Source organism: Micromonospora sp. WMMD964, assembly GCF_029581455.1.
Lineage (GTDB): Bacteria > Actinomycetota > Actinomycetes > Mycobacteriales > Micromonosporaceae > Micromonospora.
Genome location: NZ_CP120860.1, coordinates 1,422,165 through 1,479,147, shown reverse-complemented (window position 1 = coordinate 1,479,147; position 56,983 = coordinate 1,422,165). Strand labels below are relative to the sequence as shown.

Annotated in this window: 55 protein-coding genes (2 of these 55 only partly in view); 16 read left to right on the top strand and 39 right to left on the bottom strand. The window is 71.2% G+C overall.

Features of this window, described 5'->3' with window-relative positions:
- Window positions 1-1,240: the 5' portion of an SseB family protein gene (locus O7616_RS06960; protein WP_282306091.1), read on the bottom strand. It extends 1,598 nt beyond the left edge of the window; only the first 1,240 of its 2,838 coding nucleotides appear in the window; the start codon lies at window positions 1,238-1,240; its stop codon lies beyond the left edge, outside the window.
- Between the two features lie 152 nt (window positions 1,241-1,392).
- On the opposite strand from O7616_RS06960, the gene mycP reads away from it, so the two are divergent.
- Window positions 1,393-2,616 (top strand): type VII secretion-associated serine protease mycosin, encoded by a 1,224-nt coding sequence (gene mycP / locus O7616_RS06955; protein ID WP_282306090.1) that lies wholly within the window; start codon window positions 1,393-1,395, stop codon window positions 2,614-2,616.
- 97 nt (window positions 2,617-2,713) lie between these two features.
- Here the strand turns inward: mycP and O7616_RS06950 are convergent, their stop codons facing one another.
- The gene (locus tag O7616_RS06950) at window positions 2,714-3,007 is read right to left on the bottom strand and encodes a WXG100 family type VII secretion target (RefSeq protein ID WP_282306089.1); all 294 of its coding nucleotides are present in this window, start codon (window positions 3,005-3,007) and stop codon (window positions 2,714-2,716) included.
- A gap of 22 nt (window positions 3,008-3,029) precedes the next feature.
- Window positions 3,030-3,350, bottom strand: coding sequence for a WXG100 family type VII secretion target (locus O7616_RS06945; protein WP_282263089.1), 321 nt, complete (start codon window positions 3,348-3,350; stop codon window positions 3,030-3,032).
- A gap of 286 nt (window positions 3,351-3,636) precedes the next feature.
- Between O7616_RS06945 and eccE the strand changes: the two genes are divergently transcribed.
- The 4 genes from eccE to rarD all read left to right on the top strand — a co-directional run bounded on the left by eccE (window position 3,637) and on the right by rarD (window position 7,516).
- A complete protein-coding gene (gene eccE, locus O7616_RS06940) occupies window positions 3,637-5,532 on the top strand; it encodes a type VII secretion protein EccE (RefSeq protein ID WP_282306088.1) in 1,896 nt (631 codons plus the stop codon).
- Between the two features lie 61 nt (window positions 5,533-5,593).
- Window positions 5,594-5,980, top strand: a complete 387-nt coding sequence (locus tag O7616_RS06935; protein ID WP_088986745.1) for a phage holin family protein — start codon at window positions 5,594-5,596, stop codon at window positions 5,978-5,980.
- 106 nt (window positions 5,981-6,086) lie between these two features.
- Window positions 6,087-6,584: a GNAT family N-acetyltransferase gene (locus O7616_RS06930; RefSeq protein WP_282306087.1), complete on the top strand. Its 498-nt coding sequence runs from the start codon at window positions 6,087-6,089 to the stop codon at window positions 6,582-6,584.
- A complete protein-coding gene (gene rarD, locus O7616_RS06925) occupies window positions 6,581-7,516 on the top strand; it encodes an EamA family transporter RarD (RefSeq protein ID WP_282306086.1) in 936 nt (311 codons plus the stop codon). The genes O7616_RS06930 and rarD overlap by 4 nt, the downstream gene beginning before the upstream one ends.
- 285 nt (window positions 7,517-7,801) lie before the next feature.
- Here the strand turns inward: rarD and O7616_RS06920 are convergent, their stop codons facing one another.
- Window positions 7,802-8,512, bottom strand: coding sequence for a zf-HC2 domain-containing protein (locus tag O7616_RS06920; protein WP_282263093.1), 711 nt, complete (start codon window positions 8,510-8,512; stop codon window positions 7,802-7,804).
- A complete protein-coding gene (locus tag O7616_RS06915) occupies window positions 8,509-9,024 on the bottom strand; it encodes a sigma-70 family RNA polymerase sigma factor (RefSeq protein WP_088986748.1) in 516 nt (171 codons plus the stop codon). The genes O7616_RS06920 and O7616_RS06915 overlap by 4 nt, the downstream gene beginning before the upstream one ends.
- Window positions 9,025-9,238: 214 nt before the next feature.
- Between O7616_RS06915 and O7616_RS06910 the strand changes: the two genes are divergently transcribed.
- On the top strand, window positions 9,239-11,365 hold the full coding sequence (locus O7616_RS06910; protein ID WP_282306085.1) for a PhoX family phosphatase: 2,127 nt from the start codon (window positions 9,239-9,241) through the stop codon (window positions 11,363-11,365).
- 108 nt (window positions 11,366-11,473) lie between these two features.
- Here O7616_RS06910 and O7616_RS06905 read toward each other — a convergent pair whose 3' ends face one another.
- Window positions 11,474-12,256 (bottom strand): IclR family transcriptional regulator C-terminal domain-containing protein, encoded by a 783-nt coding sequence (locus O7616_RS06905; RefSeq protein WP_282263096.1) that lies wholly within the window; start codon window positions 12,254-12,256, stop codon window positions 11,474-11,476.
- A 154-nt stretch (window positions 12,257-12,410) separates the two neighbouring features.
- Here O7616_RS06905 and O7616_RS06900 point away from each other — a divergent pair, with 154 nt between their 5' ends.
- Complete coding sequence (locus O7616_RS06900) at window positions 12,411-13,646, top strand: MFS transporter (protein ID WP_282306084.1); 1,236 nt, start codon at window positions 12,411-12,413, stop codon at window positions 13,644-13,646.
- Here O7616_RS06900 and O7616_RS06895 read toward each other — a convergent pair.
- The 26 genes from O7616_RS06895 to paaA form a co-directional block, all read right to left on the bottom strand.
- Window positions 13,622-14,707 (bottom strand): polyprenyl synthetase family protein, encoded by a 1,086-nt coding sequence (locus tag O7616_RS06895; protein WP_282263098.1) that lies wholly within the window; start codon window positions 14,705-14,707, stop codon window positions 13,622-13,624. The genes O7616_RS06900 and O7616_RS06895 overlap by 25 nt on opposite strands.
- Window positions 14,708-14,799: 92 nt before the next feature.
- Complete coding sequence (gene nuoN / locus O7616_RS06890; RefSeq protein WP_282306083.1) at window positions 14,800-16,353, bottom strand: NADH-quinone oxidoreductase subunit NuoN; 1,554 nt, start codon at window positions 16,351-16,353, stop codon at window positions 14,800-14,802.
- A 52-nt stretch (window positions 16,354-16,405) separates the two neighbouring features.
- Entirely contained in the window at window positions 16,406-17,938 is a 1,533-nt protein-coding gene (locus O7616_RS06885) for an NADH-quinone oxidoreductase subunit M (RefSeq protein ID WP_282306082.1), read from the bottom strand.
- A 64-nt stretch (window positions 17,939-18,002) separates the two neighbouring features.
- Window positions 18,003-19,928, bottom strand: a complete 1,926-nt coding sequence (nuoL, locus tag O7616_RS06880) for an NADH-quinone oxidoreductase subunit L (RefSeq protein ID WP_282306081.1) — start codon at window positions 19,926-19,928, stop codon at window positions 18,003-18,005.
- Window positions 19,929-19,940: 12 nt separating this feature from the next.
- On the bottom strand, window positions 19,941-20,258 hold the full coding sequence (gene nuoK / locus O7616_RS06875) for an NADH-quinone oxidoreductase subunit NuoK (RefSeq protein ID WP_282263103.1): 318 nt from the start codon (window positions 20,256-20,258) through the stop codon (window positions 19,941-19,943).
- A gap of 117 nt (window positions 20,259-20,375) precedes the next feature.
- Complete coding sequence (locus tag O7616_RS06870; RefSeq protein ID WP_282263105.1) at window positions 20,376-21,146, bottom strand: NADH-quinone oxidoreductase subunit J; 771 nt, start codon at window positions 21,144-21,146, stop codon at window positions 20,376-20,378.
- On the bottom strand, window positions 21,143-21,784 hold the full coding sequence (gene nuoI, locus O7616_RS06865; protein ID WP_282263106.1) for an NADH-quinone oxidoreductase subunit NuoI: 642 nt from the start codon (window positions 21,782-21,784) through the stop codon (window positions 21,143-21,145). Before nuoI ends, O7616_RS06870 begins: the two co-directional genes overlap by 4 nt.
- 1 nt (window position 21,785) lies before the next feature.
- Window positions 21,786-23,138, bottom strand: a complete 1,353-nt coding sequence (gene nuoH / locus O7616_RS06860) for an NADH-quinone oxidoreductase subunit NuoH (RefSeq protein WP_282263107.1) — start codon at window positions 23,136-23,138, stop codon at window positions 21,786-21,788.
- Window positions 23,135-25,627 carry an NADH-quinone oxidoreductase subunit G gene (locus O7616_RS06855; protein WP_282306080.1) on the bottom strand — a complete coding sequence of 831 codons (2,493 nt, stop codon included), beginning with the start codon at window positions 25,625-25,627 and terminating at the stop codon, window positions 23,135-23,137. Before O7616_RS06855 ends, nuoH begins: the two co-directional genes overlap by 4 nt.
- Window positions 25,627-26,943, bottom strand: a complete 1,317-nt coding sequence (gene nuoF / locus O7616_RS06850) for an NADH-quinone oxidoreductase subunit NuoF (protein WP_282263111.1) — start codon at window positions 26,941-26,943, stop codon at window positions 25,627-25,629. The genes O7616_RS06855 and nuoF overlap by 1 nt, the downstream gene beginning before the upstream one ends.
- A complete protein-coding gene (gene nuoE, locus O7616_RS06845; RefSeq protein WP_282306079.1) occupies window positions 26,940-28,133 on the bottom strand; it encodes an NADH-quinone oxidoreductase subunit NuoE in 1,194 nt (397 codons plus the stop codon). The genes nuoF and nuoE overlap by 4 nt, the downstream gene beginning before the upstream one ends.
- A gap of 52 nt (window positions 28,134-28,185) precedes the next feature.
- Window positions 28,186-29,511, bottom strand: coding sequence for an NADH-quinone oxidoreductase subunit D (locus O7616_RS06840; RefSeq protein ID WP_282263114.1), 1,326 nt, complete (start codon window positions 29,509-29,511; stop codon window positions 28,186-28,188).
- Window positions 29,508-30,245, bottom strand: coding sequence for an NADH-quinone oxidoreductase subunit C (locus tag O7616_RS06835; RefSeq protein WP_282306077.1), 738 nt, complete (start codon window positions 30,243-30,245; stop codon window positions 29,508-29,510). Before O7616_RS06835 ends, O7616_RS06840 begins: the two co-directional genes overlap by 4 nt.
- Complete coding sequence (locus O7616_RS06830; RefSeq protein WP_145785918.1) at window positions 30,242-30,919, bottom strand: NADH-quinone oxidoreductase subunit B; 678 nt, start codon at window positions 30,917-30,919, stop codon at window positions 30,242-30,244. Before O7616_RS06830 ends, O7616_RS06835 begins: the two co-directional genes overlap by 4 nt.
- Window positions 30,920-30,933: 14 nt before the next feature.
- A complete protein-coding gene (locus O7616_RS06825) occupies window positions 30,934-31,299 on the bottom strand; it encodes an NADH-quinone oxidoreductase subunit A (protein WP_007454588.1) in 366 nt (121 codons plus the stop codon).
- A gap of 190 nt (window positions 31,300-31,489) precedes the next feature.
- A complete protein-coding gene (locus tag O7616_RS06820) occupies window positions 31,490-32,767 on the bottom strand; it encodes a geranylgeranyl reductase family protein (RefSeq protein WP_282306076.1) in 1,278 nt (425 codons plus the stop codon).
- 139 nt (window positions 32,768-32,906) lie between these two features.
- Window positions 32,907-33,131, bottom strand: a complete 225-nt coding sequence (locus O7616_RS06815; RefSeq protein WP_130406437.1) for a hypothetical protein — start codon at window positions 33,129-33,131, stop codon at window positions 32,907-32,909.
- A gap of 109 nt (window positions 33,132-33,240) precedes the next feature.
- Window positions 33,241-33,951 (bottom strand): demethylmenaquinone methyltransferase, encoded by a 711-nt coding sequence (locus O7616_RS06810; protein ID WP_282306075.1) that lies wholly within the window; start codon window positions 33,949-33,951, stop codon window positions 33,241-33,243.
- A gap of 160 nt (window positions 33,952-34,111) precedes the next feature.
- Entirely contained in the window at window positions 34,112-35,773 is a 1,662-nt protein-coding gene (locus tag O7616_RS06805; protein ID WP_282306074.1) for a hypothetical protein, read from the bottom strand.
- Between the two features lie 431 nt (window positions 35,774-36,204).
- The gene (gene mqnC / locus O7616_RS06800; RefSeq protein WP_282306073.1) at window positions 36,205-37,395 is read right to left on the bottom strand and encodes a cyclic dehypoxanthinyl futalosine synthase; all 1,191 of its coding nucleotides are present in this window, start codon (window positions 37,393-37,395) and stop codon (window positions 36,205-36,207) included.
- Window positions 37,396-37,583: 188 nt separating this feature from the next.
- Window positions 37,584-38,693, bottom strand: coding sequence for a 1,2-phenylacetyl-CoA epoxidase subunit PaaE (paaE, locus tag O7616_RS06795; RefSeq protein WP_282306072.1), 1,110 nt, complete (start codon window positions 38,691-38,693; stop codon window positions 37,584-37,586).
- Window positions 38,690-39,166 carry a 1,2-phenylacetyl-CoA epoxidase subunit PaaD gene (gene paaD, locus O7616_RS06790; RefSeq protein WP_282263124.1) on the bottom strand — a complete coding sequence of 159 codons (477 nt, stop codon included), beginning with the start codon at window positions 39,164-39,166 and terminating at the stop codon, window positions 38,690-38,692. Before paaD ends, paaE begins: the two co-directional genes overlap by 4 nt.
- A complete protein-coding gene (gene paaC, locus O7616_RS06785) occupies window positions 39,160-39,885 on the bottom strand; it encodes a 1,2-phenylacetyl-CoA epoxidase subunit PaaC (RefSeq protein WP_282306071.1) in 726 nt (241 codons plus the stop codon). Before paaC ends, paaD begins: the two co-directional genes overlap by 7 nt.
- Window positions 39,882-40,034 (bottom strand): hypothetical protein, encoded by a 153-nt coding sequence (locus O7616_RS06780; RefSeq protein WP_282306070.1) that lies wholly within the window; start codon window positions 40,032-40,034, stop codon window positions 39,882-39,884. The genes paaC and O7616_RS06780 overlap by 4 nt, the downstream gene beginning before the upstream one ends.
- The gene (gene paaB / locus O7616_RS06775; protein ID WP_238668904.1) at window positions 40,031-40,315 is read right to left on the bottom strand and encodes a 1,2-phenylacetyl-CoA epoxidase subunit PaaB; all 285 of its coding nucleotides are present in this window, start codon (window positions 40,313-40,315) and stop codon (window positions 40,031-40,033) included. The genes O7616_RS06780 and paaB overlap by 4 nt, the downstream gene beginning before the upstream one ends.
- 32 nt (window positions 40,316-40,347) lie before the next feature.
- Entirely contained in the window at window positions 40,348-41,421 is a 1,074-nt protein-coding gene (gene paaA, locus O7616_RS06770) for a 1,2-phenylacetyl-CoA epoxidase subunit PaaA (RefSeq protein ID WP_282306069.1), read from the bottom strand.
- Between the two features lie 373 nt (window positions 41,422-41,794).
- Between paaA and O7616_RS06765 the strand changes: the two genes are divergently transcribed.
- Together O7616_RS06765 and O7616_RS06760 are read left to right on the top strand one after the other, a co-directional pair.
- Window positions 41,795-42,781, top strand: coding sequence for a hypothetical protein (locus tag O7616_RS06765; RefSeq protein ID WP_282306068.1), 987 nt, complete (start codon window positions 41,795-41,797; stop codon window positions 42,779-42,781).
- Complete coding sequence (locus tag O7616_RS06760) at window positions 42,781-43,743, top strand: hypothetical protein (protein ID WP_282306067.1); 963 nt, start codon at window positions 42,781-42,783, stop codon at window positions 43,741-43,743. The genes O7616_RS06765 and O7616_RS06760 overlap by 1 nt, the downstream gene beginning before the upstream one ends.
- Before the next feature lie 94 nt (window positions 43,744-43,837).
- On the opposite strand, the gene O7616_RS06755 is transcribed toward O7616_RS06760, so the two are convergent.
- Genes O7616_RS06755 through O7616_RS06745 form a run of 3 tightly spaced genes read right to left on the bottom strand, consistent with a single transcriptional unit; the run spans window position 43,838 to window position 46,634 of the window.
- A complete protein-coding gene (locus tag O7616_RS06755; RefSeq protein WP_282263130.1) occupies window positions 43,838-44,689 on the bottom strand; it encodes a menaquinone biosynthesis protein in 852 nt (283 codons plus the stop codon).
- Window positions 44,641-46,008 (bottom strand): MFS transporter, encoded by a 1,368-nt coding sequence (locus O7616_RS06750; protein WP_282306066.1) that lies wholly within the window; start codon window positions 46,006-46,008, stop codon window positions 44,641-44,643. Before O7616_RS06750 ends, O7616_RS06755 begins: the two co-directional genes overlap by 49 nt.
- 41 nt (window positions 46,009-46,049) lie before the next feature.
- The gene (locus O7616_RS06745; protein WP_282306065.1) at window positions 46,050-46,634 is read right to left on the bottom strand and encodes a winged helix-turn-helix domain-containing protein; all 585 of its coding nucleotides are present in this window, start codon (window positions 46,632-46,634) and stop codon (window positions 46,050-46,052) included.
- 606 nt (window positions 46,635-47,240) lie between these two features.
- Between O7616_RS06745 and O7616_RS06740 the strand changes: the two genes are divergently transcribed.
- Window positions 47,241-48,491 carry an HNH endonuclease signature motif containing protein gene (locus O7616_RS06740; protein ID WP_282306064.1) on the top strand — a complete coding sequence of 417 codons (1,251 nt, stop codon included), beginning with the start codon at window positions 47,241-47,243 and terminating at the stop codon, window positions 48,489-48,491.
- A gap of 702 nt (window positions 48,492-49,193) precedes the next feature.
- Window positions 49,194-51,335 (top strand): AAA family ATPase, encoded by a 2,142-nt coding sequence (locus O7616_RS06735; RefSeq protein ID WP_282306063.1) that lies wholly within the window; start codon window positions 49,194-49,196, stop codon window positions 51,333-51,335.
- Window positions 51,336-51,394: 59 nt separating this feature from the next.
- On the opposite strand, the gene O7616_RS06730 is transcribed toward O7616_RS06735, so the two are convergent.
- From O7616_RS06730 to O7616_RS06715, 4 genes are read right to left on the bottom strand one after another with little or no spacing between them, the layout of a single operon-like run.
- Window positions 51,395-52,006 carry a hypothetical protein gene (locus O7616_RS06730; protein WP_282306061.1) on the bottom strand — a complete coding sequence of 204 codons (612 nt, stop codon included), beginning with the start codon at window positions 52,004-52,006 and terminating at the stop codon, window positions 51,395-51,397.
- 4 nt (window positions 52,007-52,010) lie between these two features.
- Window positions 52,011-52,433, bottom strand: a complete 423-nt coding sequence (locus tag O7616_RS06725) for a YbaB/EbfC family nucleoid-associated protein (RefSeq protein WP_282306060.1) — start codon at window positions 52,431-52,433, stop codon at window positions 52,011-52,013.
- A 10-nt stretch (window positions 52,434-52,443) separates the two neighbouring features.
- Window positions 52,444-53,370, bottom strand: a complete 927-nt coding sequence (locus tag O7616_RS06720) for a WXG100 family type VII secretion target (RefSeq protein WP_282263139.1) — start codon at window positions 53,368-53,370, stop codon at window positions 52,444-52,446.
- Window positions 53,367-53,771 carry a type VII secretion target gene (locus O7616_RS06715; protein ID WP_282306059.1) on the bottom strand — a complete coding sequence of 135 codons (405 nt, stop codon included), beginning with the start codon at window positions 53,769-53,771 and terminating at the stop codon, window positions 53,367-53,369. Before O7616_RS06715 ends, O7616_RS06720 begins: the two co-directional genes overlap by 4 nt.
- Before the next feature lie 134 nt (window positions 53,772-53,905).
- On the opposite strand from O7616_RS06715, the gene O7616_RS06710 reads away from it, so the two are divergent.
- From O7616_RS06710 to O7616_RS06690, 5 genes are all read left to right on the top strand, one after another.
- A complete protein-coding gene (locus O7616_RS06710; protein ID WP_282306058.1) occupies window positions 53,906-54,550 on the top strand; it encodes a transporter in 645 nt (214 codons plus the stop codon).
- Window positions 54,547-54,858, top strand: a complete 312-nt coding sequence (locus O7616_RS06705; protein ID WP_282263143.1) for a transcriptional regulator — start codon at window positions 54,547-54,549, stop codon at window positions 54,856-54,858. Before O7616_RS06710 ends, O7616_RS06705 begins: the two co-directional genes overlap by 4 nt.
- Window positions 54,855-55,889: an ABC transporter ATP-binding protein gene (locus O7616_RS06700; RefSeq protein WP_282306057.1), complete on the top strand. Its 1,035-nt coding sequence runs from the start codon at window positions 54,855-54,857 to the stop codon at window positions 55,887-55,889. Before O7616_RS06705 ends, O7616_RS06700 begins: the two co-directional genes overlap by 4 nt.
- 10 nt (window positions 55,890-55,899) lie before the next feature.
- Window positions 55,900-56,637 (top strand): ABC transporter permease, encoded by a 738-nt coding sequence (locus tag O7616_RS06695; RefSeq protein WP_282306056.1) that lies wholly within the window; start codon window positions 55,900-55,902, stop codon window positions 56,635-56,637.
- A 95-nt stretch (window positions 56,638-56,732) separates the two neighbouring features.
- Window positions 56,733-56,983: the 5' end (the start) of a VOC family protein gene (locus O7616_RS06690; protein WP_282306055.1), read on the top strand. Its footprint extends 514 nt past the window's final position; 251 of the gene's 765 nt are visible here — the first part of the coding sequence; it begins with the start codon at window positions 56,733-56,735; its stop codon lies off the right edge, out of view.

The following is a 56,983-nucleotide window of genomic DNA, read 5'->3' as shown; positions in this document are numbered from 1 at the left end:
GGCGTGGAGGCAGCGGCTGGGTGACCTCGTCAGCGGGTGCCGGCGCGCGTACGCCTCGGGAAGCGCCGAGGTCGGCCGAGGGCTGCCGGAATGCGCGGGTGGCGTCCGGATCGCCCATCGGGAAGGCCCGGGTCGCGGTCTCGTCGGCCGGCCCCTCGGCCGGTCGGCGACGGGGAAAGGGTTGGCTGCCTCGCCCGAAACGCGTCGGCGGGGCGGCCCGGTCACCGGCCTGGGCCGCGCTCGGGTCGGGGCCGCGATCCCGGGTGGTGCTGGGTTCGAAGAAGGAGCGACGGGCCCCCTGCGGCCCACCGTTGCCGTTGCCCCCGGCCGAGCCGTCGTCGCCCGGCCGATCCGGTGCGGGCCAGCCCGCAGCGGGCCTCGACGGGTCGGTGCCGGGATGGTCGGCCGGCTTCAACGGTGCGAACCGGGACGGCCGGCCGGTGCGGGGAAGTGCGCTCGGTCGAGGCGGCTCGGTCGGTGGACGCTGACCGGCGGGCAGGCCCTCCTCGCCGGGCCGACGCGACGGCTCGGCAGGGCTGGGCGGGCGGGCCGCCGGACCCGGCACCGACTGGTCACCAACCCTGGGCGTCGCACCCCACGCGGGCCTCCGCGGAGGGACCGAGGCGGGCGGAACCGGGGCAGGGGGAACCGGGGCGGGCGGAACGGCGGCAGCGGGAACCGAGGGAGGCTGGCTCGGAGCGGCCACTGTCGCGTCGGACCCGACCAGGGACGCACCGGTTGCCAGAGGTCGACCAGCGGCTGGCGCGGTGCCCCCGCTGGGTGAGCCGGCCCGGGTGCGGGCCAGGGTCTCCGCCCGTTCCAGGCGGGCGCGGGCACCCATCGCACGGCCAGGCAGCCGCACATCCCCTCGGGAGAGTTGCGCCACGAACCAGGCCGGCAGGTAACCCTCGACCGGCAGGCCCGGGTTGACGGCGAGCCACCACTCCTGGTTGGGCCAGCCGACCGCCAGATCGGCGAAGGGGACGCGTCGGTTGCTGCCCGGATGGTCGCCGAGGCACGCCCGAAGCGCGGTGGCGGAGGTGAAGGCCAGGACGTGCGTCCGACCGCCGGTGGTCCAGGTGCCCCAGCCGGAGGGTGGCTGGCCGGGCTGCGTCGGGGCGGAGACCGGCAACAGCAGGTCGGTGCGGGACAGAAGCCGGAAGTAGAGCTCCTGGTCGTTGGCGTGCAGCGCGTCGCGCATCGCCACCTCGGCCTCCGTGGCCGGCTCCCATTCGGTCACGGCCACCTCCCCTTCCGAGAACAGGCCACAGGTATCGCGTACAACCTACAAGGTGGTATCAAGATCACAATGGCTGGCCGTCGGCGGCCTGCCGGGGCGCGGGTGAGGCGATAACATCCCGTCCCGGAGCCGACACGATACGGAGGCTGTCGATGTCTCGATCGATCACGCACCCGGTCCTCGCAGGTCTGGCCGCCGGCCTCCTGACCGTGCCGGCCCTCCCGACCGTCGCCGCCACCGCCGGGCTGCGCGTGGCACCGGCCTGCGCGACCACCCTCACCCCAGCCCGGCCGGTCACCGCCGCACCGTGGCCCCAGCGACGGTACGACCCCACCCGGCTCGCACCCCTGGCCACCGGCGCCGGGGTGACCGTCGCGGTGGTCGACTCCGGGGTGGATCGGGTGCACCCTCAATTGGCCGAGCGTGTGCTGGCCGGCACCGACCTGCTCGACGCGGGCGGGGACGGCCGCCGGGACTGCGCCGGGCACGGAACCGGTGTGGCGAGCATCATCGCGGCGGCACCCCGCCCCGGGATCGCCTTCCACGGCCTCGCTCCGGATGCCCGGATCCTGCCGGTGCGGGTCAGCGAGCAGCAGGTGGTGCAGGGGCGGGAGTCGGGGCGTACGGTCAGCGCCGACGAATTCGCCAGGGCCATCCGCTGGGCTGTCGACCACGACGCGGACGTGGTGAACCTGTCCGTGGTGTTGTACGCGGACGACCCGGAGGTGCGCTCGGCCGTGCGGTACGCGGTCGACCGGGACGTGGTGCTGGTGGCCGCCGCCGGCAACCTGCACGACAGCGGTAACCCCCGACCGTTTCCCGCCGGCTACGACGGGGTGCTCGGCGTGGGGGCGATCGGGGCCGACGGTGGGCGGGCGACCTTCTCGCAGACCGGCCCGTACGTCGACCTGGTGGCACCGGGCAGCGAGGTGCTGACCGCCGCGCCCGGCGCCGGCCACCACCAGGTCGAGGGCACCAGTTACGCGGCGCCCTTCGTGGCCGCCACCGCCGCGTTGCTGCGCGAGTACCGACCGGAGTTGACCGCCGCCCAGGTGGCCGAACGGATCGTCGCCACCGCCGACCCGGCTCCCGGCGTGGGCCGCGGCGGCGGGTACGGCGCCGGCGTGCTGAACCCCTACCGGGCGGTCACCGAGACCGGTGGCAGCCGTGCGGCCGACGCTCGGCAGGTCACCGCGCTCGCCGACGACCGAGCCGATCCGGCGTTGCTCGCCCGCCAGGCCCGCCGGGCGTCGGCACGGGACCGGGCCCTGGTGGTCGGCGCGACGGTCGGCGCGACGGCGACCACAGTGGTGCTGCTCGCGCTGGTGTTGCCCCGTGGTGCCCGCCGACGCTGGCGTCCAGCCGGCGAGACCTGACCTCGCTGACCGATCGCCGCGCGCACTGCCCCGACCGCTGTGGCGCAGCGGCCGGGGCGCCGACCTGGACATGGTCAGCGCCCCCGGCTCACCGCGCTCACTGGAACAGCCCGGTGTTCTTCTTCTCGGTGTCCAGATAGTCGGAGGCGGAGTCGCCCACCGCCACCTTGATGTCGCGCAGCATCGCCTGGAGATCCTGCGAGGCGGACCGCCACCGCGCCTGCCGCTGCTCGTAGGCCTGGCGGGCCTCGCCCGTCCAGCTCGCCACCAGCGGAGCGGCGTCGCGTTCGAGTTGACTGAGTTGCGAGTCGAGGCTGTTCAGCGCCTTCTGGATGTCCGCGCCGGCCTGCTGAAGCGCGGCGAAGTTGACGACCAGCACACCATTGTCCATCGGAATTCCTCCCCGGGCGGGATCAGAGCGGCAGCTGGATGCCGCCACGGTTGGTGCCGGTCACCCGGCTCGCGGCCTCGTCGTCGGAGACGTCGTACTGCCGGCCGGCGGTGCGGATCGCGCCTGCCGTCTCCCGCAGCGCCCGATGCAGCGCCGCCTGGTCCTGCGACCACTGCTGCTTGACCTGCTCGAACGATCGACCACCAGCGCCACGCCAGGCCTGCTGCAACACCTCCAGCTCGGCCAGCAGGCCGGTCAGCATGGATTGCAACGACTGGTCCACCTGCTCGAACTTCGCGGCTGTCTGCTGCATCACCGCGGCTTCTGCCTGCGTCTGGGACACCCGGACGTCACCTCGTCTCTCCGCTCGCACCTGGCTCTCGACACGCCCACCCTGGGGACGCGCCGTCCGCTTGGCCCGGCCGTCGAGCACTGAGACACGGGTCAGCGACGAACTTCGTGGCTGACGGTAGCGACCTCGTAGCAGTTCTGCTACCCCCTGCCGCTCCCCTGTGGACAACCACGGGAGCCATCGGTCACTTACGATGTGCTGCAGCCACGTCGCGGCGCGTGACGGCCGACCGGCCGTCCTCCCGCCCGACACGCTCCCCACAGGTCGAGGAGGCGCGGTGCCGGCGATCGCCACCGGAGGACCGCACCGGGCGGCACCGGCCCGGCCCGGGCCCGACACCGTGCCGCCGCAGATCGACCCGCCCACCCACCGCAGCCCGGCTCTCGCCGACCGGCAGGCGCTTCCTCGCCGGCCCTCGGCCCGACGGCCGCCATCCGGCCGCGGCACCAGCGTGCGGGTGCGCGCCGGTCAACTCGTCGCCGCGCAGGTCGCGACGGCGCTCGTTCTGGCCACCCTCGGCCGGTCCACGCCGGTCACCGTCGCGGCGACACTCGCCGCCGCACTGGTGGTGGCGGTGGCCGTGGTCCGGGTCCGGGGCCGTTGGCTCTTCGAATGGCTGGGCACGGCCACCGAGCACGTGACCCGTCGCCGAGAGCTGGCCGCACCGGCCGGGCCGTCCGAACTCCTCGAACTGGTCGCTCCGGGCACCGTCCTCGAATCGACGGAGCTGACCGGTGGGCCGGCGGCAATGCTGGAGGACACCACGGGCATGGTGGTGCTGTTGGAGCTCGGAGACCCCGGTGACCTGCTGGGCGACGCGTCCCGGGCCATTCCCGCACCGTCCGCGTTGCTGCCTCCGGCCGGGCCGGACGTACCCCCGCTGCGGGTCCAACTGCTGCTCAGCGGGGCACCGGCACCGGTACCGGCGGCGGCCGGCACGGTCGGCACGTCGTACCGCCAACTCACCGACGGGCGACTCGCCGGGAGGGGACGTGCGGTGCTCGCGGTGCGGGTGCTGCGGGTGGACGGCTGGTCCGGCGAGGACCTGCGCCGGGTGCTCGCCGGCACGGTACGCCGGATCGTCCGTCGGCTCGGATCACTGGCCGCGCGGCCGCTCGGCGTGCCGTCGGCGCTGCGCGTACTGGGCGAACTGGCTCATCACGACGGTCACCCGGTTCGGGAGTCCTGGCCCGCACTTCGGTCCGGCGCGCTGCTCCAGGCCACCTTCCGGCTGGTCCGCTGGCCGGACGGCGCGGGTGGACGGCTGCTGGTGCCCCGGCTGCTCGCGCTGCCGGCGACCGCGACCACCGTGTCCATCTCCGCAGGCTCGACCCCGACCGCCGCCGCCGGGCTGCCGAGCGAGCTGACCGTACGCCTGGCCGCAGGCACGGCGACCGAGTTGGCCACCGCCGCGGAGGCGCTGACCCGCCTGGTGGCCGACCTCGGCGGTGAGCTGCGACGGCTCGACGGCGCACACCTGAGCGGGCTCGGCGCGACACTGCCGTTGGCGCTGGCGGCCCGCGAGACACCTACCGGTCCCGCGATGGACGACTGGGAACTCACACTGGGCGACGCGGGACTGATGGTCGGCACGAACCGGCACGGCGGAGCCGTCACCGTGCGACTGTTCCGGCCGGAGAGCACCCGGGTGTTGCTGGTCGGCGGGGTGCGCGCCGCCCAGTTGGTGGCGCTGCGGGCCCTGGCCCTCGGTGCGCTCGTGGTGGTGCAGACCTCCCGGCCGCGCGCCTGGGAACCGTTCGTCCGAGGGGTGGGTGCCCCGGGCGGGACGATCCCGTTGATCCCGCCCGGTCGGCCGGTCGCCGATGGGGTGGGCAGTGCGCTTCGCCCGTTGCTGCTGGTCGTCGACGCGGGTTCGGCGCCGGCCGACACCGAGGCGGGTCCGCCGTGGCGGGCCACCCTGGTGGTACGCGACGAGTTGACCCCGGCGGACGTGGGCACGTTGAGCCGGGCCGACCTGGCGTTGCTGCAACCGCTGAACGCCACCGAGGCGGCGCTGGCCGGCACCGCGTTGGGGCTCGGTGGGTCGGCCGAGTGGTTGACCCGGATCCGGGACGACATGGTGGCCGTGGTCAACCGCAGAGCGCTGCGCTGGGCACTGCTCTCCCCCACTCCGATCGAGTCGCAACTGATCGGGCGACCGGCGCGCGGCTGATCCAGCAGGATGGTCAACTGCCGGGTTACGTCGGTGCGTGGTCCGTGGCACGATCCCCGCCATGGGTTTTCTGAAGGGTCTGCTGATTCGGCTGGCCAGCACAGCGCTGGCTTTCTGGCTGGCCACACTCCTCATTCCGGGCATCTCTCTGGACTCGAACTCCGCAGTCGAGACGGTGACCACGCTGCTCCTGGTGGCGGTGATCTTCGGCGTGGTCAACGCGGTTCTCCAGCCGATCATCAAGACGGTCGGCTGCGGCTTCTACCTGCTGACCCTGGGTCTCATCGCGCTGGTGGTGAACGGGCTGCTGTTCCTGCTCACCAGTTGGATCGCCGATCAGGCCGGGCTGCCGTTCACGGTGGACGGTTTCTGGCCGGCCGCCGTGCTCGGTGCCCTCTTCGTGAGCATCGTGACCTGGATCCTGGGCGCCGTCCTCGACCGGGACTGACCGCCGACCAGATCGGCCCGCCCCGGTTTCCCGCCGGGGCGGGCCACTGACCACGTTTCGGGAATTGGCCGCCATGGGTGCCCACCTCGGCGGTTAGCGTCACGTGATGTTCTCACTGACCCGCGCCGACGGCCACCTGCTCAGCACCGACCCCGCCCGGCTCGATCTGGAACTGGTGCACCACTGGTTGTCGACCGACGCGTACTGGGCACTCGGGCGGGACCGGTCCGTCACCGATCGGGCGTTCGCCGGCTCGCTGCCGTTCGGCGTCTACCGGCCCGAGGACGGCCGGCAGGTGGCGGTGGCCCGGGTGGTCACCGACGGTGCCACCTTCGCCTGGCTCTGCGACGTGTACGTCGACCGCGCCGCCCGGGGTCGCGGGCTGGGCGGATGGATGGTCGGCGCAGCCCGTGACCACCTGGCCGAGCTGGGCGTACTCCGGATCCTGCTGATCACGAACGACGCCCACGAGGTGTACGCGAGGGAGGGCTTCACGCCGTTGGACGTCCCGGAGCGGTGGATGATCCTCGACCGCCGTCAGCCGGTGACCCCTGTCACCGGAAAGGAACAAAGCAGCGGTACGCCCCTTACGGTGGAGGCGTGACGTCTCTCCGCCTGGGATACCTCTACGGCCTCGGCGCGTACCTGCTCTGGGGTTTCTTCCCGCTCTACCTCAAGCTGCTGCGGCCGGCCGGCCCCTTGGAGATCCTCGCCCACCGGGTCGTCTGGTCGGTGGTGTTCGTGGCGCTGCTGTTGGGCGCGCTGCGCAACATCGGCTTCCTGCGGGCGCTTCTCCGTCGCCCCTGGGCGATGGCCGGGATGGTCGCCGCCGCCGCGCTGATCGCCGTCAACTGGGGCACCTACATCTACGGGGTCAACTCCGGCCGGGTGGTGGAGACCGCGCTGGGCTACTTCATCAACCCGCTGGTCGTGGTGCTGCTCGGTGTGCTCGTGCTGCGGGAGCGGCTACGCCCGGCGCAGTGGGTGGCACTGGGGATCGGCGCGTCGGCGGTCGTCGTGCTCACCGTCGACTACGGTCGTCTGCCCTGGCTGGCGCTGACCCTGGCGTTCAGCTTCGCCGGGTACGGCCTGGTCAAGAAGCGGCTGGGGCTGCCGCCGGCGGAAGGGCTCTTCGTCGAGTCCGCAGTGCTGGCGCTGCCCGCGCTCGCCTACCTCGTCTGGCTGGCCGCGGCCGGCGACTCGACCTTCGGTCACGTCTCGGCCGGGCACACCGCGCTGTTGGTGTTGGCCGGTGCGGCCACGGCGATCCCGCTGCTGATGTTCGCCGGGGCGGCCAACCGGCTGCCGCTGAGCAGCCTCGGCATGGTCCAGTACCTGGCGCCGATCCTGCAGCTCGGCTGCGGTGTGCTGATCTTCCACGAGCCGATGCCGCCGGCCCGCCTGGCGGGTTTCGCACTGGTCTGGCTGGCCCTGATCGTGTTCACCGCCGACGCCGTCCGCACCTCCCGCGCAACCCGGTCCCGCCAACCCGAACCCACAGTCGATCGTGGAGTCGTGGTGCCCGCCCAGTCCTAGTTCGGGCAAGCGCCCCGCGCCCCGCGCCCCGCGCCCCGCGCCCCGCGCCCCGCGCCCCGCGCCCCGCGCCCCGCGCCCCGCGCCCCGCGCCCCGCGCCCCGCGCCCCGCGCCCCGCGCCCCGCGCCCCGCGCCCCGCGCCCCGCGCCCCGCGCCCCGCGCCCAAGATCCGAGCAAGTTCCCCGATGTTGCTGCCTCCGACACGCGGGAGGCAGCAACATCCCTGATGTTGCGCGGATCTTGGCGACGCCCATGCGACGCGGCGGGCTCGGCGACGCGGCGGGCTCTTAGGGGACCGCGTAGGTGAGCAGGGGCGTGCCGTCGGCCTTCTGCAGCTCCACGCTGGTCAACTCGGCGTCGGTGAACCGCGTGGCACCGGTGAAGCTGAGGTCGTCACCGGGGGCCGCGAGCCAGGAGCCGATCTGCTCGGTGGCACCGTTCGGGCCGCGCGCCACCAGCCGGAACGGGTACGCCTTGCCGTAGCTCGTCCGCGCGTCGTACCCGCAACGCATGGTCACCCGGGTGCCCCACTTGGTGCCGACCAGCCCGATGTCGGCATGCACCGGCCCGGCCTGGGCCACCGGCCGCATGGCGACCATCGAGACCTGCGGGCCCGGAGTGCTCTGCGCCCCCGGCGGCGGTGCCACCGGTCGGGGCAGCACCGCGGCCGTACCGACACCCACGACCAGGGCCAGCCCCGCGGCGGCCAGGGTGGTCAGCGCGTACCGCCGCCGGTCCGCGGAACGTTGCCGACGCCGGCGACGCCGGGCCTCGTCGAGCAGCGCGGGCACCCGGGGCGGGGCGGGCGGCGGCAGGATCTGCTCCAACCCCGCCGGGTCCAGGCGCCCGAGCAGCCCGGGCAGCACGGCGATCTCGGCGACCGACTCCCGGCAGGAGGCGCAGCCGGAGAGGTGCCGTTCGTACGCCGCCCGTTCGGCCGGGGCCAAGGCACCCAGCACGTACGCGCCGTCGTCGTACGCGAACTCGCACCGGGTCATCCCGTCACCCCCATCTCGGCCAGGACCAACCGTAGAGACCGCAACGCGTAGTGGGTTCGGGACTTCACGGTCCCCGGCGGCACGCCCAGGCGGGACGCCGCCTCGGCCACCGACCGCCCCTGGTAGAAGCATTCGACGAGCACTTCCCGGTGGGTGGGGCTGAGCCGGTTCAGCGCTTCGGCGACGGTCCACGCCTCCACCGCCCGCTCGGCTTCGTCGATCACCTCCGGTGGTTCGGGCAGGTCGTCGGTGAACACCTCGCCCACCCGGGTGGACCGCCGCCGCCAGGCGTCGATGGCCAGGTTGCGGGCGGTGGTGAACAGCCAGGACCGCACCGAGCCGCGCTTCGGGTCGAGGGACTCGGGGTGTCGCCAGGCCCGCAGCAGCGTCTCCTGCACCAGGTCCTCGGCGCGCTGCCGGTCCCCGTTGACCAGCCGGAGGGCGTGGGCGTACAGCGCCTCCGCGTGCTCGTCGTGCAGCGCGCGCAGCAGTTGGGCGTCGTGGTCGCTGATGGCGGTCTCCTCGCTTCCTGCGCGCGTCCGGCGGTGCGTCCGCCCGTGAATACGTGCGGTCACGCCGAACGGTTCAGCTCGAGGTCAGGCGGTTGTCACCCGGAGAGGTGTTCATGCCTGGTTCACATCGCGGCCGACGACCGCTCACCACGTCCTCCTAGCGTCCGGCGGGTACGCCGCCTGTCGTGCCACCGACCCTCTGGAGGCTTCTCCCATGAGCGACCGCCCCCGGCTGCTCCCCCTGTTGACCGGCAACCGCCATGGCACCCGTGACGCCATGACCTGTCTGTACCGCTGCGGCAACGCCTGCGACCACCCGGTCCCGAACACCTCGGACAACGCGTACTTCGGTGACGTGGTGAACGCGGAGGTCTCGCGGCGCGGCGTGGTCCGGGCCGGCGCGGTCGGCGCCCTGGTCCTCGGGTTCGGCGGCGCGGCGGCGGGCGCGCTCGCCGGCGCGGCGCCCGCTGTGGCCGCCCCCACCACCCCGGACGTGCCGGAGGCGTTCGGCTTCGGCCGCCCCGGCACCGGTGTCGGCAACGGGGCGCTGACCTTCAAGCCGATCCCGCCGAACAAGCTGGACACCCTGGTCGTGCCGAACGGCTACGACCACGCCGTGGTGATCAAGTGGGGTGACCCGGTGCTGCCGGGCGCGCCCGAGTTCGACGTGCACCACCAGACCGCCGCCGCGCAGTCCAAGCAGTTCGGTTACAACAACGACTTCGTGGGTGTGCTGCCGCTGGACAAGCAGGGCAAGCGGGCGCTGCTCGTGGTGAACCACGAGTACACGAACGAGGACCTGATGTTCCCGGGCTTCCCCGGCCTGGACGGGCTCTCCGTGGAGCAGTTGCGCACCGCCATGGCCGCGCACGGCATGTCCGTCGTGGAGGTGGAGCGGGTCGCGGGCACCGGGCAGTGGAAGCCGGTCGGCAAGGGCCCGCGCGCGTACAACCGGCGGGTCACCGCGCTGAGCACCAAGTTCGACCTGACCGGCCCCGCCGCCGGCTCGGCCTGGCTGAAGACCGCCGCCGACCCCAAGGGTCGTACGGTCGTCGGCACGCTGAACAACTGCGCCGGTGGCGTGACCCCGTGGGGCACCGTGCTGTCCGGCGAGGAGAACTTCAACCAGTACTTCGTCGGGGCCGACGCCGCCCCGGCCGAGCTCAAGCCGAAGCTGGACCGCTACGGCATCAGCACCGCCAGCCGGTACCCCAGCGGCAGCCGCAAGTGGGAGCGCGCCGACGAGCGTTTCGACCTGGCGAAGCACCCGAACGAGGCGCACCGGTTCGGCTGGATCGTCGAGATCGACCCGTTCGACCCGGAGAGCCGCCCGCGCAAGCACACCGCGATGGGCCGGTTCAAGCACGAGGGCGCGAACGTGATCGTGGCCAAGGACGGCCGCGTGGTCGCGTACATGGGCGACGACGAGCGGTTCGACTATCTCTACAAGTTCGTCTCGGACCAGAAGTTCATGAAGGGCAACTCCTGGGCCGCCCGCAAGCACAACCTGACCCTGCTGGAGTCGGGCACGCTCTACGTGGCGCAGCTCGACCAGACCAGCGCGGCCGAGATCGACGGCTCGGGCAAGCTGCCCGTCGACGGCGCGTTCAACGGCCGGGGTCGCTGGATCAAGCTGGTCAGCGGCAACCGCTCGTTCGTCGACGGGATGACCGCCGCGGACGTGCTCACCTTCACCCGGCTCGCCGGTGACAAGGTCGGCGCGACCAAGATGGACCGTCCCGAGGACGTCGAGCCGAGCCTGCTCACCGGCAACGTGTACGTGGCGCTGACCAACAACACGAACCGTGGCGTCGGCAGCAACCCGAAGCCGGACGAGGCGAACCCGCGCAACGCCAACAAGCACGGGCAGATCCTGGAGCTGGTGGAGGACCGCGGCGACAACACCTCGGAGACCTTCGCCTGGTCGCTGCCGATCGTCTGCGGCGACCCGACCGACGCGTCGACGTTCTTCGCGGGGTACGACAAGACCAAGGTGTCCCCGATCTCCTGCCCGGACAACGTCGCCTTCGACGCCACCGGCAACCTGTGGATCTCCACCGACGGCAACGCGTTGGGCAGCAACGACGGCCTGTTCGCGACGGCCGTGGAGGGCCCGGAGCGGGGTCACCTCAAGCAGTTCCTGACCGTGCCGCTGGGCGCGGAGACCTGCGGCCCGTTCATCACCGGTGACAACCGGTCGGTGTTCGTCGCGGTGCAGCACCCGGGCGAGATCACCGGCGCCTCGGTGGAGAACCCGGCCTCGACCTGGCCGGACGGCGACTACGCCAAGCCGGGCGTGGTGGTCACCTGGCGCCTCGACGGCGGCCCGGTGGGCAGCTGACGTCGCACCCGCGGCCGGCCGGTCGCTGACGTTGCTCAGGCGGTCCGGGGCTGGACCGCCCCCGGAAGCCCTCTCCCAGCCGGGGAGAGGGCTTCTGCGGTTCTGCGGTCAGGTGTCGGACGCGATGCCGTCGGCGACGCTGCGGGCCACGGTGAGCAGCTTGGCGCGGACCACCCGGGCGGAGGTCATCATCTCGCTGGCCGGCAACGCGCACGCCAGCACGACACGGCGTTCCATGTCCTTCTCGGGCGCGACGAGCACCGCCGCGCAGGCCACCCCCTGACGGAACTGCCCCATCTCCAACTGCATACCGCGCCGGTCGCCGGCGGCCAGGTCCGCCTCGAACGTCTCGGCGGTGGTCAGCGTGGCGGTGGTGAACGGGCGCATGCCGTACTCCCGCAGGTAGCGGTGGCGCTGGTCGACGCTGAGGGTGGCGAGCAGCGCCTTGCCGAGGGCCGTCGCGTGGGCCCCCTCGTCGAAGCCGGGGACCAGATCCTCCAGGTAGGGCGAGCGGTGCCCCTCGGCGACCGCCGTGAGGGCCACCTGGCCGCCGACGAAACGCCCGAGGTAGTGGCTGTAGCCCGTGTCCAGGGCGGCCCGCCGGAGGGTCTCACCGACCGCAGGAGGGCCCCGGAACGCGGTCACCAGCTCCCGGTACCGGTCGGCCACCTCCAACCCCACGATGTACGTGCCGTCCTCCCGGCGGATCACGTAACCCTCGTAGGCGAGGGTGCGGACCAGGTGGTAGGTGGTGGCCACGGTCAACTCGCACCGTCTGGCGATCTGCTTGACGGTCAGGCCCTTCGGGGCGCGACCGACCGACTCCAGCACCCGCAGTGCTCGGGACACGCTGCGGATCAGGTCCGAAGGTTCTGCCAAGGGGTCGCGCACAACCACCTCCGCCGCCGGGGACTTACACCATATGAAAAACAGGCCCGGTGCGAAATGCCTGTTCGGGTCGAGGATGCCAGATCACCATCCACAGCTTGTGCCCCGACCGTCACCGCGAGTGGTCTGAGCGGGATTCACGTAGGTTTGCCGGACGATGAGACACACCGCCGTCACCCCCGAGCCCACCGCCGCCCGATCCCACCCGGTCCGGGCCAGCGCCGGCGCGGTCGCCACCACCGTGGCCTGCGTACTCCCCGTGTTCCTGCTCGGTGGTCTCGCCGTGCAGATGGGCACCGACCTCGGCTTCTCCCCGGCCGGCCTCGGTCTGGCCGTATCCGTCTACTTCGGCGTGAGCGCGTTGGCCTCGGTGCCCTCCGGCCGCCTCGTCGAGCGGTACGGCCCGGCCCTGGTGGCCCGCTGCGGCATCCTGCTGGCCGCCGGGTCGATGCTGGCCGTGGCGGCTGTCGCCCGGTCGTACCCGGTGTTGGTCGGTCTGCTGGCCCTCAGCGCCGCCGCGAACGCCCTGGGTCAATTGGCGAGCAACGCCGCGCTGGCCCAGCACGTGCCGGCCCGACGGCAGGGCCTGTCGTTCGGTGTCAAGCAGGCCGCGATCCCGATCTCCACCCTGCTGGCCGGCGCGGCGGTGCCCACCATCGCGCTCACCGTCGGCTGGCGGTGGGCGTTCGTAGCGGCAGCGGTGGCCGCGATGACGACGCTGCCCGCCGTACCCCGGGCGGTGTCCGGCCCGCCGCGACGAGCCGGCGCGGCGCGCGCCAGCCGGGCGACGGCGGCGCTGGTGGTGGTCGGCGCTGGGGCGACGTTGGCAGCGGCCGCAGCGAACGCGCTGGGCACCTTCCTGGTGGACTCCGCAGCCGCGCGGGGCATGTCGCCGGGCCTCGCCGGCCTGACCCTGACGCTGGGCAGCGCGGTCTGCGTCGCGGCCCGGGTGGGCACCGGCTGGCTCGCCGACCGCCGGGCCACCGGCCACGTCGCCCTCATCGCCGCGATGCTCGTCGTCGGCGCGGCCGGGCTGGGCCTGCTCGCGCTGACCGGCACGGTGCCGCTGGTGGTCGGCGTGCTGCTCGGTTTCGGTCTGGGTTGGGCCTGGCCGGGCCTGATGACCTTCGCGGTGGTCCGGCTCCACCCGCAGTCACCGGCCGCCGCCACCTCGATCACCCAGACCGGGGTGTACGCGGGCGGCTGTCTCGGCCCGCTGAGCATGGGCCCTCTCGCCGCCCACCTCGGCTACTCCGCCATGTGGACCACCGCGGCGGTGTCCATGCTGCTCGCGGCCGTCCTCATGCTCGGCGGCGGCCGCCTCCTGACCCGCGCCGCCGCCGCTGCTGCCGCGAGCCGGAGTGGAGATCAGCTGGTGCGGTCGGCGATGTAGTCGCAGAGCGATTCGAGCGCCTGCCGGGACGGGCCCGCCGGAAGGGGAGCCAGGCTCGCGCGGGCGTCCTCGGCGTAACTGCGCACGGTCTCCCGGGCACGCTTGAGCGCCGGGCTCTCCCGGAGCAGCCCCAACGCCTCGGCGTGCAGCGCGTCGTCGGTCAGCGGCCCGGTCGCCAGGATCTCCCGCAGACGCACCGAGGACGCGTCCGCGTCGTCCGACTGGCGGGCGTAGAGCACCGGCAGCGTCGGGACCCCCTCGCGCAGGTCGGTGCCGGGCGTCTTGCCCGACTGCACCGACTCCGAGGCGATGTCGAGCAGGTCGTCGGTGAGCTGGAAGGCGACACCGATCGTCTCGCCGTACCCGGCGAGGGCCTCGACGTGCTCGGGGGCGGCGCCACCGAACATGCCGCCGAACCGGATCGACGTGGCGATCAGCGAACCGGTCTTGTCGGCGATCACGTTCAGGTAATGGGTCACCGGATCGTCCCCGGCACGCGGCCCCACCGTCTCCGCGATCTGGCCGTGCACCAGCCGGGCGAACGTGCGCGCCTGCAACCGGACCGCCTCGGGGCCCAGGTCGGCGGCGATGTCCGCCGCGCGGGCGAAGAGATAGTCGCCGACCAGGATCGCGAGCGAGTTGGTCCACCGGGAGTTCGCGCTCGCCGCGCCCCGGCGGACGACAGCCTCGTCCATCACGTCGTCGTGGTAGAGGGTGGCGAGGTGAGTGAGCTCCATCACCACGGCAGCCGGAACCACCTGCGGGCCGGTCGGGTCACCGAACTGGGCGCCGAGCGCCACCAGGAGCGGCCGGAAACGCTTCCCACCGGCCTCCAGGAGATGCCGGGCGGCCTCGGTGACGAACGGATCGGCGCTGGCCACACTGGCCCGCAACTCGACCTCGACCGTGTCCAGCACAGCCAGCACGGACGCCTCGACCCGCGGATCGGCAAGGTTGAGCCCGATCGCGCCGAACTGACTCGTGCTCGCCCGACCCCGCCGACCGCCGGAGCCGGAGGCACCTGAACGCTCACCCGCCGGATTCACCACGCTATCAACCATGCCACACCCGTTCGACCTGCTCCGGGTCGGGGATACGCACCGAGGGGCCGGCGCGTGAACACGCGCCGGCCCCTCGGTGGTCGATCTCTGCGTCATCGAACGAATTCGGCAGCTCCGGTGGCCAGATCGAGCAGCGGCGCCGGGGCGACGCCCAGCACCAGGGTGGCCAACACACCGATCATCAATGCGGCGGAGGTGAGCCCGCCGGGCACCATGACGGTCGGAGTGGACTCGCCCGGCTCGGACAGCCACATCATCACCACGACGCGCAGGTACGGGAACGCCAGCACCATGCTGGTCAGCACACCGGCGATCACCAGCCACGCCTGACCACCGTCGAGCGCCGGCCCGAAGATGGCGAACTTGCTGGTGAACCCACTGGTCAACGGGATACCGGCGAACGCCAGCAGGATGAACGTGAACAGCGCGGCGAAGAACGGCGACCGCCGACCCAGCCCGGCCCAACGGGACAGGTGGGTGGCCTCCCCGTCGGTGTCCCGGACCAGGGTCACCACCGCGAACGCGGCCAGCACCGAGAAGCCGTACGCGACCAGGTAGAACATCGTCCCGGAGAGCCCGTCGCGGCTCGGCGCCAGCACACCGACCAGCAGGTAGCCGGCGTTGGCGATCGAGGAGTACGCGAGCAGCCTCTTGATGTCGGTCTGGGTGACCGCGAGCACCGCGCCGACCAGCATGGTCAGCACCGCGATGGCGCCGAGGACCGGGGTGAAGTCCCAACTGGCGTCGGCGAACGCGACGTGGAAGACCCGCAGCAGGGCGCCGAACGCGGCGACCTTGGTGCACGCCGCCATGAACCCGGTGACCGGGGTCGGCGCACCCTGGTAGACGTCCGGGGTCCAGACGTGGAACGGTGCCGCCGCGGCCTTGAAGAGCAGACCGATCGCGAGCAGCGCCATGCCGGCGAAGAGCAGCACCGGGCTGGCCGGGGACTCGCCCACCGCCGCGTCGATCGTGGCGAAGTCCACGCCGGCCGGGCGGCCCGGGATGCCGGACGTGAAGCCGTAGATCAGCGCCACCCCGAACAGGAAGAACGCGGAGGCGTACGCGCCGAGCAGGAAGTACTTCATCGCCGCCTCCTGGCTCAGCAGACGCCGGCGACGGGCCAGCGCGCAGAGCAGGTAGAGCGGCAGGGAGAAGACCTCCAGCGCGATGAACATGGTCAGCAGGTCGTTCGCCGCCACGAAGATCAGCATGCCGCCGATCGCGAACGTGGTGAGCGGGTAGACCTCGGTGAGGCCGTTACGCCCCTCGGCCTGCCGCCGGTCGTCGGCCGACTCGGCGGTCACCGCGGCCTGGGCGACGAACGCCCCGCCCCGCTCGACCGAGCGGTCACCGATCAGCAGCAGCGCCATCGCGGCCAGGACCAGGATCGCGCCCTGCAGGAACAGCGTCGGCCCGTCGATCGCGAGCGCCTGGCCGGCGGTGATGATCCGCTCGTCGGCGTTGAGGACCACCATGGTCAGTGCCGCGAGCACCGCCAGCAGCGCCACCGTCAGCTGCACCACGTGCCGCCAGCGCCGGGGCACGAGGGCCTCGACCAGCACGCCGAGCAGCGCGGTGCCCAGCATGATCAGGATCGGGGAGAGCGCCGCGTAGTCGATCGACGGCAGTTTCAACTCGGTCACTGTGCCGACCTTTCGTTCGCGCCTGCGGGGCTCGCAAGCTCACTCCTCGCGCTCACCGGCCTGCCTCCTGGACGGTGCCCACCGACGGGGCCGGGTCGGTTCTGCCGATGTCGTCCATGGTCGCCTGGACGGCCGGGTTGATCACGTCAGTGACCGGCTTGGGGAAGAAGCCGAGCAGCACGATCAGAGCGATCAGGGGAGCGACCACGACCTTCTCGCGCAGGTTGAGATCCCGCCGCATCCCGTCGACCTCGGTCAGCGCCGGGTTGAGGGTGCCCTGGGTGGTGCGCTGCACCATCCACAGCACGTACGCGGCGGCCAGGATGATGCCGAGCGTGGCGATGACCGCGACCGGCTTGTTCACCGTGAAGGTGCCGATCAGCACCAGGAACTCGGAGATGAACGGTGCCGTCCCCGGCAGTGCGAGTGAGGCGAGACCGGCGAAGAAGAGCACCCCGGCGAGCACCGGCACCAGCTTCCCGGCGCCACCGAAGTCGCTGATCAACGCCGAGCCGCGCCGGGCGATCAGCATGCCGACCACCAGGAAGAGCAGGCCGGTGGCCAACCCGTGGTTGAGCATGTAGAGCACCGCACCGGTGCCGGCCTGGGTGGTGAAGGCGAAGATGCCCACCCCGATGAAACCGAAGTGCGCGATCGAGGTGTACGACACCAGCCGCTTGAGGTCGTTCTGACCGACCGCCAGCAGTGCCGCGTAGACGATGCCGATCACGCCCAGCGCCAGCGCCCACGGCGCGAACCACTTCGACGCCTCCGGGAACAGCGGCAGGCAGTAGCGCAGGATGCCGAACGTGCCGACCTTGTCCAGCACGCCGACCAGCAGCGCGGCGGCACCCGCGGGGGCCGCGCCACCGGCGTCCGGCAGCCAGGTGTGGAACGGGAAGAACGGCGCCTTGATGGCGAACGCGAGGAAGAAGCCGAGGAACAGCCACCGCTCGGTGCCGGTGCTGATGTCGACCTGCGACAGCGCCTGCCAGTCGAAGGTCTTGCCGCCGACCACCCACAGGCCGATCACCGCGGCCAGCATGAACAGACCGCCGACGAGCGAGTAGAGGAAGAACTTCACCGCCGCGTACTGCCGCTGGTGGCCGCCGTAGCTGCCGATCAGGAAGTACATCGGGACGAGCATGACCTCGAAGAACACGTAGAACAGGAAGACGTCGGCGGCCGCGAAGACACCGATCATCGTGCACTCGAGGACCAGCAGCAGCGCGAAGTAGACGGGCACCGACCGCTTCGATGACTCGGCGTCGTGCCAGGACGCCAGGATCACCAACGGCACCAGCACCGCGATCAGCATCAGCATCACCAGCGCGATGCCGTCGGCCGCGAAGGTGAAGCTCACGCCCCAGTTCGGGATCCACGAGTACGACTCGCGGAACTGGAACCGGTCACCGCCGGCGTTGAAGCTGACCCACATCACCACCGAGAGCACCAGCACGAGCAGCGACCAGGCGAACGCCACCTGCTTGGCCAGCTCCGGCCGGTGGCGCGGCAGGAAGGCAACCACCAGGGCGCCCACCAGTGGCGCCACGGTGAGCACCGAGAGGAACGGGAAGTTGGACATTATGCGGCCTTACCTCCGTCGTCACTGCGTGGTCCGCCGGCGGGGGCGGCCGGGAAGAGGTCGATCACGCCAACCACCCGGCCTGCACCGCCAGGAACGCCGCCATCACCAGCAGCGCACCGGCCAGGATCGAGGTGGCGTACGAGCGGACAAAGCCGGTCTGCATCCGCCGGAGCCGACCCGAACCACCGCCGACCGCGGCGGCGAGGCCGTTGACCAGCCCGTCGATGCCCCGGTTGTCGAGGAACACCAGCGCCCGGGTGAGGAAGATGCCCGGCTTCTCGAAGACCGCCTCGTTGAACGCGTCGGTGTAGAGGTTGCGTCGGGCGGCGGTGACCAGCACACCGGCCGGCTGCGGCGCGGTGGCCGTACCGGCCCGGAACAGGAACCAGGCGAGCCCGGCGCCGAGCACGGTGACCAGCAGCGACAGGATCGTGATCACGAGGTGCGAGAGGACCGGCTCGTGCTCCGCGTGCTCACCGCCCAGCCCGGCGGTGGCCGCCAGCCAGTCCGGCACCGAGGTGGAGAGCAGGAAGCCGGCTCCGACCGAACCGACGGCCAGCAGGATCAGCGGGATGGTCATCAGCTTGGGCGACTCGTGCGGGTGCTCGATGTCCTCGGTCCACCGCTTCGGGCCGTGGAACGTGAGCACGAACAGTCGCGTCATGTAGAACGCGGTCAGCCCCGCGCCGAGCAGCGCCGCACCGCCGAAGAGCCAGGCGGTCCAGTCCTCCCGCTCGAAGGCGGCCACGATGATCGGCTCCTTGGAGAAGAAGCCGGAGAACGGGAACATGCCGATGATGGCCAGCCAGCCCATCATGAACGTCATCCAGGTGATCTTCATGTACTTCGACAGCCCACCGAAGCGGCGGATGTCGACCTGGTCCTTCATGCCGTGCATCACCGAACCGGCACCCAGGAACATGTTGGCCTTGAAGAAGCCGTGCGCCAGCAGGTGGATGATCGCCAGCGCGTACGCGCCACCGCCCAGGCCGACGCCGACGAACATGTAGCCGATCTGGCTCACCGTCGACCAGGCGAGCACCCGCTTGATGTCGTCCTTGGCCGCACCGATGACGCAGCCGATCAGCAGGGTGAGCGCACCGACGCTGACCACCACGAGTTGCAGCGTCGAGTTCGCGGAGAAGACCGGGTTGGACCGGGCGATCAGATAGACGCCCGCGGTGACCATGGTGGCGGCGTGGATGAGTGCCGACACCGGGGTCGGGCCCTCCATCGCGTCCGGCAACCACGCCTGGAGCGGGAACTGGCCGGACTTGCCGGCCGCGCCGAGCAGCAGCAGCAGACCGAGGACCAGCACCGTCGCGCCGGTCAGCGAGCCGACCCCGTTGAACACCTCGTCGTACTGGGTGGTGCCCAGGGTGGCGAACATGATGAAGATGCCGATGGCCAGGCCGGCGTCGCCGACCCGGTTCATCAGGAACGCCTTCTTACCGGCGGTGGCCGCGCTGGGCCGCTCGGTCCAGAACGAGATCAGCAGGTACGACGCCAGACCGACGCCCTCCCAGCCGAAGTACAGCATCACGTAGTTGTTGCCGAGCACCAGCAGCAGCATCGCCGCGACGAACAGGTTGAAGTACGCGAAGAACCGGCGGCGACCCGCGTCGTGCGCCATGTACTCCACCGCGTACAGGTGGATCAGGAAGCCCACCCCGGTGATCAGCAGCACGAAGACCGCGGCCAGCGGGTCGAACAGCAGGCCGAAGTCGACGCGCAGGTCACCGACCGCGATGAAGTCCCAGAGGCTCAGCTCGACCGACTTGTTCTCCAGGCCACGCAGCTGGAAGAAGAAGGACAGGCCGAGGACGAACGCGGCACCGATGGCCGCCACACCCAGCCAGTGCCCCCAGCGGTCGGCGCGCCGGCCGAGCAGCAGCAGGATGGCCGCGCTGAGCAGCGGGATCGCCACCAGCAGCCAGACGCCCCCGAGCAGCCCCGTGGCCTGGGCGTATTCCACAGTCTCTTCCACCGGTGGACCCCTCTAGTACTTCAGCAGGTTGGCGTCGTCGACGCTCGCCGAGCGTCGCGTCCGGAAGATGGCCATGATGATCGCGAGCCCGACCACGACCTCGGCCGCCGCCACCACCATCACGAAGAACGCCATGATCTGGCCGTTGAGGTCACCGTTGATCCGGCTGAAGGTGACCAGCGTCAGGTTGGCCGCGTTGAGCATCAACTCCACGCACATGAACAGCACGATCGCGTTGCGCCGGATCAGCACACCGGCGGCGCCGATGGTGAACAGCACAGCGGCGAGGACGAGGTAGTAGCTCGGCTCGACCGAGAAGAAGCTCTCCATTACTTGTCTCGCCCTCCGTTTGCGACTGCGGGGCTCCGCTTCGCTGCACTCCTCGCGCTCACCGGGCCTGCCTCTCGTTCGCGACTGCGGGGCTCCGCTTCGCTGCACTCCTCGCGCTCACCGATCCGTCCCCTTCAGGGAGGTCTCCTCGGCGGTCAGCTCGCGCTGCGGGAGGATCGACGGGGTGCTGCGGTCGGTCAGGCGGCCGTCGGGCAGCCGGGCCGGGGTGGCCACCGAGGAGGAGGTCGCGAAGACACCGGGGCCGGGCTTCGGACCGGGGTAGTTGCCCGGGGCGAAGCGCGCCCGCATGGTCGACACCTGGTCGACCTTGTCCTGCTTACGCCGCTCGACGTGGGCCAGCACCATGGCACCGACCGCAGCGGTGATCAGCAGCGCCGAGGTCAGCTCGAACGCGAAGACGTACTTGGTGAACAGCAGCCGGGCGATGCCCTGCACGTTGCCCTCGGCGTTGACCTGGTCCAGGCCGACCGCGGGAGCGTTGTCCAGCGCCTGGTAGAGACCGGTGCCGACCAGGCCGGCGAAGCCCACACCGAGCACGATCGCGGCGACCCGCTGACCGCGCAGCGTCTCGATCAGCGAGTCGGTGGAGTCCCTACCGACGAGCATCAGCACGAACAGGAACAGCATCATGATCGCGCCGGTGTAGACGATGATCTGTACCATGCCGATGAACGGACCGGCCTGGAGCACGTAGAACACGCCCAGGCAGAGCATGGTCAGCACCAGCCACAGCGCCGAGTGCACGGCGTTGCGCGCGGCCACCATCCCGATCCCGCCGAGCAACGCGAGCGGGGCGAGGATCCAGAAGGTGACCGCCTCGCCCCCGGAGACCGAGTTCGCCGCGGCGAGCACCGTAGACGTGGTCATTCTTTCTCTCCCTTGCCGGCCGCCACGCGCTGGGCGGCCTGCTCGGCGCCCGGGAACGTCACGCCGGGGTGCTCCTCGACCTGGTAGCGGCCGGGGCCCATCGGGGACGTCTCCGCACCGGCGGAGGTGCCCGGGTTGTCCAGCGCGCCGACGTAGTAGTCCTTCTCGCTGTCACCGAGCCGCATCGGGTGCGGCGGCTGCTCCATGCCCTCCAGCAGCGGGGCGAGCAACTGCTCCTTGGTGAAGATCAGGTCCTGCCGGTTGTCCCGGGCCAGCTCGTACTCGTTGCTCATGGTGAGCGACCGGGTCGGGCAGGCCTCGATGCACAGCCCGCAGAAGATGCACCGGGCGTAGTTGATCTGGTAGATGCTGGCGTACCGCTCACCCGGCGAGAAGCGCTGCTCGTCGGTGTTGTCGCCACCCTCGACGTAGATGGCGTCCGCCGGGCAGGCCCATGCGCACAGCTCGCAGCCGATGCACTTCTCCAGGCCGTCCGGGTGCCGGTTGAGGATGTGCCGCCCGTGGTAGCGCGGCGCCGACACCGGCGGCTTGAACGGGTAGTCGGTGGTGACGACCTTCCTGAACATGTGCGAGAAGGTGACACCGAATCCCTTGAACGTTCCGGTGATCGCGCCCACGTCACACCTCCCTGGAGTCCGAGCCGGCGACGATGTTGGCCGGCTCCCGCTCGGCGACCACGCGCGTGATACGCGGGCTCGGTGGTACCTGTAGATCCATCGGCGGCAGCGGGAAACTCCCGTACGGCCGGTTGTCGACCTGTTCCTGCGTCGTCGGTTTGGGCTGCGGCTTCTTGCTGGGCCAGAAGAGCGTGGCGATCAGCAGGATGCCTGCCGGGATGCTGACGGCGATGACCTTGCCCTGCGTGTCCCAGTCCTCGATGGAGCGCAGGCCCGACAGGACCAGGATCCAGACCAGGTTGATCGGCAGCAGCACCTTCCACCCGAGGCGCATGAACTGGTCGTAGCGCAGCCGGGGCAGCGTGCCGCGCAGCCACACGAAGACGAAGACCAGCGCGATCACCTTGCCGAAGAACCACAGCATCGGCCACCAACCGGAGTTGGCGCCCTCCCAGAGGGTGATCGGCCAGGGCGCCCGCCAGCCGCCGAGGAACAGCGTGGTGGTGACCGCGGACATGGTCACCATCGCGACGTACTCGCTGAGCATGAACAGCGCGAACTTCAGCGAGCTGTACTCCGTCATGAAGCCGGCGACCAGCTCGGACTCGGCCTCGGGGAGGTCGAACGGCGCCCGGTTGGTCTCACCCACGGTGGCGATGAAGAAGATGATGAAGCTGGGCAGCAGCAGGATCGCGTACCAGCCCGGCGCCGGGATCTCGAACCCGCCGATGGTCAGCCGCGTGGCGTCGCCCTGGGCGGCGACGATCCCGCTGGTGCTCATCGTGCCGGCGGTCATGAACACCGCCACGATGGAGAGCCCCATGGCGACCTCGTAGGAGATCATCTGGGCGCTCGACCGCAGACCACCGAGCAGCGGGTACGTCGAGCCGGAGGCCCAACCGCCCAGCACGATGCCGTAGACGCCCATCGACGAGCAGGCGAGCAGCAGCAGCACCGCCACCGGCACGTCGGTGACCTGCAACGGCGTGTGGTGGCCGAAGATGCTCACCATCGGGCCGAACGGGATCACCGACAGGGCGGTGACCGCGCAGATCACCGAGATCGTCGGAGCGAAGAAGTAGACGACCTTGTCGGCCGCCTTCGGCAGGATGTCCTCCTTGAAGGCCATCTTCAGGCCGTCGGCGAGGGTCTGCAGCAGGCCGAACGGGCCGACCTGGTTGGGGCCGGGCCGCACCTGCATGTAGCCGACCACGCGGCGTTCGAACCAGACCCCGAGCAGGGTGGCCAGCAGACCGAAGGCGAACGCAAAGACGATCTTGCCGAGTACCAGCCACCACGGATCCCGGCCGAAGTCGGCGAGCGTCGGATCCTGGGCCAGGACGATCGAGTTCACTGGTTACCCCCAGAACTGAGGATGGTCTCGTCGGCCGCCACGCGTCCGGCCGGGATGGCCGTACCCGATGCGGGGACGGAGATCCGGACGACAGTGCCGGACGTCGCCCCGAGGCTGCGTCGCACGGTCGAGCCGGGTGAGTTGGTCGGCAGCCAGACCACACCGTCCGGCATCTCGGTGAGCTCCGCCGGCAGGGTCAGCGCGCCCCGGTCGGTGCCGACGGTGACGGCGTCACCGTCGGCCACCCCGAGCGCCTCGGCGGTGCCCTTGCCCAGCCGGACCACCGGCGGGCGGGCCGTCCCGGCGAGGTTCTCGTCGCCCTCGGTCAGGGTGCCGAGGTCCACCAGTTGGTGCCAGGTGGCAAGCACCGCCTCCCCGGCGTTCGGCTGCGGCACCCGGCCCGGCGCCACCGACGGCGCGGCCGGCCGGGACGTCCGGGTCGCCGGCAGCGAGCCCAGCTCACGACGCACGCTCGGCACGTCGGCGGTGCCGAGCCGCACGTCCAGCAGAGCGGCGAGCGCGTCGAGGACGCGGCCGTCGGTCATCGCGGACGTGTTCAGCACCGCGTCGAACGGACGCAGCCGACCCTCCCAGTCCAGGAAGCTGCCGGACTTCTCGACCACCGGGGCGACCGGCAGCACCACGTCGGCGCGCCGGGTCACCGCGCTGGCGCGCAGCTCCAGGCTGACCAGGAACGGCACCGCGTCCAACGCGGACTCGGCCAGGCGCGGGTCGGCCAGGTCGGCCGGGTCGACACCGCCGACGACGAGCGCACCGAGCTGCCCGTTGGCGGCGGCGGTGAGGATCCCGTCGGTGTCCCGACCGGCCTGGCTCGGGATCACCCCGGCCGGGATGTCCCACGCCTCACCCAGCTCGGCCCGGGCGGCGGGCTCGGTGACCAGGCGGCCACCGGGGAGCAGGTTGGGCAGGCAGCCCGCGTCGACAGCACCGCGGTCGCCCGCGCGCCGCGGCACCCAGGCCAGCTTCGCGCCGGTACGCCGGGCCACGTCGGCGGCGGCGGAGAGCCCACCCGGCACACCGGCCAGGCGCTCACCGACGATCAGGATCGCGCCCGGCGCGCTCAGCGCCTCGGCGACCGTGGCGTGCTCGGCGAGCACGCTGGCCTCCTCGCCCGGCACGACCCGGGCCAGCTTGGCACCGAGCTTCTCCAGGCCGCGGGTGGCGAACGGCGCCAGCGCGTACACCGTCAGGGTCTTCTTCAGGTACGCCTTGCGCAGCCGCAGGAAGAGGATCGGGCACTCCTCCTCCGGCTCCAGGCCGACCAGCACCACCGCCGGCGCGTTCTCCACGTCCGTGTAGGTGACGTCGGTGACCCCGGCGACCGAGCTGGCCAGGAAGTCGGCCTCCTCGCGGGAGACCGGCCGGGCCCGGAAGTCGATGTCGTTGGTGTTCAACGCGACCCGGGCGAACTTGGCGTACGCGTACGCGTCCTCGACGGTCAGCCGACCGCCGGTGAGGACCGCCGTGCCCTGCCCGCCCTCCCGAGCGGCGTGCAGCCCTTCGGCGGCCACGGTGAGCGCCTCGCTCCAGGACGCCTCCCGCAGCTCACCGGTGCGCTCGTCCCGGACCAGCGGAGTGGTCAGCCGCTCGGTGGACCGGGTGTACTGGAAGCCCCACCGGCCCTTGTCGCAGTTCCACTCCTCGTTGACCGCCGGCTCGTCGCCGGCCAGCCGGCGCAGCACCTTGCCGCGCCGCCAGTCGGTGCGCTGCCCGCAGCCCGCCGAGCAGTGCTCGCACACACTCGGGCTGGAGACCAGGTCGAACGGGCGGGCCCGGAAGCGGTACTGGGCACCGGTCAGCGCGCCCACCGGGCAGATCTGCACGGTGTTGCCGGAGAAGTAGGAGTTGAACGGGACGTCCCCCTCGTCGCCCTGCTCGCCGTACGCGTCGTCCCGGTAGATGTTGATCTCCTCGGCGGACGACCGGCCCATCAGGTCGATGAACTTGTCGCCGGCGATCTCCTCGGAGAACCGGGTGCACCGCTGGCAGAGCACGCAACGCTCGCGGTCCAGCAGCACCTGGCTGCTGATCGCCATCGGCTTCTCGTACTCCCGCTTGTGCTCGTGGAAGCGCGAGTCGGTGCGGCCGGTGGACATGGCCTGGTTCTGGAGCGGGCACTCACCGCCCTTGTCACACATCGGGCAGTCCAGCGGGTGGTTGAGCAGCAGCAGCTCCATCACCCCCTCCTGCGCCTTCTTGGCCACCGGGGAGGTGATCTGGGTACGCACGACCATGCCGTCGGCGACGGTCTGGGTGCAGGAGGCCACCGGCTTGCGCTGCCCCTCCACCTCGACCAGGCACTGCCGGCAGGCGCCGGCCGGAGCCAGCAGCGGGTGGTCGCAGAACCGGGGGATCTCGGTACCCATCTGCTCGGCGACCCGGATCAGCAGCGTCCCCTTGGGGGCGGTGACCTCGACGCCGTCGATGGTGAGGGTGACCAGGTCGGTCTGCTTGGCTACGTCGGTCATTAGTGGGCTCCCACCAGCTGCTTGTCGGAGAGCTTCGGTGCGGTCCGTCCCTCGATGTAGTCGAGGTAGTCCTGCTTGAAGTACTGCAGCGACGAGGTCACCGAACTGGTCGCGCCGTCACCGAGACCGCAGAACGAACGGCCGAGGATGTTGTCGCAGGTGTCCAGGAGGGTGTCCAGGTCCTCGTGGGTGCCCTGACCGGCGAGGATCCGCCGGTAGACCCGGACCATCCAGTAGTTGCCCTCGCGGCACGGGGTGCACTTGCCGCACGACTCGTGGTGGTAGAACTCCAGCCACCGGTAGGTCGCGTAGACCGGGCAGTCCTGGTCGGAGAAGATCTGCGTGGCCGTGGTGCCGAGGATCGAGCCGGCCGCCGCCACCCCCTCGAAGTCCAACGGCACGTCCAGGTGCTCGGCGGCGAGCAGCGGGGTCGACGAACCGCCCGGGGTCCAGAACCGCAGGTTATGCCCGGGCTGCATGCCACCGGCCAGCTCCAACAGCTCGCGCAGCGTGACACCCATCGAGCACTCGTACTGGCCCGGGTTGGCGACCCGGCCGGACAGTGAGTAGATCATCGGCCCGGAGGACTTCTCGGTGCCCATGCTCTTCCACCAGTCGGCACCGCCGAGCACGATCGGCGGCACGCTGGCGATGGTGCCGACGTTGTTCACCACCGTCGGGCTCGCGTACAGGCCGTGGGTCGCCGGGAACGGCGGGCGCAGCCGGGGCTGACCCCGGAACCCCTCCAGCGAGTCCAGCAGCGCCGTCTCCTCACCGCAGATGTACGCCCCGGCGCCGGAGTGCACCACCAGCTCCAGGTCGTAGCCACTGCGCAGGATGTTCCGGCCGAGGTAGCCCTTGTCGTACGCCTCCTGGACCGCGTTGCGCAGCCGGCGCGCGGCGTGCACCGCCTCGCCCCGGATGTAGATGTAGGCGCGGCTGGCCCGGATCGCGTACGACGCGATGATGACGCCCTCGACCAGCGCGTGCGGGTCGTGGGTCATCAGCGGCAGGTCCTTACAGGTGCCCGGCTCGCCCTCGTCGGCGTTGACCACCAGGTAGTGCGGCTTTCCGTCGCCCTGCGGGATGAAGCCCCACTTGAGACCGGTCGGGAAGCCCGCGCCGCCCCGGCCCCGCAGCCCCGAGTCCTTGATCAGTTGGATCAGGTCGTCCGGGTGGGCCTTGAGCGCCTTGCGTAGTGCGGCGTAACCGTCGAGCTGCTCGTAGGTGCCGATCCGCCAGGCGTCGGGCGACAGCCAGCGCTTGGTCAGCACCGGCGTCAGCTTGGCCAGCGTCTCCGGGCGGGGAGTGGTCACTTCTGGGCCCCCGTTTCGCTCGCGTCCGCCGGTCCGGCGCCGTCGGCGTCCGTGCCGGCCTTCGCTTCGGTGAGGTTGCGCTCCTGCGCCCCGGCATCGTCGCCGGCGGGCTTACCGTCGCCGGCCGGCGCGTTGGCGGCCACGCCGGCGGCCTCGGCCGACCGCGCGTCACCAGCCGCGGGCGCGGTGCCGGTGTCGTCCGTCGGGACCTTGGTGCCAGGGGCATCCGGCACCGCCGTGTCGGCGTCCGGCTGCCGGGTCTCGGCGGTACGCACCTGCGGCGACTTGTCGTCCGGTGCCTTCACGTCCGGTGCGGTGCTGTCGGTGGTGTCTGCCGGCTTCGCCGGCTCCGTCGCGTCTGCCGGCTTCGCCGGCTCGATCCCGGCCGCCCCCGTCGGGGCGGAGGCCCCGTCGCCACCCTTCACCGGGGCCGCGGCGGCCTCAGCCGGAGCGGGCTTGGCCGCCTCGGCCTTCGCCTTCGCCTCGGCGGCGGCGCGGTCCGCCTCCGCCTTGCTGCGGATCGGGGTGTTCGGGTCGAAGCCCGGCACCGAGACGCCGTGCTGCTGCGCCAGCCGCAACCCACGAAGGGTGGGCTCGCCCGGCCCACCGTCGGCGACCGCGCCGTCGCGCTCGTCGGCGAAACCGGCGAGCTGCACCGCCATCTCCTTGAGGGTGCAGAGCCGGGCACCCCGGGTCGGCATCGGCCGCCCACCCGCCCGCAGCTCGTCGACGACACCGACCGCGGTGGACGGATCCACGCCGTCGAAGAAGTCGTAGTTGACGGTCATCACCGGGCCGTAGTCGCACGCCGCGAGGCACTCGGCGTGCTCCAGCGTGATCGTGCCGTCGGCGGTGGTCTCGTCGTGCCCCACGCCCAGGTGCTCGGAGAGGGTGTCGTAGACCTCCTGGCCGCCGAGCACGTTGCACATGGTGTTGGTGCAGACGCTGACCAGGAAGTCGCCGGTCGGCTTGCGCTTGTACATCGTGTAGAAGGTGGCCACCGCGCCGACCTGGGCCTTGTTCAGCCCCAGCACCTCGGCGCAGAACGCGACCCCGGCCGGGGAGACGTAACCCTCTTCGGCCTGGACCAGGTGCAGCAGCGGCAGCAACGCCGAGCGGGACCGGTCCGCCGGGTAACGGGCGATGATCTCGCGCGCCCGCTCCCGGGTCTCGTCAGTGAAAGTCGTCATCAGCGCCGCCTTCCGTTCGCGACTGCGGGGCTCGCAAGCTCACTCCTCGCGCTCACCGGTCACAACCCCCCATGACCGGGTCCAACGAGGCGCCGCCGGCGATCACGTCGGCGATCAGGCCGCCCTCGGCCATCGCCGGGAGGGCCTGGAGGTTGACGAAGCTGGGCTCCCGGTAGTGCACCCGGTACGGCCGGGTGCCACCGTCGGACACCGCGTGCACGCCCAACTCGCCGCGGGGTGCCTCGATGGCGACGTACACCTGACCCGGCGGAACCCGGAAGCCCTCGGTCACCAGCTTGAAGTGGTGGATCAGCGACTCCATCGACTGACCCATGATCTTCGCGACGTGCTCCAGCGAGTTGCCCATGCCGTCCACGCCGATGGCCAACTGCGCCGGCCAGGCGATCTTGCGGTCGGCGACCATCACCGGGCCCGGCTTGAGCCGGTCCAGGGCCTGCTCGACCAGCTTCAACGACTCCCGGATCTCGGCGAGCCGGACCTGGTAGCGACCCCACACGTCACCGTCGGGGTGGGTCGGCACGTCGAACTCGTACGTCTCGTAGCCGCAGTACGGCATCGTCTTGCGCAGGTCCCAGGCGAGGCCGGCGGAGCGCAGCACCGGCCCGGTGATGCCGAGCGCCACGCAGCCGGTCACGTCCAGCACCGCGACGTTCTTCGTCCGCTCGGTCCAGATCGGCTGGCCGGAGAGCAGGTCCTCGTACTCCTTGAGCTTCTTCGGCATCATCGTGAGGAAGTCGCGGATCTTGCGGACCGCGTCGTCCGGCACGTCCTGCGCGACCCCGCCCGGCCGGACGTACGCGTGGTTCATCCGCAGACCGGTGATGGTCTCGAAGATGTCGAGGATGTACTCCCGCTCGCGGAAGCCGTACAGCATGATCGAGATCGCGCCCAGCTCCATGCCGGTGGTGGCCAGCCAGACCAGGTGCGACGAGATCCGGTTGAGTTCCATCATCAGCACGCGGATGGTGGTGGCCCGCTCGGTGATGTCGTCGGTGATGCCGAGCAGCTTCTCGACCGCCAGCGCGTACGCCGTCTCGTTGAAGATCGGGGCGAGGTAGTCCATCCGGGTCACGAACGTCGAACCCTGAACCCAGTTGCGGTATTCGAGGTTCTTCTCGATGCCGGTGTGCAGGTAGCCGACGACCGAGCGGGCCTCGCGGACCGTCTCGCCCTCCAGCTCCAGGATCAGCCGCAGCACCCCGTGCGTGGACGGGTGCTGCGGACCCATGTTGACGACGATCCGCTCGTCGTTGATCGGGTCGGTGCCCGAGACGATCGTGTCCCAGTCCCCACCGGTGACGGTGAAGACCCGACCCTCGTCGGTCTCGTGCTCGCTGGCGTAGTTCGACGTCGTCACTGGTACGACCTCCGCTCGTTCGGCGGCTGGATCTCCGCACCCTTGTACTCGACGGGCACGCCGCCGAGCGGGTAGTCCTTGCGCTGCGGGTGACCCTCCCAGTCGTCCGGCATGAGGATCCGGGTCAGGTTGGGGTGGCCGTCGAAGACGATGCCGAACATGTCGTACGCCTCCCGCTCCTGCCAGTCCGCGGTCGGGTAGACGGCGGTCACGCTGGGCAGGTGCGGCGCCTCGACGGAGACCGCGGCCTCCAGCCGGACCCGCCGCCGGTACGTCATCGAGGTGAGCAGGTAGACCACGTGCAGCCGACGCTCGTCGGCGCCCAGGTAGTCCACGCCGGACACCGACGAGCACAGCTCGAACCGCAGCGCCAGGTCGTCCCGCATCACCTGGCAGACCTCGGCGATGCGCTCCGAGCGTACGTGCAGGGTCAGCTCACCCCGGTCGACGACGACCTTCTCGATCGCGTCGCCGAAGGCCGGGTACGCCTCCTCCAACGCGTCGCGGACCTCGTCGAAGTAGCCCCCGTACGGCCGGGTCGCCTCCTCGATGGGCTGGCGCTGGCGGACCAGACCGCCGTAGCCGGACACGTCGCCGGTGCCCTGGTTGCCGAACATGCCGCGTCCCGCCGGGCTGGCCGGCGGGTACTCGGCCGGTGCGGTGCTGCTGGCACCGACCGGGGTTACCGGCACCGGCACCCCACCGTCGTTGGGCTTGTCCGTGGGTGACGTCATTTCGGGCCTACCTGCGGGTGGAGGTGGTTCTGAGCGTTCATCCAGTTCTCGATCCGCAACTGCTCCTCGCGCCCCTCGCGGACCGCCCTGGTCCACTCGGCACGCCGGGCCTTGTCGTTGCGGTAGGAGGAGGGCATGGAGCCGTAGGGCACGACCGGGACGTCGCCGCGCTCCTGGCGGGCTGCCAGCATCTTGCGACCGTTCGGCCCCAGCGGCTCATACATGATCTTCTCGCGGAGCTTGAGGATCGCGTCGATGAGCATCTCCGGCCGGGGCGGGCAGCCGGGCAGGTACATGTCGACCGGCACCACGTGGTCGACGCCCTGCACGATGGCGTAGTTGTTGAACATGCCGCCGCTGCTGGCGCACACGCCCATGGACAGCACCCAGCGGGGCTCGGCCATCTGGTCGTAGATCTGGCGCAGCACCGGTGCCATCTTCTGGCTGACCCGGCCGGCCACGATCATGAGGTCGGCCTGCCGGGGCGAGGCCCGGAAGACCTCCATGCCCCAGCGGCCCATGTCGTAGTGCGGACCACCGGCGGCCATCATCTCGATGGCGCAGCAGGCCAGGCCGAAGGTCGCGCCCCACACGGACGACTTCCGGGACCAGTTGACCAGCTTCTCCACCGAGGTGAGCAGGACGCCGGCGGGAAGCTTCTCCTCGATGCCCATCTGACGTTCCTTCCTCAGTCCCAGTCCAGGCCGCCGCGCCGCCACACGTAGGCGTACGCAACGAAGACCGCGACGATGAACAGGACCATCTCCACGAAGCCGAAGATCGGCAGAGCGTCGAACGAGACCGCCCAGGGGTAGAGGAAGATGATCTCGATGTCGAAGACGATGAAGAGCATCGCCGTCAGGTAGAACTTGATCGGGAACCGGCCGCCGCCGACCGGCTGCGGGCTGGGCTCGATGCCGCACTCGTAAGCCTCGAGTTTGGCTTTGTTGTAGCGACGGGGACCGGCGAAGCGGGCGGCGCCGACGGAAAACAGCGAGAACGCCGCGGCGAGGGCGAACAGCCCGATGATCGGTGCGTAAGGCGAGAGCGACATCGTTTTCTCCTGCTCGTCCTTCCCTGCCCTCGGTGCTTGACGAAAATCACACTATTCACGTCCCTCGCAGTGGCAGTCGGCGGGGGTCGATCTTTGTCGGCGTCGGGGCCGTGACCAGCACCGATGCAGTCCTACGTATACGGTTCCCGCCGTCGCTCGCGACTGCGGGGCCCACAAGCCCACTTCCGCGTTACACGGCCGGGGCCGCCTTCGTCATCGCGTTGATGACCCGGTCCATCGCATCCCCGCCACGCGGATCGGTCAGGTTGGCCAACAGCTTGAGCACGAAACGCATCAGCGTCGGATGCGGCATGCCGTGTTTGGTGGCGATCCGCATGATCTCCGGGCGGCCGATCAGTTTCACGAAGATGCCGCCCAGCCGGTAGTAGCCGCCGAGGCGCGCCTTCAGCTCGTTCGGGTACGCCATCAGCGCCCGCTCCCGCTCCGGACCGGCCGGCCGCGCGAGAGCCTGGACCATGACCTCCGCGGCCAGTTCGCCGGACTCCATCGCGTACGCGATGCCCTCGCCGTTGAACGGGTTGACCATGCCGCCCGAGTCACCGACCAGCAGCACGCCACGGGTGTAGTGCGGCACCCGGTTGAAGCCCATCGGCAGCGCGGCACCCAGGATCGGGCCGTCGGCGTTGGCCTCGTCGGTCATGCCCCAGTCTTCGGGGGTGTTGGCGAGCCAGTCGGTCAGCAGCCGGCGGTAGTTGGTCTTGCCGAAGGCGGAGGACGAGTTGAGCACGCCGAGGCCGACGTTGACCCGGCCGTCGCCGAGACCGAAGATCCAGCCGTACCCGGGCAGCAGGTTGTCGCCGCTGTCCTTGCTGCGCAGCTCCAGCCAGGACTCGAGGTAGTCGTCGTCGTGCTTGGCCGGCGAGCGGTAGTAGCGGCGGACGGCCACGCCGATCGGCCGGTCCTCCCGCTTGGCCAGCCCGAGCGCGAGCGGGAAGCGGCCGGAGACCCCGTCCGCCGCGACGACCAGCGGGGCGTGGAAGGTGGCGGGCTCCTTGCCCGGGCCGACCTCCGCCTCGACGCCGGCGACCCGGCCGTCGCCGTCGAGCACCGGACCGAGCACGTTGACGCTGGTCCGCAGCTTGGCACCGGCGGCCACGGCCCGCTGGGCGAGCAGGTCGTCGAAGTCCAGTCGCGTTCGCACCAGGCCGTAGTTGGGGAAGCTGGCGAGCTCCGGCCAGTCCAGTTCGAGGCGTACGCCGCCGCCGATGACCCGCAGGCCGCGGTTGTGCAGCCAACCCGCCTCGGGCGAGGTGTCCACGCCCATCCGGACGAGTTGGCGCACGGCGCGCGGGGTCAACCCGTCGCCGCAGACCTTCTCGCGCGGGAACTCGGTCTTCTCCAGCAACAGCACCCGTACGCCGTGCCGAGCCAGGTGGTACGCAGTCGCTGACCCACCGGGACCGGCGCCCACGACGATGACGTCGGCATCGTGTTCCACCGCGGTCATTCGCGCCTCCTCCCGCACGCTCGTGAAATGCTTCACAAGCCAGACGGGACGAGTGTATGACCGGCGTCATACCAGCGCAGGATCAGGGGTACCTAACTCGCCGATGTGACAGCCCACGACCGTCCACAGCAGCCAGGTGTCAGGCCGGACTCGGGGCGTCCAGCCCCGCATCGACCCGGATGGTCTCCGGCAGATGCTCGCGGAGCGCCCCACCCGCCGCCCGGTCGAGTGCGGCCAACACCTCGGCGACCACCTGCCGTACCTCCACCGGATCAGCGCCGGCCAACGCCCGCAACTGTGCGATGAGTTCGGCCGCGTCGTCGTCGGTGGCGGCCACCGGGTCCGCCGGGTCTGCTCCGGTCATACGAACCAGCGTAGGGGGCAAAGTGGACTAAATGCCGATATTCACGGAACCTGAATAATGTCCGCGCCGACCCCTGTCGAGACGTGCCCCGCTACTCACGGACGCCCCGCTACTCGCGGACGCCCCGGTGCAGAGCCACCACGCCGCCGGTCAGGTTGCGCCACGCCACCCGCCCCCACCCGGCCGCGGCGACCCGCCCGGCCAGCGCGGCCTGGTCCGGCCAGGCCCGAACCGACTCGGCCAGATAGACGTACGCCTCGGGGTTGCTGGACACCGCACGGGCGACCACCGGCAGCGACCGCATCAGGTACGACAGGTAGACGGTCCGGAAGACCGGGTTGACCGGGGTGCTGAACTCGCACACCGTCAGCCGCCCGCCCGGCCGGGTCACCCGCGCCAACTCCCGCAGGGCCGCGTCGGTGTCGTTGACGTTGCGCAGCGCGAAGGAGATGGTCACCGCGTCGAAGCTGGCATCGGCGAACGGCAGTCGCAGCGCGTCCCCGGCCAGCAGCGGCACCTCGGGACGGACCCGCTTACCGACCTGCAGCATGCCCAGCGACAGATCGACCCCCACCGCGTACGCCCCGGACTGGGCCAGCTCCCGCGTGGAGACGCCGGTGCCCGCGCCCACGTCCAGCACCCGCTCGCCCGGCCGCAGCCCGAGCGCCGCCCGGGTGGCCCGACGCCAGGAGCGGTCCTGACCCATCGAGATCACCGTGTTGGTCAGGTCGTAACGATCGGCCACGCCGTCGAACATCGCGGCGACCTCGTGCGGCTGCTTGTCCAGGCTGGCTCGCTGGCCCTGCGGAGTACGGCTCACGCCACCACTCTGCCAGCCGCCCGCCGACCGCCGCTCGCTGGGTGGTGCGCCTCCGGCGCGACGACAGGGCTGGGTGGTGCGCCTCCGGTAGCGAAGGGCGGGGTGGTCGCCCACCCCGCCCGCTCGTCGTACCTGTGGTCCGTTCGTCAGGACGCCCGGGTCAGTCGGTCGACTTCTCGTCGCTCGGGGAGACCAGGACGACCTTGCGTCGACGGGAGAGCACCAGCAGCGCTCCACCGACGAGCAGGATGACCACTCCGATGCCGCCGATCAGGCCGACCTGCACCCCGGTCACCGGCAGACCACCACCGCCCGGCCCGCCACCGGCGGAGCCGCCGCCGGGAGCAGGCGAAACGGTCGTGCCGGGCGTCGGCGTACCACTCGCCGTCGGCGTGACCGTCGGGGTCGGCGTCGCTGTCACCGTCGGAGTGACAGTCGGCGTCGGCGTGACCGTCGGGGTGGGCGTCACCGTCGGAGTGGGCGTCTCCGACGGGGTCGGCGTCTCCGACGGGGTCGGCGTCTCCGACGGGGTCGGCGTCTCCGACGGGGTCGGCGTCACCGTCGGGGTCGGCGTCTCCGTCGGAGTGGCCGTCGGCGTCGGAGTGGGCGTCTCCGTCGGGGTCGGCGTCTCCGTCGGGGTCGGCGTGACCGTCGGAGTCGGCGTCACCGTCGGAGTCGGCGTCACCGTCGGAGTCGGCGTCACCGTCGGAGTCGGCGTCACCGTCGGAGTCGGCGTCACCGTCGGAGTCGGCGTCACCGTCGGAGTGGCCGTCGGCGTCGGAGTCGGAGTCGGCGTCGCGGTCGGCGTCGTCGTCGGGGTCGGGGTCGGGGTCGGCTCCACTGCCACCTCGACGAAGACGTCGAAGACCGCCTGGTTGTCGCCCTCGTCGACCTCGGTGAACGCCTTGCGCTGAGCGGTGCTGGCCCGCGCGGGCTTCTCCTCGGCCGTGCCGGCGGCCGCGTCCAGACCGTGCGCGACCAGCTCGCCGACCCGCAGCACCGGCTGGGTGACGTCCTTGCCGACTGTCACCTTGATGTCCGCCGTGTAGTAGTCACCGGGCCGGATCACCGCGCCGTCGTCCTGGCAGAGCGCCTGGGCGACGCCGAAGGTCTGCGCGGTGCAGGTGTCCGGCAGGGTGTCGAAGGTGACGCCGGCGGGGAGGGTGAGCACGTAGGCGACGCCGGTTGCCTTGCGGCTGCCGTCGTTGTAGATCGCCCAGTCGACCGGCACGGTCTCGCCCGGTCGTACGGGGCGGAGGTTCGGGTCGTCGCCGGTGACGCCGTTCACCACGACGTTCGCGTTGACGTCCTGCACCCAACTGGTCAGGTCGTAACCGGGCTCGGTGACGGTGATGTCGTGCCGGACCCTGTTGTCTTCCTTGTTGGGGTCGTCGGTGGCCGAGCGGATGTTGACCACCAGAGCGCCGGCGGCGCCCCGCCCACCGATGGAGAAGACCGGGATGCCGAAGTCCTCGCTGGTGCCGGCGGCGAGGTCGCCGAGGCGGCAGGTGAACTTCTCGCCGTTCACCTTGCAGCCGTCAGGCACCACGACCCGGACCTTGCCGGTGTCGAGCTTGCTGGTGTCCACGGTGTAGCTGACGCCCTTGGCGTCTTCCTTGCTGCGGGTGTTGTCGACAGTGAACTTGAACGGCTTGCTCTTGGCCTCCGTGACACCCTTGGCCAGGTTGTAGCTGAGCGGTACCAGGGCCAGATCGGCCTCCTCGGCCGCCAGTACCGGAGCGGCCACGGCGGCGATGCCACCGGCCGCGAGTAACGCCACGACACTGGCGCGCACCAGCGTCGAACGGTGGAACGCTGTCATCAGTCCCCCGGGGGTAGGGAAGAAAGAGAGTGTGTTGCGGAACGAGCGGACGCTATCGGAGGCCGATCTCGCACGCCAGCGGGCGCACCCGTTTTTCATCCGTCCGGCCCGAGCTGGCCAGACGGTACGGGCGAGATGGTCACCCATCCCGCCCGTACCGCCGTGCGTTATATGAACGACCCGCAACGGGCCGATGGAGGACGAACCCACGACGAGGACCTTCAGACCATCCGCCACCAGCACGATCGCACCGGTCTCGGCAAGCCACGGTGGCAACGGATACGAGCCGCGACGCTAGCCGTCGGCGATCATCTCCACCACCCCCACGCCGGGCAGCCTGACGGAGCGGCGACCGGGACCACCCGTACCGCCGGGGCGTTCCGGCGGGAGCATGAGTGGCGGTCAGCCGAACGGCCGGGCCTCGACACGCGTCAGTTGACCTCGACCAACGGCAGGGACTTGCCGGCGCCGCCGCCGGGCAGCGCGATCGAGGAGAAGTGCGAGACCACCCGCTCGTCGGTCGGGTCGTCGGCCGGCGTGTGGTGCACGGCGATCCGGTTGTAGAGGGTGTCCCGCTGCGCGGGGATCCGGTCCGCCGAGCGGATCATGCCGATCAGCTCGTGCAGGTTGGAGCGGTGCCGCGCACCGGCGGAGGAGATGACGTTCTCCTCCAGCATGATCGAGCCGAGGTCGTCCACGCCCATGTGCAGCGCGAGCTGACCGACGTCCTTGCCGGTGGTCAGCCAGGACGCCTGCAGGTGCGGCACGGTCTCGAAGAAGAGCCGAGCCACCGCGACCAGTCGCAGGTATTCCAGCGTGGTCGCCTGGGTGCGGCCCTTGAGGTGGTTGTTCTCCGGCTGGTACGTCCACGGGATGAAGGACCGGAAACCCCGGGTGCGGTCCTGCACGTCCCGGATCATGCGCAGGTGCTCGATCCGCTCGGCGTGCGTCTCGCCGGTGCCCATCATCATGGTGGCGGTCGACTCGATGCCCTGCCGGTGGGCCAACTCCATGACCTCCAGCCAGCGCTCGCCCGACTCCTTGAGCGGCGCGATCGCCTTGCGGGGCCGCTCGGGCAGCATCTCCGCACCGGCACCGGCGATCGAGTCCAGACCGGCCGTCTTGATCCGGGCGATGGCCTCGTCCAGGCTCACCCCGGAGACCTTCGCCATGTGCAGGATCTCGCTCGGGCCGATCGAGTGGATGACCAACTGCGGGTACGCCTGCTTGACCGAGGAGAACAGCTCCTCGTAGTACTCCACGCCGTAGTCCGGGTGGTGCCCGCCCTGGAGCATCACCTGGGTCGCGCCCAGCTCGACCGCCTCACCGCATCGGCGAAGGATCTCCTCGGTCGGGTGGGTCCACCCTTCCTGGTGCTTGGGCGCCCGGTAGAACGCGCAGAACTTGCACGCCGTCACGCAGACGTTCGTGTAGTTGATGTTGCGGTCGATCAGGTACGTGACGACGTTGTCCGGATAGCGCCGCCGGCGCACCGCGTCCGCCGCCTCGCCCAACGCGTGGAAGGGCGCCTCGGTGTAGAGCAGCAACGCCTCCTCGGGCGTGATCCGCCCGCCGTCCGCACCGCGTTGCAGGATGTCGTCGATCTCCCGGCTCACCGTCACACCCCGAGCCTACGTCGACCCCGGCCGGTCCGGCCGAACCGGGGACGACGATGTGACCCAGTCCGACCGACGTGCGACGGGTCGACCCACTCCAGGTCGGCGACATGGGGGTGTCTGGGTGGCGTGATACCGCCACCTCGCCGATGTGGGTGTGGATCACCTGAGCGCCAGGCACCGCCGGTCGACTGTCAGGCGTCGTAGTCGACGGTGAGCTTGTCGGTCGTCGGGCTGGACTGGCAGGTCAGCACGTATCCGGCGGCCAGTTCGTCCGGCTCCAGCGCGTAGTTGCGGGCCATGGTGACCGCGCCGTCCACGACCTTCGCCTTGCAGGTCGAGCAGACACCACCCTTGCAGGCGTACGGCAACTCGCCGCGCACCTTCAACGCGGCGTCCAGCACCCGCTCCTCGCGACCCATGGTGAAGCTCGACGACCGACCGTCCAGCACGATCGTCACCTCCGCCCCGGCACCGGCCTGGTCCACCGGGCGGCGGACCGGCTCCGGCGGCGCGTCGACGTGGAACAGCTCGGTGTGCACCGCCGACTCGGGCAGCCCTCGACCGGTCAACACGTCCCGGACGTCGACCACCATGCCGTACGGGCCGCAGAGGAACCACTCCTCGATGAGGTCACCCGGCACGATGCCGCCGAGCAACCGGCCCAGCCGTTCCGCGTCGATCCGCCCGGAGAGCAGCGGGGACTCGCCCTGTTCCCGGGAGAGCACGTGCACCAGGTGCAGGCGGCTGGGATAGCGGTCCTTCAGGTCGGCCAACTCCTCGGCGAACATGACCGTGTTCGCCGTGCGGTTGCCGTACACCAGGGTGAAGGTGCTGGCCGGCTCGACGGCCAGGGCGGTCGCGACCAGCCCGAGCACCGGGGTGATGCCGGAGCCCGCGACGACCGCGCCGTAGTGCCGCACCCGGTCCGGCGCGAACGCCGTGGTGAACGTGCCCAGCGGCGGCAGCACCTCGACCGTGTCGCCGCTGCGAAGCGCCCCGCAGGCGAACGCCGAGAACGCGCCACCGGGAACCTCCCGCACCCCGATCCGCAACCGGCCGTGCCGGGCCAGGTCGTCGGGGGTCGAGCAGATCGAGTACGACCGCCGCACGTCGGTGCCGTCCTCGGCCACCCGACGGACCGTGAGGTGCTGGCCCGCGCGGAAGGCGAAGGTCTCCCGCAACTCCTCGGGTACGGCGAAGGTCACCGCCACGGAGTCGTCGGTGAGCCGGTCGACGGCGGAGACCGCCAACCTGTGGAAGACCGGCCGTCGCCGGACCGGACGGGTGATGGTGACAGTCACAGCGCCTTCAGGTGGTCGAAGGGTTCGGAGCAGGAGCGGCATCTCCACAGCGCCTTGCACGCGGTGGAGCCGAACCGGCTGACCTGCTCGGTCTCCGGCGACCCGCACCGCGGGCAGCGGACCGCGAGGGTCAACGGCACGACGCCGGCGGCCGGAGCCGGAGCCGGCGGTGCGATCCCGGCGGCGGCGAGCTTCGCCCGCCCGTCCGCGGAGATCCAGTCGGTGCTCCACGGTGGGCTGAAGACGGTGCGGATCTCGGCGTCGGGGTGACCCGCCACCGCGAGCGCGCGGCGGATGTCGGCGCGGATCACGTCCATCGCCGGGCAGCCGGTGTAGGTCGGGGTGATGGTGACGGTGACCCGACCGCTGTTCGGATCCTCCTCGACCGCCCGCAGGATGCCCAGCTCGTCGATGGTGATGACCCGGATCTCCGGATCCACCACCGACGCGGCCGCCGCCCTGGGGTTCACCACTGTGCCCCGGGGTGGGCGCGGTGCAGCACCTGCATCTCGGCAAGCAGGTACGCCAGGTGCTCGGTGTGCACGCCGGTCCGTCCGCCACCTGGCGCCCAGGCGCTCTCCGGCCGGGTGAGCGTCGCCTCGGCCAGCACCGCGCCGACGGTCTCGTCGAACGCCGGGCGCACTGTGACCGGGTCGACCGGCGCCGCCGGGTCCGCGACGAACAGCTCATGGGTGTACGGCCACACCTGGTCCACGGCAGCCTGCATCCGACGGTGCGACTCCTCGGTGCCGTCGCCGAGCCGCTTCACCCACAGCGCGCCGTGGTCCAGGTGGTACGCCGACTCCTTGCGCGCCTTCGCGCCGATCGCGGCCAGCCGCTCGTCCGCGCAGTCGACCAGCGCGGTGTACAGCGGCAGTTGGTACGCGGCCAGGAAGAACAGCTTCGCCATCGTCACCGCGAAGTCGCCGTTGGGCAGCTCGACCAGGAGCGCGTTGCGGAACTCGCGGTCGTCGCGCAGGTACGCCAGCGCGTCCTCGTCCCGGCCCGCGCCCTCCAGCTCACCCGCGTACGACAACAGCAGGCGGGCCGCGCCGAGCTGGTCGAGGGCGATGTTGGCCAGCGCGATGTCCTCTTCCATCTCCGGCGCACGGGTGGTCCACTCGGCCAACCGCTGCGCCGCGATCAGGGCGTCGTCGGCGAGGCCGACCGTGAAGTCGAACGGCTTGTTCACGCCGCCACCTCGCTGCGCTCGGCGGCGGCGCTGCTGAGTCGGCTGGTTCGCTCGCTCCGCTCGCTTCCCGCAACCACCTCGCTGCGCTCGGCGGTGGCGCGAAGCGCCCCGCTGCTGAGCCGGCTGGTTCGCTCGCTCCGCTCGCTCACAGGTGGGCCACCCCGTCCGGCACCTCGTAGAAGGTGGGGTGGCGGTAGACCTTGTCGGCGGCCGGGTCGAAGAAGGCGTCCTTCTCGTCCGGGCTGGAGGCGGTGATCGCGCCGGCCGGCACCACCCAGATCGAGACACCCTCCTGGCGGCGGGTGTAGAGGTCCCGGGCGTTGCGCAGGGCCAGCTCGGCGTCGGGGGCGTGCAGGCTGCCGACGTGGGTGTGCGACAGCCCGCGTCGGGCCCGCACGAAGACCTCCCACAGAGGCGAATGACTCGTCATGCCGGATTGCTCGGCTCGCTCACTACGCTCGCTCACGCGGCCGTCTCCTTCTGTCCCGCCCGCTTCGCGGCGTACGCCGCGGCGGCCTCGCGTACCCATGCGCCGTCGGCGTGCGCGGCCCGGCGGTGGGCGATCCGTTCCCGGTTGCACGGCCCGTCGCCGGAGATCACCCGCATCAGCTCGTCGTAGTCCGGCTGGGTGTAGTCGTACGCCTGCCGCTCCTCGTTCCAGCGCAGGTCATCGTCGGGGATGCGCAGCCCGAGGATCTCGGCCTGCTGGACGCACATGTCGACGAAACGCTGACGCAGGTCGTCGTTGGAGAAGCGCTTGATCTTCCAGGCCATCGACTGGGCGGAGTGGGTGGAGTCGCCGTCCGGCGGGCCGAACATGGCCAACGACGGGTACCACCAGCGGTCCACCGCGTCCTGGGCCATCGCCCGCTGCCCCGGGGTGCCGTGCGCCAGGGTGTGCAGGATCTCGTAGCCCTGCCGCTGGTGGAACGACTCCTCCTTGCAGACCCGGATCATCGCCCGGGCGTACGGGCCGTAGGAGCAGCGGCAGAGCGGCACCTGGTTGACGATCGCCGCGCCGTCCACCAGCCACCCGATCGCGCCCACGTCGGCCCAGCTCAGGGTGGGGTAGTTGAAGATCGAGCTGTATTTCTGCTTTCCGTCGAGCAGCAGCTGGACCAGCTCGTCGCGGCTGATGCCGAGGGTTTCGGCGGCGGCGTAGAGGTAGAGACCATGGCCCGCCTCGTCCTGCACCTTGGCCAGCAGGATGGCCTTGCGCTTGAGTGACGGGGCCCGGCTGATCCAGTTGCCCTCCGGCTGCATGCCGATGATCTCGGAGTGGGCGTGCTGGGCGATCTGCCGGATCAACGTCCGCCGGTACGCGTCGGGCATCCAGTCCCGTGGCTCGATCTTCTGCTCGGCGTCGACGACCTCGGCGAAGTACGCGGCCAGGTCCTCGTCGGGTGTGGGGCCGCCACGCCGCCCGCGAGCCGCTGCCGCGCGCAGGTCGGCCTCGGCGGCCTCGACCTCGCCCAGCAGGCCGCCGCCGGGCCCCTCGTCCGGAGTGCCCGGGGCGGAGAAGTCGTTGCCATACATGAGGCTAAGTGTTACAGCTTGCGCCTCGATGCGCCAGGGGGTGTAACAGGAATCCGAGGATCCCATCCGTGACGGATTGAGCGCTTTACGTCACCTGGGCCGGTCGTAAACCCCAGTGACTTAGGCCACGAAACAAAGGTGAATCCACACAACAAAGGCATACCGGTCGCATATCCCGCCTTTATCGCAGGTTGCCTAGTGTCGAAGTCTGGCGGGTCGCACAACCGGACGTAGACTTTCCGCCGTCACACCGATCGGCTTCCGACGATTGCCGCGAAGGACAGAGGCCACCTCCCCCGGCCTCGGCGGTCGGCCGGTCCGTCCGGACAACAAGCCGGTCCCCCCGGCCCTGACACCTGGAGCTCACCCACTCATGCGATCTCGCGTGACCATGGTGCTCGCCATCACGGCGGTCCTGCTCGGCGGCGTCCTCCTGGTCCCCGCCGCGTACGCCCGGCTCTCCGACGGCGACAGCAGCGGAGGCGGAGGCGGCGCCTCGACAGTCGCCGCGCCCGCGCCCGCGCCGCCACCGCCCCCCACGCTTGCTCCCGGACCGGTGTCGGTGAGCTTCAAGGGTGACTTCTTCTCCTGGGCGCTGATGGACCGGGAGACGGGCAAGATCTCCGGGTCGCCGAACATGACCGCGACCAGCTCCACCGAGTCGATGATCAAGGCGTGGATCGTCTCCGACTACCTACGGCAGCTCGGTGACAAGGAGCCGACGGCGGCGTTGAAGAAGGCTGCCAGCCTCGCCATCATCGACAGCAACGACAGAGCGGCGAACGAGGTCTACGCCGCTGCTGGTGGCTCCTACCGCGTGTTGCCGAACGGGCAGATCGGTCCGGTCATGCAGCGGGCGATCAAGATCTGCGGGCTGACCGACACCAAACGGGGCAACGTCCCGAAGTACGAGGGCTGGTGGAGCTTCACCCGGATGTCTCCTCGTGACGCGGTCCGCGTCGGCAACTGCATCGCCGACGGCCGGGCTGCCGGCCCGAAGTGGACGAAGTGGGTGCTGGACCAGATGGCCAAGGTCAGAGGCACCACCGCGGCGAAGGACCAGCGGCCCACCTCGGGCGGCGGGCGCTGGGGCATCATCGACGGCCTACCAAAGTCGATCACCGCCCAGGGCCCGGTCAGCATCAAGAACGGCTGGACCCCGATCAACTACGACGGCAACTGGCACGTCAACTGCCTCGCCGTCAACGACAAGTGGAGCCTCGCGGTGATGCTGCGTTACCCGATCAAGAGCGGTCTGGACTACGGCGCGAAGGTCTGCGCGAGCGTGGCCACCCAGTTGGTGACCCCGCAGCCCGGTGCCGCGCTCAAGGTGCCGCAGCAGCCGGTCGGGAAGCTCTGATGGCCGGAGACCGTCGGACCAGCCGGCGCGACGGCGCCGAGGCGTCCCCGCTTCGGCTGGTCGCGATCGCGGTCATCCTGATCGGGTTGGTGCTGGTCTCGCTGCGGCTGCTGCCCGGGTCACCGTTCGAGTCGGCCGCCGCCGCCAAGTGGGGCGACGCCGGTGCCACGACCAACGATCGGACCACGGGTTCGGCCACCGACCGCAGTGCTCGCCAGCCGGCCCCGCCGTCGCCCAGCCCCAGCCCGTCGTTGGAGCCGCTGCCGTTCGTGGCGAAGAACCTCGACCTGGACATCGAGGGTTGGTATTCCTGGAGCGTGCTGGACCGCCGGACGGGGCAGATCATCGGTTCCAAGAACATGGGCGAGACCAGCACGACCGCCTCGTTGATCAAGTCTTGGATCGTCGCCGACTACCTGCGTCGCTCGGCCGACACCGGCCAGACGCCGAGCGACGCGAAACTCGCCGACGCGACGCGGATCATCCGGGACAGCGACAACACCCGCGCCGAACAGTTCTACAACCAGGTCGGCCGGGACGCCTCGATCAAGCGGCTGATCTCCATGTGCAAGCTGACCGACAGCAGTGTCGCCCCTGACAAGGGCTGGTCCCGGACGGCGCTGTCCCCACGCGACACGGCCCGCCTCGGCAACTGCATCGCCACCGGCACCGCTGCCGGGCCGAAGTGGACCAAGTGGCTGCTCAACGAGATGAAGCTGGTGCGCGGCGCCGGTGACTTCGGCATCCGGAAGGCCTTCCCGGCCGCCGAGCAGAAGCAGATCGCCATCAAGAACGGGTGGATCGACCGGACGAAGGAGCAGGAGATGCACATCAACTGCCTGGCGATCGGGGACACCTGGACGATGGGCGTGATGGTCAGGTACCCGATCAACATGGGCTACGACTACGGCATGAAGAACTGCGAGAAGATCGCCGAAGCGTTGCTGCGCCCCGGCGTCTGAGCCGCGCTCCCGATCGCCCCGCCCGACCAGGCCGCTGGTCGGGCGGTTCGCGTTCCGGCCTGTCGCTCGGCTGGCTCCCCGGCTCCCGGCTCGCTCAGCCGGCGAAGAACTCCGGGCCGCCGTCCGGCAGCGCCGGTGCCTCGCCGATCGCGGTGGCCCGCCGGGCCCACTCGCGTAGCCCCTTGATCTGGCGGTCGCCGAGGGAGAAGTCCAAAGTCCGGAAGTACGTGGCGAGCGTCGCCGCGTCGAACGTCTCCCAGCGCGCCGCCGCCTCGGCGACCTGGTCCAACTCGGCCAGGCAGAGGTCCCGCGAGCGCAGGAACGCCTCGTGCACCTCCTTGACCATGCCCGGGTGCGCGGCGGCGAAGTCGCGGCGGACCGCCCAGACCGCGAAGACCATCGGCAGCCCGGTCCACTCCCGCCACGCCTGCCCGAGGTCGGTGACGGTGAGGCCCCGCTGCGGCGCCTCGTAGTACGCCCGGAGAGCCACGTCCCCGATCAGCACCGCGGCGTCGGCCTCCAGCAGCATCTGGGTCAGGTCCGGCGGGCAGCGGAAGTAGTCGGGTCGGACACCGTACTGCTCGGCGAGCAGCAGCTGGGCGGTCATCACCCCGGTCCGTGAGGTCGAGCCGAGCGCCACTCGAGCGCCGTCCAACTCGCCGAGCGGTCGGGTGGAGACCATGTTGACCGAGAGCACCGGTCCGTCACTGCCCACCGCCAGGTCCGGCAGGAGCAGCAACTCGTCGGCGTGCTTCAGGTACTCCAGCAGCGTGATCGGGCCGATGTCGAGGTCACCGGCGACCAGTGCCGCGCTCAGCCGGTCCGGCGAGTCCTTGTGCAGGTCGACGTCGAGCAGGGCTCCGGAGCGCATCAGACCCCAGTAGATCGGCAGGCAGTTCAGGAACTGGATGTGCCCGACCCGCGGGCGTGCGATGCGCTCAGCCATGACCCGACCGTATCCCCGGCCTCGGGTTCCGGCTCGGCGGGCCGGCCCGGAGTGGCCAACCCCGCACCGCGGTGTCGTCCGTCGGCCTCGCCCGACGACGGCCGCCGTACCGCCCGGGCGACCACCGGCACGAACGCCGACACCACCAGGAGACCGGCCAGGCCCGCCCCGGCGATCAGTGGGCGGGGCGAAACAGCGGTGAGCAGCGCGCCGCCGATCAGGTAACCGGTCATCGAGCCGCCCTGCACCGCCGCGCCGTAGCCGGCGTACGCCCGGCCACGCATAGCCTCCGGCACCCGGCGGCTGATGAGCAGGTTGGCGAAGACGTTCTCGCCGCCGTTCGCCGCACCGGCCACCAGCCAGAGCGGCACCAGCAGACCGGCCGTCGGCACCCCAGCGGCGAGCAGCACCAGCAGACTGCACACGGCCAGGCTCACCAGCACCCCACGGATGAGAGCCGCGTCGTCGTCGAACCGGCGGGCGAGTCGTGCGGCGAGCCAGCTACCGGGCAGCATTCCGGCCATCCAGGCCGCCCCCACCAGGCCGTAGGTGGTCGCCGAACCGTGCAGCGTCTCCCGGATGAAGAAGACCTCGATCACGTTGATGCCGCCGATCGCCGCGATCACCACCGCGGTGCTCGCCACCATGACCAGCATCAACGGGTCACGACGCAGTCGCCAGCCCAGCTCCGTACCCCGGTGGCTTTTTCCGCCGGCGGGCCCCGGCGCGGCGGTGGCGGGTCGGCGGCCGCCGCGCCGGGTCCGCAGCAGCAGCCCCGCGACGACCAGCGCAAGGTAGGTCGCGGCATCGAGGAGCAGGGGTACGCGAGTGCCGAACTGCCCGACCAGCAGACCAGCCAGCGCCGGTCCGCCGAGCGCGCCGAGGGAGACGGCGTTCTGACTGATCGCGCTGGCGCGTGGCAGGTCGGCCGGGCGGACCATCGCCGGCAACAGCGCCGCCAGGCAGGGCTGAGTCACCGCGAGCCCGCAGGCGAGCAGCGCGACGAGGCCCACGACCACGATCGGGTGCTCGGCGACGGCGAGCAACGTGCAGATCACCGCCTGAGCCAGCCCGACGGTCACCAGCAGGGCGCGGCTGTCCACCCGGTCGACGAGCCGACCGGTGAGCGGGGCGAACGCGACCAGCGGAACTGTGGCGGCGAGCAGGAGCCCCGACACGGCGAGCCCTCCCGCACCGGCACCCTGCAACGCCAGCGCGAGCGCGGTGGCGGCGAGGAAGTCGCCGCAGATCGTGGTGCCGCGTGCGATGGCGGCGAGCCAGACGTCCGGCCAGCGCGACGTACCAGTTGCGAAGGACATACTTCGAAAATAATCCTTCACAACTGGTACGCGCAAGCGGACTACGCCAGCGGCACCGTCCGGTACTGCACGGCGACCGAACGCGCCCCCGACGGAGGATCCGCCTGCCGCCGTCGCGCCTGGTACGGCCGAAGCAGCGCCATGACCTGCTCGTTCAGCCCGCTCAACTCCTCGGCGGTCAGCAACAGCAACGTGTCGGTGAAGAGCGCGGTGTCGTACCACTCCTGAGGCTCGCCCCCGGCGCGCCGCAACCAGTCCCGAGTGCGCTCCATGCCCCGGACCGCATGGGCCTCCACCAGCGCCTGCTCGGCCGCACGCGCCTCAGGCCCGGCGTCACGGCCGGCCTCGACCAACACACTCGCACTCGGCACCCGCCACAGCCGCTCGCGCGCATCCCCACGGCTCGGTGCCTGCTCGACCAGACCGAACTTCGCCAACGCGCGCAGGTGATAGCTGGTGGCACTCGGCGACAGCCCGACGATCTCGGCGCACTCGGTGGCGGTCCCGCCGCTCTCGCGACTGTTCAGGTACTCCATGATCGCGATCCGGGCCGGATGGGCCATCGCCCGCATCACCTGCGGGTCACTGATCGTCATCCGACGCGAATCGGGGCGGGCCTCGGTCATGACCCCATGATCCCGGCCGACCTACCGACCCGCCACCACCCCGGCATCCCTTCAGCGACCGGCCCCGGTGCGCCTGGGCGTCCAGCACAGTGGGCCGACCCCCAGCCGGCGCCCAGGCGACGAGGCGTGCCAGGGGTCACGAGGTGCGGCAGGTATGACCCGGGGCGGCGCGGGCAACGCGGGCCCGGCAGGGCGGCGCGGGCAACGCGGGCCCGGCAGGGCGGCGCGGGCAACGCGGGCCCGGCAGGGCAGCGCGGGCAGCGCGGGCAGCGCGGGCAGCGCAGGCAGCGCAGGCAGCGCAGGCAGCGCAGGCAGCGCAGGCAGCGCAGGCAGCGCGAGCAGCGCGGGCAGCGCGAGCAGCGCGAGCAGCGCGAGCCCGGCAGCGCGACGCGGGCAGCGCGACGCGGAGCCCCGGCCACGGTGCCGCCTGTTGCTTTCGGCCCGCCCCGGCGCCCGTTCTGCCCCGGAGCCTCGCCCGCCGCGTGGCACGCACGAACAGCGACGAGCAGGCGGCGACTCGGGGCGATACGACTCGACTCGAAAACATGGCGAGAACATTGATCAACACGGATCAGAATTGTCGTACGTACGTTCTATTCTTTCCCCATGTTGAGTGCGCTGGCGCAGGTGGGTGAGGCAGTCGACGACTGCGCCCAAGCCTCGCTGTGGGCGCTCTCCGACAGTGAGTTGCTCGGGTCCCTCGACGCGGCGCACGTGTTGGCGCAGCGGCTGGCCACCGTTCAGCTCGGTCTGGTGCGCGAGTTGGACAGCCGCGGCCTGGCGACCGCCCAGGGCGCCTCGTCGACAGCCGGGTGGCTGCGGGAACGGCTCCGGCTCACCGGCCGTTCCGCCCGCCACCTGGTTCAGCTCGCCACCACCATCGACGCCGCCCCACCGGCGGTGCGTGACGCGCTGCTCAGCGGTGCGATGTCCGTCGACCAGGGTCGGGTGGTGGCAGAGACGATCGCCGCCCTTCCGCAGGAGGCAGGCCCGGAGGTGGCGGATAAAGCCACCCAACTCCTGGTCGACTGGGCCGACCGATTCGATCCGACCACCCTGGGCCGTCTCGGGGACCGCGTCCTCACGCACGTCGCACCGGACTTGGCCGACCAGGCCGAGTTGGCCGCTCTCAAGCGGGCCACCGAGCGTGCCGAGGCCCGCCGGCACGTCACGCTTTCCGAACAGCACAACGGGCGGGTACGCCTCAGCGGCAACCTCGACACCGAAACCGCGTGTCTGCTTCGAGAGGCGATCGATCCGCTCTGCGCCCCGGCCGGTGAGCACGACGACCGCAGCCCCGGTCAGCGTCGAGCGGACGCGCTGGGCGAAGTCTGTCGGCTCGCGCTGCGCACCGGTGAGCTGCCCGACAACGGTGGCGACCGGCCGCAACTCGTTGTGACAGTCTCGTTGGACGAGCTGGTCAACGGCGTACGCGCCGGCACCCTGGATACCGGCGAACCCCTCACGCCCGGCGCGATCCGGCGTCTCGCCTGCGACGCAAGCGTGCTGCCTGCGGTGCTGGGCGGCAACAGCCAGGTCCTGGACGTCGGCCGCCAGCGCCGGCTCTTCAACGGCCCGTTGCGCCGCGCGCTGGTGCTTCGCGACGGCGGTTGCGCCTTCCCTGGCTGCGATCGGCCGTCCCGGTGGTGCGATGGTCACCACGTCCGGCATTGGGCCGACGGTGGTGTAACGGCGCTGGGTAATGCTGTGCTGCTCTGCGGCTACCACCACCGGCTGGTCCACCGCGGTGACTGGACGATCCGCATCGCAACCGACGGCCGACCCGACTTCCTCCCGCCCCACTGGCTCGATCCGCTGCGCACGCCACGACGCAACCTCTACCACCGGCGCTGCTGATACCGGCAGACATGCCTCCGCGATCGGAAGCGGAGCCAACCGCGTCAGCGATCCTCGACGCCACCCGCATACCGGCGCATCCACACGCCACCCACGCACGCCTGGGCAGGCTGTCCGCGCAGGCCCGCCCGCGCACGCCGGCTGCGTGGCGGTCGCGGCGGCAAGCGCCTGCCCAAGCGGGCCTACCCGCGCAAACCGGCCGGATGGTGATCGCGAAGGCTAGCGCGGCCGTCCGCGCAGGCCCACCCACGCACGCCAGCCGCTTGGCGATCGCGAACGCAAGCGCGGCCGTCCGCGCGAGGCCCACCCACGCACGCCAGCCGCCTGACGATCGCGAACGCAAGCGCGGCCGTCCGCGCGAGGCCGTCCCGCCATGCCTGTTCGCGTGCCGCGGATGGGAGCCGAACCACGACGGCAGGGCTCCCCAGTGTGAGCCGGGCGCAAGAACACACCTCGCCCGCCGCGAACCCACTCGGCGACCACGCACACCACCGCACCACCGCACCACCTGGCGACACGCCATCTCGCATGGGTGGTGGTGTGGGTAATTCGGTGGAAGGAACCGGCCTGGGAGCGTAGGGTTGCAGGCCGCTTGACGGCCGAGGTGAGCTGCACCGGAACGGACGTCTTCGCGCCGGGCGGGCGGCCATCCGCCCCCGGACACGCGAGCGCGCAGCTAGATGTGAACGATGGGACGTCAGCATGCCCGCACTTGACCTCGAACCTGACCTCGACTCGGATCTGTCGGCCGAACGCGAACACCTCGCGACCTCGCGGGCAGCGCTACGCCGGATGCGGGAGCGGGCCGAGGCTCTCTTCGCCAGCGGTGACCAGGTTGCCGGTGACGCCTACGCGGCTGAGACGCTCGGGCGCACCCTGGCCCGCCGGGTGGCCGAACTGGCGGACGACCCCACCACGCCACTCTTCTTCGGTCGCCTCGACTTCGCGGGAACGGTGAACCCCGGGACCACAGCCGACGAGACCACCGGCGACACGCCCACCAGCACCACGACCGCCAGCACCAGCACCAGCACCAGCACCAGCACCAGCACCGATCATGACGGTCGTCGGTATCACGTGGGGCGGCGGCACGTCACCGACGAGCGCGGTGAGCCGTTGGTGCTGGACTGGCGGGCGCCGGTCTCCCGGTCGTTCTACCGGGCCAGTGCGCGCGATCCGCAGGGCGTGGCGGTCCGGCGGCGGTTCGGGTTCAGCAACGGGGTGCTGACCAGCTTCGAGGACGAGCGGTTGGATCAGGGCGAGGAACTGGGCACGACCAGTCGGATCCTCACCGCCGAGATCGAGCGGCCCCGCGTGGGGCCGATGCGGGACATCGTCGCGACCATCCAGCCGGAACAGGACGAGCTGGTCCGGGCCGACCTGGCCGACTCGATCTGTGTGCAGGGCGCGCCGGGCACCGGTAAGACGGCGGTGGGGCTGCACCGGGCCGCGTACCTGCTCTATCTGCACCGGGAGCGGCTGCGACGCGCGGGTGTGCTGATCGTCGGGCCGAACCGGGCGTTCCTGTCGTACATCGCGGCGGTGCTGCCGGCGCTCGGCGAGGTCGAGGTCGAGCAGGCCACAGTGGAGGAGCTGATCTCCCGGGTGCCGGTGCGGGCGGTCGAGGCCCCGGCGGTCGCCGCACTGAAACACGACGTCCGCATGGCGAGCGTGCTGCGACGAGCGGTGCGGACACAGATCGGTACGCCGACCGAGTCGATCACGGTGTCGGACGGTTCGTTCCGGTGGCGGATCGGGTTGGAGCCGTTGCACCGGATCGTCGAGGAGACCCGCGAGGAAGGGCTGCCGTACAGCATCGGGCGGGAGCGGGTCCGGGCCCGGGTGGTGAGTCTGCTGCAACGGCAGGCGGAAGCCCGCCGGGCCGAGTCGCCGGGTGATGCGTGGTTGCGCCGGATGGGCCGCTGCCGACCGGTCACCGACTTCCTGGACGCGGTGTGGCCGGCCCTCACCCCGGAAGGGCTGGTGCACGGCCTGCTCTCCGACCCCGGCCGACTGGCCGCGGCGGCGGACGGGGTGCTCGACGACGCGGAGCAGGCCCTACTCGTGTGGGAGAAACCGGCTCGGACCCCGAAGGCGACCCGTTGGACCGCCGCCGACACGGTGTTGATCGACGAGGCGGCCGGGCTGCTCGAACGGCCCTCGGGGTTCGGGCATGTGGTGGTGGACGAGGCGCAGGACCTCTCCCCGATGCAGTGTCGGGCCATTGCCCGCCGCAGCGAACACGGCTCGATCACCCTCCTCGGTGACCTCGCCCAGGGCACGGCACCGTGGTCGGCCGTGGACTGGAAGGTCTCCCTTGCCCACCTGGGCAAGCCGGACGCCGTGGTGGTTCCGCTGACCATCGGCTTCCGGGTGCCCGCCGCGGTGGTCGCGTTCGCGAACCTGCTCCTCCCGGCGCTCGCGGTGGACGTACCGCCGGCTGAGTCGCTGCGGCACGACGGCGGCCTGGACGTGCGTACCGTGACCGACCTGACCTCGGCGACGGTCGCGGAGGTGCACGCGGCGCTGGCCCACGACGGTTCGGTGGGTGTGATCGCCGCGGACGACGCGGTCGACGGGCTGCGCGCGGCGTTGGCCGACGCCGGCGTCGCGACCGCGACCGCCGACGACGTGGCGGCCGCGGAGCGGGTCACCGTGGTGCCCGCGACGCTGGTCAAGGGCCTGGAGTACGACCACGTGGTGGTGGTCGAGCCGGCCGCGATCGTCGCGGCCGAACCGCGCGGGCTGCACCGGCTGTACGTGGTGCTCACCCGGGCGGTGTCCCGGCTGGCGGTGCTGCACCACGAACCGCTGCCCGAACCGCTGTCGACCGCGCAGCACTGAGCAGGCAGCCACCGACGGAGGCCAGCCGAGACGGACGCGCCAGGGCGGGTCGGCGTCGCTCAGCGGTCGGTGAGGGCTGCGGCGATCTCGCGCAACGGCTTGCCGGACTCGGCGATCGGCACGACGAACGCCAACCAGGACCCGTCGGTGAACCTGATCCGGAGTCGCTTGGGGTTGAGCCGGTGCCAGCCCACCCGTGCGTCGGCTACGGCGGCTCGGGGCGCCGACCAGACCACCCGGGTCTGCGCTGCCGCCCTCTCGTCGTCGGCCTGACTGGACCAGAGCTTCATCGGCCCGGAGGCGCACACCAGCAACCGTCGGTCGGTGACGGCGAGGATGGTGTCCTCGACAGTGGTCGCCGGGGGCACCGGGCGTCGGGAGTGTTGCAGGGCGGACGCGGCCGAACCCGGCGCCCCCCGCCCGGCGATGCCGTAGGCGACGCGGTCGACGAGCCGGTCTCCGGCCGAGAAGGAGATCAGCGGCGAGATCAGGTTGAGCAGCCCGCTGGCGAGGATGCCGCCACGACCGCCGCTGGACGACTCCGGGCTGTCGGTGGCTGGCATCTCTGCCGGTCGGGCACCCTGGGCGATCTCGGTCTTCGCGATGGCGAGCACCCGCTCGCCCGGCTCGACGAGCTGGCTGAGTCGTTCCTGGTACCTGTTGTCCGCCACCGGCTCAGTACCAATCCGGACGGTCGTCGGGCGCCTGACTGCTCGCGGCCGACCGACCGCCGCTGGGCGCGTCGGCCATCACCCCACCGCCGCCGGGGGCATCGACCGGCCGACCGCCGCCGGGCGCGTCGGCCATCACCTCACCGACCAGTTCGCGGACCCGGGCGGCGGCCGCCTCCTGGGCACGCTTGGCGGCGGCGGTGAACTCCTCGGCCAGGGTGTACGAGTCGAGGCGCATCGCCCGGGCGTTGACCTCGGTCGAGACGATCGTGCCGTCCGCGGCGGCGGTGACCCGGACCAGGCCGGAGTCGCTCATGCCGTCGGCACTGCTGTCTTCCAACTCGGTCATCTTGCCGGCCAGCTCGCGCTGCCAGCTGTCCAGGTTGCGGGCCAGTGCCTCGATGCGGTCCAGACCGGGAAAGGTCATGGCGGTCCCCTCAGGTCAGGATGGAGTCGAAGACATTCTGCACGCCCTTGGTGTAGGGGCCCAGATCTTCGCGGTACGTGCCGTCCACCAGGTAGTTGCGGTCCTTCGTGCCGTCGGAGATGTCGTGCATGCCGACGCCGGTGTCCAGCAGGGCGCCACCGAGGCCGGGGATGTTGACGGGAGACGCCTGGTTGATCAGGAACTTGCCCGGGAAGAGCGTCTTGAACTTCTCGATCTGGAACGCCCTGGCCTCGGCCGTCCAGCCGGACTTGTTCCAGGCCCGGTACGCCTTCTTCGCCTTGCGGATCTCCAGGACCGCGCGACGGTACTTCATCAGCAGCTCGGCGACCTTCTGCATCTTCGTGGCCAGCTTCGTCAGGATCTCGGCGAACCGAGCGACGATCTTGACCATCCGCCCGACGGTGGTGGCGAGCCGCGCCAGCACCCGCACGACGGTCGCCGCGAGCGAGATGCCTGCGCTCAGCGCCGCCGCCACCGCCGCGATGATCACCTCGGTGAGGAACCAGAGCAGGAACTCGAGGATCAGCTCGACCAGCAGGTTGAACGCGTCGACAGCGGCGTTGGCGGCATCGACCAGCACCTCCTTGGTGCCGTCCAACCCCTTCGCCAGCTCCTCGATGGCCTCCTCCACCGACTCCATCGACGCGTGGAAGCTCTCGGCGGCGTCACCCGACCAGGCCCCCCGGAGGCGGGCCCGGTGCTGGATCTGCTCACCGGCGATCTCGCGGACCGCCGCGCCGGTGTCGAGGCAGAGCTGGGCGGCGCGCATCAGGTCGTCGGGCTCGCCCGCGACGAGTTCGAGGAGCTGCTCGAAGGGCCAGAGCACCGCGTTGGACAGCGGCTTGAACGGGTCGGGGGTGCCGGACACGATCTGCTCGAAGTAGGTCTTGTTGCGCGTCAACGCCTCGGTGCTCACGCGGGCACCGGCCCGGTCGTGTCGCCGGTGGACGAGGTGCCCGGTGACCAGGGGCCGGGTGCGATGACGTCGGGAGCGGCCGGGCGGCCGGGCACGAACATGTCGGTGTTGGCGACGTCGGTGCCGGTGTAGGCGCCCGCGGTGTCGTCGAGCCCTTCGGCGATGTCCGCCATCACTTCGGCGCCGTCGGCCAGCCCCTGCAGGCAGGCCTCGAACTGTTCGGCGTACGCCGCCGCGAGGCTGAACGACGCCGGCATCACCCCGAACGCGTGCCGGGGGACGTGCCCTTCACCGAACGAGCGGTGCAACTCGCGAAAACGCGCCGCACGGTCGGTGGATGCCTTGGCGAACGCCGTCAGCGCCTCCGGCTGGACCTCCAGCTCTCTGCTCGGGCTCGACACGGACCCTCCCCTGTGTCCTGTGCGACGGATCAGCCGCTACGACTTTCCACCATAGGCACTGCTCGCCGCGATCGGTGACCCGGCCGCGACGACGGGGTGACGCGGCCTTGACTTTGTTTCGTAAAGTAGTTTGCGTGTACCCAGACGATGACCTCCCACCCGCCGACGCCGCGGCAGCGCTCCGGCTGATCGAGGCCCAGCGATCCGCGACGGCACGCCGGATCGATCCCGATGCCCGCCTGCTCTACTGGCCGTGGGGAGTCGCCTGGCTGGTCGGCTTCGGTCTCTTCTTCCTGCGGTTCCCCCCAGGCGAGGAGCAATTGCTCCGACTCCCGGGCTGGCTGCCGCTGACCGTCCTCTTCGCGCTGCTCCTTGCCGCGGCGGCGGTCCAGGCGGTGGCCAGCGCTCGGGCGTACGGTCAGTTGAGCGGCGACTCCGCGCGGCGTGGCCGCTGGTACGGGTGTGCCTGGGGCCTCGGTTCGGTGAGCGTCTACGCGGGGCTCGGCCGGATCACCGAACACCTGCCGCACGACCTGGCGGGACTGCTCTGGTCGGCGACGGCCGTCGGGCTGACCGCCGCGTTGCACATGGCCGGCGGGGCGATCTGGCTGGACCGGGACCTGTTCCGACTGGGCGTCTGGATCAGCGTGATCAACCTGGCCGGCGCGTTCGCCGGGCCGGGCTGGCACGCACTGGTCGTCTCGGTGGCCGGCGGCGGCGGGATCCTGGTGGCCGGTGCGCTCGCCCGGCGACGACAGCGACAGCGACAGCAGCCGTGACCGAACTGGATCCGGTCATCCACGCCCAGGCCCGGTTGCGGGTGGTCGCCAGCCTCTCCGCACTCAACGTCGGCGACCGGATCACCTTCCCGCGCCTGCAGGAACTGCTCGGGATGACCGCCGGCAACCTCTCCGTGCACCTGCGCAAACTCGAGGACGCCGGCTACGTGGAGATCACCAAGACCCATCGTGGACGCACCCCGGCGACCCTGGTCGGGCTCAGCCGGCGGGGTCGGCTGGCGTTCGAGGAGTACACCGAAGCCATCCGCGCCCTGCTCGACCCCATTCCGTCGAAGGAGCAGTCATGACCCTCGCCCGCGCCGACCAGGCCAGCCGCCGGTACGGCGACGTCCTCGCCCTCGACCGCGTCGACCTCGAAGTCCGGGCCGGTGAGCTGGTCGGCCTCCTCGGTCCGAACGGCGCCGGCAAGAGCACCCTGATGAACCTGCTCGTCGGTCTGCGCCGCCCCAGCTCGGGGCGGGTCGAGCTGTTCGGTGGCGACCCCCGCGATCCGGCGAGCCGACGACAGATCGGGGTGACCCCGCAGGAGACCGGCCTGCCGGGCACGTTGCGGGTCGGGGAGGTCGTCGACTTCGTCTCCGCGCACTACCCGGACCCGGTTCCCCGCGCCGAACTGCTCGACCGGTTCGGCCTGGGCGACCTCGCCCGACGGCAGACCGGTGGGCTCTCCGGAGGGCAGCGCCGTCGGCTGGCGGTGGCGTTGGCGTTCGTCGGCCGACCCCGGTTGGTGCTCCTCGACGAGCCGACCACCGGCCTGGACGTGGCCGCCCGGCACACCCTGTGGGAGGCGATCCGCGCGTTCCACTCCGACGGCGGCACCGTGCTGCTGAGCAGCCACTATCTGGAGGAGGTGGAGGCGCTGGCCCACCGGGTGGTGGTGATCGGGCAGGGCCGGGTGCTCGCCGACGACACGGTGGCCGCGGTGCGCGGCATCGTCGGCGTACGCCGGGTCAGCCTCGTCGCCGACCACCTGCCCGACCTGCCCGGGATCGTCCGCACCGAACGGATCGACGGCCGGGTGCACCTGCTCACCACCGACGCCGACGAACTGGTCCGTGCGCTGGTCACGGCCGGAGCCGACTTCACCGACCTGGAGGTACGACCGACCTCGCTGGAGGAGGCGTTCCTCGCCATCACCAGCGGGGACGGGTCCACCCCGGGCCAGACCACCGCGGCGGGACGACCCGCCACGGCAGAGGACCGCGCCGCCGCCGGCGGCCCAGCCAGCACTGCCGCCACCGGCGACCCAGCCAGCACCGCCGCCACCGGCGACCCAGCCAGCACCGCCGTCACCGGCGGCCGACCCACCACCGTCTGAGGAGGCCGCCGTGCAACTCGCCCTGGTCCACGCCCGATACCAACTCCTGGAGATCATCCGGATTCCGGTGGCGGTCTTCGGGAGCGCCTTCTTCCCGGCCGCCGCCATGATCTTCTTCGTGGTGCCGTTCGCCGGTGACGACTCGGTCGGGGCCACTCTCGCCACCGCGTCGATGGTCACCTTCTCGGTGATGAGCGCCAACATCTTCCAGTACGGCGTCGGCGTCGCCGAGGACCGCGACCAGCCCTGGAACCCGTACACCCGGACCCTGCCGGCCGGACCGGCGCCCCGGTTCGCGGGCCGTGTGCTGGCCGGTCTGGCACTGACGTACCTCTCGCTGATCCCGGTCGTCGTGATCGGCGCGACGCTGACCGCGGCCGAGACCACCCCGGCGGCGTTCCTGCTGACCATCGGCACCGTGGCCGTCATCTCGGTGCCGTTCACGCTGATGGGCCTGGCCATCGGCTACTCGCTGCCGAGCAAGGCGGCGATCGTCGTCGCGCAGGTCGTCTTCCTGCCGCTCGCGTTCGGCGGCGGGCTGCTCTCCGCGCCGGGCGACGCGCCCGGATTCATCGAGACCATCGCCCCGTTCCTGCCCACCCGGGGTGCGGCCGAGCTGATGTGGGCGGCGGTCAGCGACTACCGCGTCCAACCGCTGGCGCTGATCATGCTCGGTGTCTGGGTGGTGCTGCTCGCCACGCTCGCCGGCTGGGCCTACCGACGGGACGAGGGTCGCCGGTTCAGCTGACGATTCGTCCGTTTCCGCCCCGAGCCGCGGCGGGACGGTGCCAGGATTCCCGCAGGGGGCCGCCGTGGTCGCCCCGGGGTGAGAGGGGTCCTGACGTGAGCACCGTCCCGCCGGGTACGCCCTGCTGGGCCGACCTGGCCACCCCGGACCTGGACGACGCGCGGCGCTTCTACCCGGAACTGTTCGGTTGGACCGGCCGGGTGACACCGGAACCCGAGGCGGGTGGCTACACGGTCTTCCTGCTGGACGGGAAGCCGGTCGCCGGGGCCGGGCCACCGGCGATCCCGGACCAGGTGCCGATCTGGTCGACGTACGTCGCCACCGACGACGCGGAGCTGGTCGCCGG

What these genes read in the sequence shown, in the direction of transcription:
- O7616_RS06815 (WP_130406437.1), bottom strand. Translation starts at nt 33,131, where the DNA reads ATGACCGGAGCAGACCCGGCGGACCCGGTGGCCGCCACCGACGACGAC.
- O7616_RS06700 (WP_282306057.1), top strand. Translation starts at nt 54,855, where the DNA reads ATGACCCTCGCCCGCGCCGACCAGGCCAGCCGCCGGTACGGCGACGTC.
- O7616_RS06895 (WP_282263098.1), bottom strand. Translation starts at nt 14,707, where the DNA reads ATGGTTGATAGCGTGGTGAATCCGGCGGGTGAGCGTTCAGGTGCCTCC.
- O7616_RS06735 (WP_282306063.1), top strand. Translation starts at nt 49,194, where the DNA reads ATGCCCGCACTTGACCTCGAACCTGACCTCGACTCGGATCTGTCGGCC.
- paaA (WP_282306069.1), bottom strand. Translation starts at nt 41,421, where the DNA reads ATGTATGGCAACGACTTCTCCGCCCCGGGCACTCCGGACGAGGGGCCC.
- O7616_RS06920 (WP_282263093.1), bottom strand. Translation starts at nt 8,512, where the DNA reads ATGACCCGGTGCGAGTTCGCGTACGACGACGGCGCGTACGTGCTGGGT.
- O7616_RS06835 (WP_282306077.1), bottom strand. Translation starts at nt 30,245, where the DNA reads ATGACGTCACCCACGGACAAGCCCAACGACGGTGGGGTGCCGGTGCCG.
- O7616_RS06935 (WP_088986745.1), top strand. Translation starts at nt 5,594, where the DNA reads ATGGGTTTTCTGAAGGGTCTGCTGATTCGGCTGGCCAGCACAGCGCTG.
- O7616_RS06855 (WP_282306080.1), bottom strand. Translation starts at nt 25,627, where the DNA reads ATGACCGACGTAGCCAAGCAGACCGACCTGGTCACCCTCACCATCGAC.
- paaB (WP_238668904.1), bottom strand. Translation starts at nt 40,315, where the DNA reads ATGACGAGTCATTCGCCTCTGTGGGAGGTCTTCGTGCGGGCCCGACGC.
- O7616_RS06820 (WP_282306076.1), bottom strand. Translation starts at nt 32,767, where the DNA reads ATGACCGCGGTGGAACACGATGCCGACGTCATCGTCGTGGGCGCCGGT.
- O7616_RS06805 (WP_282306074.1), bottom strand. Translation starts at nt 35,773, where the DNA reads ATGACAGCGTTCCACCGTTCGACGCTGGTGCGCGCCAGTGTCGTGGCG.
- O7616_RS06725 (WP_282306060.1), bottom strand. Translation starts at nt 52,433, where the DNA reads ATGACCTTTCCCGGTCTGGACCGCATCGAGGCACTGGCCCGCAACCTG.
- O7616_RS06885 (WP_282306082.1), bottom strand. Translation starts at nt 17,938, where the DNA reads ATGTCCAACTTCCCGTTCCTCTCGGTGCTCACCGTGGCGCCACTGGTG.
- mycP (WP_282306090.1), top strand. Translation starts at nt 1,393, where the DNA reads ATGTCTCGATCGATCACGCACCCGGTCCTCGCAGGTCTGGCCGCCGGC.
- O7616_RS06930 (WP_282306087.1), top strand. Translation starts at nt 6,087, where the DNA reads ATGTTCTCACTGACCCGCGCCGACGGCCACCTGCTCAGCACCGACCCC.
- O7616_RS06765 (WP_282306068.1), top strand. Translation starts at nt 41,795, where the DNA reads ATGCGATCTCGCGTGACCATGGTGCTCGCCATCACGGCGGTCCTGCTC.
- O7616_RS06745 (WP_282306065.1), bottom strand. Translation starts at nt 46,634, where the DNA reads ATGACCGAGGCCCGCCCCGATTCGCGTCGGATGACGATCAGTGACCCG.
- O7616_RS06760 (WP_282306067.1), top strand. Translation starts at nt 42,781, where the DNA reads ATGGCCGGAGACCGTCGGACCAGCCGGCGCGACGGCGCCGAGGCGTCC.
- O7616_RS06910 (WP_282306085.1), top strand. Translation starts at nt 9,239, where the DNA reads ATGAGCGACCGCCCCCGGCTGCTCCCCCTGTTGACCGGCAACCGCCAT.
- nuoK (WP_282263103.1), bottom strand. Translation starts at nt 20,258, where the DNA reads ATGGAGAGCTTCTTCTCGGTCGAGCCGAGCTACTACCTCGTCCTCGCC.
- O7616_RS06750 (WP_282306066.1), bottom strand. Translation starts at nt 46,008, where the DNA reads ATGTCCTTCGCAACTGGTACGTCGCGCTGGCCGGACGTCTGGCTCGCC.
- O7616_RS06825 (WP_007454588.1), bottom strand. Translation starts at nt 31,299, where the DNA reads ATGTCGCTCTCGCCTTACGCACCGATCATCGGGCTGTTCGCCCTCGCC.
- O7616_RS06740 (WP_282306064.1), top strand. Translation starts at nt 47,241, where the DNA reads ATGTTGAGTGCGCTGGCGCAGGTGGGTGAGGCAGTCGACGACTGCGCC.
- nuoE (WP_282306079.1), bottom strand. Translation starts at nt 28,133, where the DNA reads ATGACGACTTTCACTGACGAGACCCGGGAGCGGGCGCGCGAGATCATC.
- O7616_RS06870 (WP_282263105.1), bottom strand. Translation starts at nt 21,146, where the DNA reads ATGACCACGTCTACGGTGCTCGCCGCGGCGAACTCGGTCTCCGGGGGC.
- O7616_RS06755 (WP_282263130.1), bottom strand. Translation starts at nt 44,689, where the DNA reads ATGGCTGAGCGCATCGCACGCCCGCGGGTCGGGCACATCCAGTTCCTG.
- O7616_RS06950 (WP_282306089.1), bottom strand. Translation starts at nt 3,007, where the DNA reads ATGGACAATGGTGTGCTGGTCGTCAACTTCGCCGCGCTTCAGCAGGCC.
- O7616_RS06830 (WP_145785918.1), bottom strand. Translation starts at nt 30,919, where the DNA reads ATGGGCATCGAGGAGAAGCTTCCCGCCGGCGTCCTGCTCACCTCGGTG.
- O7616_RS06900 (WP_282306084.1), top strand. Translation starts at nt 12,411, where the DNA reads ATGAGACACACCGCCGTCACCCCCGAGCCCACCGCCGCCCGATCCCAC.